The sequence below is a fragment of the Geojedonia litorea genome, assembly GCF_042654525.1.
Lineage (GTDB): Bacteria > Bacteroidota > Bacteroidia > Flavobacteriales > Flavobacteriaceae > Geojedonia > Geojedonia litorea.
Genome location: NZ_JBHSGP010000014.1, coordinates 1 through 57,671, shown reverse-complemented (window position 1 = coordinate 57,671; position 57,671 = coordinate 1). Strand labels below are relative to the sequence as shown.

The following is a 57,671-nucleotide window of genomic DNA, read 5'->3' as shown; positions in this document are numbered from 1 at the left end:
ACATTTATTATCTCAACTCTTGACAATATTCAGTATGGTATGAAAATCACCAATAACAAGCTAAACGAGAAACTGTCAGATATTGGAGCATTTGCGAAAGATACCATTTACGAATTAAGGGATACCATTTGGGCAATGAATAAAAGTAAGATTACTTTAGATGATTTACAATCAAGGATTTCCAATTTTATTGACAAGGCAGGCAAAACCTCTAAACGTACTAAATTTAGCTTTACAATAGATAAAGCACTTTCTGGAATCACTTTTACTTCGGTAGTAGGGATGAATTTGTATAGAATAATTCAAGAAGCTATAAACAATGCTATTAAATATGCAGATGCAAAATCAATTTCTGTAGTTGTTGACACTAAAGGAGTGCTATTAGAGATTTTAATAATCGATAATGGTATTGGATTTGAAATGGCTACAGCCAAAAAGGGTAATGGGTTAAATAATATGAAAAAAAGAGCTAATGAAATCAATGCACAAATCATAATTGAATCCAAACCTAAAATGGGGACAAAAATCAAAGTAACTAAATCTTTAAGTGATGAAAATTAAAATTGCAATTGTCGATGATAATACATTTTTAATTAAAACGATAATTGATAAATTATCCTTTTTTAAAGATTTAGAGTATAAGTTTTCTGAATATGATGGTCATCAACTATTAAAAACTTTGGATGAAAATTCAAACATTGATCTGATCTTGATGGATATTGAAATGCCCAGACTCAATGGTATTGAAGCCACTCAACTAGTAAAAAAGCAATACCCTCATATTAAAATTATTATGCTTACAGTTTTTGATAATGACGAGCATATATTTAATGCCATAAAAGCAGGAGCAGACGGTTACTTACTCAAAGAAATCAATGCAAAAGATCTTCATGATGGTATAGTAGAAACTATGAATGGCGGTGCTGCCATGAATCCATCGATAGCCTTAAAAACTTTAAAATTACTCCGGAATCCAATCCATATAAAAAACGAAATTGATAAAGAAGATATTCAACTTACATCAAGGGAAATAGGTGTTTTAGAGCAACTTAGTAAAGGATTGAGCTATAATGCCATTGCAGATAATTTAATACTTTCAACTGGAACTGTAAGAAAGCACATTGAAAATATATATAGAAAACTGCAGGTGCATAATAAATTGGAAGCTGTGCAAAAAGCTAAACGCAATTATTTAATATAAACCTATTAAGTTTTGAGCAAAGAATTGGGTTTCTTCAATGGTCCCAGTACTAATACGACACCAGTCATAAAAAGGAGGAAAAGCTCTTCCAATACTGACCCCTTTATCCAACATTTGAGAGCCTAATTCATTGATGTTTTTGCCAGATTTAAAAAACACAAAATTGGTGTGTGATTTAATATAAGGCAATTCTAGATGATCTAAAGTATTATAAATGATGGCTTTAGCTTCCTTATTCTTTTTGAGCGAAAAACGATAAAATTCGTCATCTAAAAGTGCTTCTTTAGCGCCTTCTATGGCATACACATTACTCATAGCGACAATATTTCGGCGTATTTGCTGTGCTAAATGGGGAGGTGCAATTAAATAGCCAATGCGCATACCTGCCATCCCATAAACTTTAGAAAAAGTTTTGGAAACCACAACATTCTCACCTTTTTTAACAAGATCAATCATACTAGGGTAATTTGGGTCTTCAATATAATCGTAATAAGCCTCATCGCTAAATACCACAGTTCGTTTACTAACACTTGCACAAAAATCGGTTAATTGTTCAGCGGGTAATAAGGTTGAAGTTGGATTATTCGGATTGCATAAGAACACCATTTTGGTGTCGCTTGAAATTCGTTTTTCAATTTCTTGCAAATCATAGCCCATATGTTCATCAACAGGAACCCAATTGATTTTAGCGCCCCACATTTCGGCATATTGCATCATGGCTAAAAATGTTGGTTTGGCAGCAATTATTTCTCCACCATTAGCAGTAAATGTTATGCCTGCAATTTTTAAGCCTTCAGTTGAACCTCCAGTAATAATGATGCTTTCTGGGTCAACTCCATGCTTTTGGGCAAGCAGTTCAGCCAATTGATCTGAATAAGAATAAGGATATCTGCAGCCTTCATCAAACGCATTTTTAATGGCTGTCCTTACACGCTCTGAAGGACCATAAGGATTTTCATTAGAGCTCAATCTAACTGGAGTTGAAAACGGTCGAGGGTTGAATTTTATACGTTCTTCTGCCGTAAGGGGTTGAATGCCCGTTAAACCATTAAATAATGTAAAACCTCCTGCCAAGGCGGTAGTTTTAAGCCATTGTCTTCTATTGAGTTCCATAATAGTGAGTGATATAGTTTCTAGTTAAAAATACTCATTTATAAGTTATTGGACAATACGGTTGGTCAAACTTACCCAACCGCCACCATTGGTGGCTTCAATATTGTTAAGGGTCAAAAATTTTGCAGCTTTTGCGGAGCGTACACCACTCTCGCAGCAAACAATAACAGGTTTGTTAAGTTGTTTTACTTCATTGACCCTGTTCTTTAATTCATCTAAAGGAATATGAACTGAATTTGAAATATGGCCTTTATCCCATTCACGTTGCGTTCTAACATCTAAAATAATAGCACCGCTATTAAAAAACTCTTGTACTTGTCTTTTTTTGGCGCCGAATATAAAATCTAAAAATCCCATAGTTGTTCTTTTTACATAAATTTACAACAAATAACATAATGTGCATCAGTTGAAAGTAGAAACACGTAAAGACGAAATTATAAAAACTGCAGCCAAGCTTTTTAAAGAAAAAGGGTATAGCGCTGTAACCATGCGAGATTTAGCAAGAGCTATGGGAATAAAAGCCGCAAGCTTATATAATCATATAAATTCTAAACAGGAAATCCTTAAAGATATTATCATTTCATTGGCCGAAACCTTTACAGAGGGTATGAAACGTATAAAATCTTCTGATACATCGAGTATTGAAAAATTGGAACAGGTGATTACCTTACATGTTGAAATAAGTTCTAAAAATATATATGGGATGGCATCCTTAAACAATGATTGGATGCATTTAGAGGAAAAATTGGAGTATTATTTGGCCCTTCGATCGGGTTATGAAGACGACTTTCGCAATATTCTGGAGGAAGGTGTTCGTGGTAACGAAATTGAGGATGTGAATATCGAAGTAATGTTGTTTTCTATTTTATCAACCTTGCGCTCACTATATTTATGGATTCCAAACAAAGAAGACGTTAATACCCAAGAACTATCTAAAAACCTAAGCAAAGTTTTATTGCACGGAATTCACACATAGATTAGAATTTATTTTGTAAATTTGTCAAGTAAACTAACAATTGTTAGTTTTGTAGTTTTTAACACATATGGCAGATTTTTATAACATTAAAGTTGCAGATATTTATAAGGAGACCAAGGATACCGTTGTAGTATCTTTTGACATTCCTGACCATTTAAAAGAAAAATTTAAATTCAAGCAAGGGCAACATTTAACAGTTCGAAAGGAAATTAATGGTGAGGATATTCGTCGTAATTATTCCCTTTGTTCAAGCCCGTTAGATCATGAGTGGAAAGTTGCTGTTAAGACTATTCGCGGAGGTGTGTTTTCAAACTATGCCTTTAATACGCTTAAAAAAGGAGATGAGCTTCAGGTTATGCCACCACATGGTGAATTTTATGTAGAATGTGACCCATTGACATCCAAAAATTATATTGCCTTTGCAGCGGGAAGCGGTATAACGCCAATATTGTCAATTATCAAAACACATTTGCTTCAGGAACCTAACAGTACATTCAAATTGTTTTACTTGAATCGCACTGTTAAATCCATTATCTTTAAAGAAGAAATAGAACGTTTAAAGAATGAGTTTTTTGGAAGATTTCAGGTATTTTATTTTTTAACAAAAGAACAACGTGATATCCCGTTTTTAAATGGCCGATTTGACAAAGAAAAGCTGGCAGTATTAACTAAAACATTTATTGATGTTCCTGATACTGCTCATGCATTTATTTGTGGGCCACAGGATATGATTTTCCTTATTCGTGATGAATTGCAATTAGCTGGGCTAGCAAGAGAAAAAATTCATTTTGAGCTGTTTTTTTCAGGAAGTTCAGAAGAAGAGAATCGACATATTGCTGAAGTTCTGGAAGAAAAAGTTGATGGCACACAAGTGACTATCATTGATGCAGGAAAAGAATTCCATTTTATAATGGATGAAGATTTTGATACCATTCTTGATGGAGCGCTTGCGGCTGGTGCCGATTTGCCGTTTGCTTGTAAAGGCGGCGTTTGTAGTACCTGTAAATGTCGCGTGGTAGAGGGTTCAGTAAAAATGAAAGTCAACTATGCATTAGAAGATAAAGAAGTTGCCCAAAACTATGTTTTAAGTTGCCAAGCGGTGCCAACGACCGATAAAGTAATTGTTGATTTCGACGTATAAAATTTAAGTTCAACTCGCTAATGGCCAAAAGCCAATAGCTAAAAGTTAAAAAAATGAGTGAAGAACAAATAAAAAATTTAGAAGAACAATTTGAAGCGCGTATTGCACGTGATGAGAAAATTGAACCTAAAGATTGGATGCCTGAAAAGTATCGTCAAACACATATTCGCCAAATTTCTCAGCATGCGCATTCCGAAATAGTTGGGATGCTTCCTGAAGGGAACTGGATTACAAGAGCACCTTCGTTGAGGCGTAAGGTTGCATTATTGGCAAAAGTACAGGATGAAGCAGGCCATGGTTTGTATTTGTATTCAGCCTGTGAAACTTTAGGGATTTCACGTGACGAATTATATGACCAATTACATTCAGGAAAAGCAAAATACTCTTCCATTTTCAATTATCCAACCGTAACATGGGCTGATATGGGCGCAATTGGATGGTTAGTTGATGGAGCAGCAATTATAAATCAAGTGCCACTTTGCAGCACATCTTTTGGTCCTTATGCCAGAGCGATGGTGCGAGTTTGTAAGGAAGAAAGCTTCCACCAAAGGCAAGGATATGAAATCATGCTAAAATTATGTAATGGAACTCCAGAACAAAAAGAGATGGCTCAAGATGCTCTAAATCGTTGGTGGTGGCCAAGTTTAATGATGTTAGGACCAACTGATGATGCTTCTGTACACACCGAGCAATCTATGAAGTGGAAGTTGAAACGTAAAACAAATGATGAATTGCGTCAGCAGTTTATAGATCAAACTGTACCTCAAGCAGATATTTTAGGTTTAACCATTCCTGATCCAGAATTAAAATGGAACGAAGAACGAGGAAGTTACGATTTTGGAGAAATTGATTGGGATGAGTTTTGGCAAGTCGTAAAAGGACATGGGCCTTGTAACAAAGAACGTATGAAAGCCAGAGTTGGTGCTTGGGAACGTGGTGAATGGGTTCGGGATGCAGCAATGGCTTATGCCGAAAAACAACTAGAGAAAAAAGAAAAACAAGCAGTTTAATTTAGAACTTAGAACCGAATTAGAAAGTGAAGTTTTAGAATATTGAATTTCATTTTCAACTTCGATTTGATATAAAAAATTATGGGAACAAAAAACTGGCCACTTTGGGAAATCTTCGTAAGAAGTAAAAATGGATTAGAACATCGTCATTTTGGAAGTTTACATGCCGCAGACGCTGAAATGGCTTTAGAAAATGCTCGCGATGTGTATACAAGAAGAAATGAAGGTGTGAGCATCTGGGTAGTTGAAAGTAAAAATATTACAGCATCCAACCCAGAACACAATGGTGAAATGTTTGAACCGGCACAAGATAAAGTGTATCGCCATCCAACATTTTATGATTTACCTGACGACGTAAAACATATGTAATGAAAAACGAAAATCTATATCAATATATACTAGGCATTGCAGATAATTCATTAATTCTTGGCCAAAGATTAGGAGAGCTTTGCGGTCATGGACCTAGTTTAGAAACCGATATTGCTTGCACAAATATTTCTTTGGATTTATTAGGGCAGGTTCGAAACTATTATCAATATGCGGTTAAAATTGCAAATGATGGAAGAACCGAAGATAACATTGCCATGCTTCGTAAAGAACGGGAGTATTTAAATGTGTTATTAGTAGAACAGCCAAATACCGACTTTGGCTATACCATTGCGAGGCAATTTTTATTCGATGTTTATCACTTCATGTTTTTGAACGAATTACAGAAAAGTAATGACTTAACATTATCGGCAATTGCAACCAAGTCAATTAAAGAAGTGAGTTATCATCAACGCTTTTCATCTGATTGGATAAAGAGATTAGGGGATGGAACTGAAGAAAGCAAAAAACGGATTCAAACCGCAATTGATGAACTTTGGACTTATACCGATGAATTATTTCATCTAACAGAAGTTGATAAACTAATGATTTCTGATGGCATTGGTGTTGATGTAACCAAACTAAAAGAATCCTATTATAATAAAGTTAATGACATTTTAGAAGAAGCAACACTTCAAGTGCCTGAATCAAAGTATTTTCAAAAGGGAGGTAAAAAAGGTATTCATACAGAACATATGGGATACATTTTGGCAGATTTACAGTACATGCAACGTACCTACCCTAATATGGCATGGTAGCAAAATGGCACTTCTAGCTCATTTGAGAAGTATCATAAATATGACAGCAACAGAACAACATATAGATGAAATTTTGATTCCAATTCTGGAGCAGGTTACAGATCCTGAAATTCCGGTGTTGTCCATTATGGACATGGGTGTAGTTCGTTCTGCAAAAGTTGAAAATGGTGTTGCAAGAGTTGAGATTACACCAACCTATAGTGGTTGTCCGGCTATGGATGTTATTGGTGACGATATAAAGAAAGCATTAAATGAAGCCGGTTATGATTCTGAAATTGAATTGATACTTGCTCCTGCTTGGACCACCGATTGGATAACTCCAAGAGGCAGAAAGGCCTTGGAAGCTTATGGAATAGCTACGCCTTTAGATCCTGAAGCTGATAAAGAGGTGTTGTTACAGGGAAAAAGAATGGTGAAATGCCCTCTATGTGGGTCAACGAATACAAAAATGGTAAGTCAATTTGGTTCTACAGCATGCAAAGCACAATTTCAGTGTGAAGATTGCCAAGAACCCTTTGATTATTTTAAATGTTTGAAGTGACATCTTGTTGTTATCCTGAATTGTCACACTGAGCTCGTCGAAGTGTTGTTTCAAGATCTCATCAAGAATAAGAAGAAGTTTAATTAATTAGATTCCTGCATATTCAGGAACAAAAGATATGAGCAATTCAATTCTATTAAAAATTGAAAATAGCATAGCGTACATTACGCTTAACAGACCTGAAGTATTCAATAGTTTTAATCGCGAAATGGCTTTAAAACTACAAGTAACTTTAGATGCCTGCGAAAACAATGATGAAGTTCGTGCCATAGTTCTAACGGGCAATGGGAAAGCTTTTTGCGCCGGACAAGATTTAAAAGAAGTCACCTCACCGGAACTTAATCCAGGATTCAAAAAAATTCTAGAAGAACATTATAACCCAATTATTACTCGTATTAGAACCATTGAAAAACCCATAATAGGAGCTGTTAACGGTGTAGCCGCGGGTGCTGGTGCTAATATTGCTTTGGCTTGTGATGTGGTTGTAGCACATGAAAAAGTAAGTTTTATTCAAGCGTTTAGTTTAATAGGTTTGATTCCAGATAGCGCAGGAACATTTTTCTTGCCAAGACTTATAGGGTTTCAAAAGGCATCGGCATTAGCCATGTTGGGAGATAAAGTTTCTGCAGAAGAAGCCGAACGCATAGGAATGATTTACAAAGTGATTCCTTTAGAAAATTTTGAAGAGGAAGTACAAAAATTGGCACTAAAAATGGCTAACATGCCAACCAAAGCTCTTGGATTGATAAAGAAAAGTTTAAATCAATCGTTGACCAATACATTAGAGCAGCAACTAGCATTAGAATCTAAATATCAAATTGAAGCAGCAGGAACCGATGATTATGCCGAAGGCGTTTCGGCATTTGTAGAAAAAAGGCAACCAACATTTAAAGGCAAGTAGTGAACAAAGAATTTCTCATACAAGTACACAATCGTGTGAAACCATACATTCACAAAACCCCTGTGTTGTCTTCGCAATTAATCAACGAGATAACAGGATGTAGTGTGTTCTTTAAATGCGAGAATTTTCAAAAAATGGGAGCTTTTAAAATGCGTGGCGCAGCAAATGCCATTTTAAATTTGTCAGAAGTCGATAGAAAAAAAGGTGTCGTTACGCATTCCTCTGGTAATTTCGCTCAGGCTTTGTCTTTGGCTGCAAATAAAATTGGAATTGAAGCCTATATTGTGATGCCTGAAAACGCGCCACAAGTAAAGAAGAATGCAGTAAAAGGTTACAAAGGGCATATTATTGAAAGCGAATCCACGGCAACTGCCCGTGAGCAAATGGCAGAAAAGGTTAAAAAAGAAACAGGCGCAACATTTATACATCCTTCAAATAATGACGATGTGATTCATGGTCAGGGAACGGCAGCTATAGAACTATTGGATGAGCATCCAGAATTAGATTATATATTCACACCAGTTGGTGGTGGTGGTTTGATTGCAGGTACAGCTTTGGCCGCTAAATACTTTTCAAATAACTGTAAGGTAGTTGGTGGCGAACCTAAAAATGCCGATGATGCTTATCGTTCGTTAAAAGCGGGTAAAATTCAATTAAATAACAATGGCGCAACTACAATAGCTGATGGATTGCGTACCTTTTTAGGGGATCGAAATTTTCCAATCATAAAAGAACATGTAAATTCTATAATTAGAGTTGAGGAACATGAAATTATTGAAGCAATGAAGTTGATATGGGAACGTATGAAGATTGTAATTGAACCTTCGAGCGCGGTAGCTTTCGCTGCATTAATTAAAGACAAAGAAGATTATAAAAATAAAAGCGTCGGAATCATTATCTCCGGCGGAAATGTAGATGTAACCAATCTGCCTTTTTAAATAAAAATTATGAATGTAGGAATAATTGGAAGCGGAACCATGGGAAGCGGCATAGCGCAAGTTGCAGCATCGGCAGGTTGTACGGTTAAGCTATACGATACAAATCAAGGGGCTTTATTTAAAGCAAAAGCATCTTTAGAGAAAATATTAGCTCGCTTGGTTGAGAAGGGAAGAATTGATTCTGAAGAAGCGGAAAGAATTCAAACCAATATTAGTTATAGTGATCGTTTGAGAGACTTTGAAGAATCTGATCTAGTAATTGAAGCTATTATAGAGAAACTTGACGTCAAAAAAACGGTTCTTTCAGAATTGGAAAGTTATGTTTCAGAAAGTTGCATCATAGCTTCTAATACTTCATCGTTGTCTATAGCTTCAATAGCCGCCTCATTAAGAAAACCAGAACGTTGTATCGGTATCCATTTTTTCAATCCAGCACCATTAATGCAGTTGGTTGAGGTCATTCCTGCGATTCAAACCTCTAAAAGTGTTTTGGAAAAAGCAGTACAAACAATTACTGAATGGAATAAAACGGTAGCCATAGCCAAAGACACGCCAGGTTTTATTGTTAACCGCGTGGCAAGACCATTCTATGGAGAATCCTTACGAATTTATGAAGAAGGTATTGCTGATTTTGCAACTATAGATCACAGTTTAAAAACGTTGGGTGGATTTAGAATGGGGCCATTTGAGTTAATGGATTTTATCGGAAATGATGTCAATTATACAGTAACAGAAACTGTGTTTGCTGCATTTTATTTCGACCCAAGATACAAACCAGCTTTTACTCAAAAACGTTTTGCTGAAGCAGGCTATTTAGGAAGAAAATCAGGAAAAGGGTATTACGATTATTCTGAAGAAGCTGTAAAACCAGAACCAAAAGAAGATGCTGCATTAGCAAAAACTATTTTTGATAGAGTTTTAGTCATGCTCATTAACGAAGCGGCCGATGCTTTATTTTTAAATATTGCTTCAGCAGAAGATATTGATAATGCCATGACCAAAGGAGTCAATTACCCTAAAGGTTTATTGGCTTGGGCAGACGAAAAAGGGATCAATTGGTGTGTGTCTAAAATGGATGAACTGTATAATGAGTATCATGAAGACAGATATCGTTGCAGTCCTTTATTACGAAAAATGAATAAAGAAAAGAAAACATTCTTTTAATGAAAGGTGAAGCTATACCATATAAAATGTTATCTCAAGACGCTTTCAGTCAATGGATGGGAATTGAGATTTTAGAATGTGAATTAGGCCGTTGTAAAGTAGCGATGACCATTAGAAAAGACATGCTCAACAGCATGAATTATGCGCATGGAGGTATTAGTTATACCTTGGCCGATACGGCTTTCGGTTTTGCAGCAAATACGCATGGAAAATATGCCGTTTCTATTGAAACAAGCATTAATCATATTGAAGCATTAAATGAAGGCGATTATTTAGTTGCCGAATCAGTGATAGAAAAAGTGAATAATAAATTAGGCTTCAATGTGATTGAAGTCAAACGAGGCGAAGAATTAGTAGCACTTTTTAAGGGTGTTGTGTATCGTACTCAAAAAGATTGGGAAAAATAAAAATATTAATTCGAAGTTCAATTTCAACTTCGATTTCAATTTAAAACATGGAAGCATACATCATAGACGGAATAAGAACACCAATAGGAAGTTACCAAGGCACATTATCAGCTGTTCGTACAGACGATTTAGCCGCTTTAGTAATTGAAGAAATCGTAAAACGAAACCCAAACATTCCAAAAGAAGCCTATGACGATGTTATATTAGGTTGCGCCAATCAAGCCGGCGAAGATAACCGTAATGTCGCGAGAATGGCTTCACTTTTGGCAGGGTTGCCGTTTACAGTTCCTGGAGAAACAGTCAATCGTTTATGTAGTTCAGGATTATCAGCTATTATTCACGCAAATAGAGCAATTAAAGCAGGCGATGGCGATGTGTTTATTGCAGGAGGTGTTGAAAATATGACAAGAGGACCATATGTCATCGCGAAACCTTCAACAGGTTTTGGAACTGATGCCAAAATGTATGATTCTAGTTTTGGATGGCGATTTATCAATCCCAAAATGCAAAAACTATATGGAACTGATGGCATGGGGAATACTGCCGAAAATTTGGTTGAAAAGTATAACATCTCACGAGAAGACCAAGATAAATTTGCGTATTGGAGCCAGATGAAAGCGAGTAGAGCCCAAGAAAATGGTCGTTTAGCCAAAGAAATTGTAACAGTTGAAATTCCACAGCGTAAAAAAGACCCCATTAAATTTGAAAAAGATGAGTTCGTAAAACCAAATACATCTCTAGAAGTTCTAGCAAAATTACGAGGTGCCTTTAAAGCAGAAGGAGGAAGTGTAACTGCAGGAAATTCATCTGGATTAAATGATGGAGCTGCCGCAACTATTATTGCGTCTGAAGATGCAGTAAAAAAATATAATTTAAAACCATTAGCTAGAATTGTGAGCTCGGCGGTTGTTGGTGTAGAACCAAGAATTATGGGAATTGGACCAGTTGAAGCCTCAAATAAAGCATTAGCCAAAGCAGGATTAACAATGAAAGATATGGATATTATAGAGCTTAACGAAGCATTTGCTGCACAAGCTTTAGCCTGCACAAGAGCTTGGGGATTGAAAGATGACGATGTGAGATTAAATCCAAATGGAGGATCTATAGCTATTGGTCATCCACTTGGAGTGACTGGTGCAAGAATTGCCCATTCGGCAGCTTTGGAATTGCAAGAACAAAACAAACGCTACGCATTAATTACGATGTGTATTGGTGTGGGACAAGGTTATGCTTGTGTGATAGAAAATGTAAATTTATAACAAATGTCACCTCGAGCAGTCACTTCGAGCGGAGTCGAGAAGCTAGAGGTCTCAATTGAAGAGTATGAAAAAAATACAACATTACGTTCAAGGACAATGGACAGAAGGTAAAGAGGAAGGGGTTCCAGTGTTGGATGCCGTTACCGGTGAAGCTTTTTCAAAAGTCGCCATCGAGGGTTTAGACGTTCCAGAAATTCTCAATTATGGAAGAACCAAAGGCGGGGAAGTACTTCGCAAAATGACCTTTCAAGAACGTGGTAACATGCTTAAAAAGTTAGCATTTTACTTGAACAAACGAAAAGAAGCCTTTTACGAATTAAGCTACCGTACTGGTGCCACACGAGTAGACAGCTGGATAGATATCGAAGGCGGATTCGGAAATTTATTTGCAAACGCTTCGTTGCGAAAATTATTCCCAAATCAACCTTATCATGTAGAAGGTGATGCCATCGATTTATCTCGTGGCGGACGCTTTATGGCACACCATATTATGGTACCTAAAAAAGGAGTTGCTGTACATATAAACGCTTTCAATTTTCCGGTTTGGGGCATGTTAGAAAAATGTGCTGTGAATTGGATGGCAGGTGTTCCTGCAGTGGTGTTACCTGCACCATCATCTTCTTATTTAGCTGAAGCTGTTGCTAGAGAAATTATTGCTTCAGGAATTTTACCGGAAGGTGCACTGCAAATCATCAACGGAACAGTTAAAAATATATTAGATACTGTAGAATCTCAAGATGTTGTTACGTTTACAGGTTCTGCTCAAACAGGACGATTACTTAAAGCACATCCTAGATTAATTCAAGAATCTGTTCCGTTTACGATGGAAGCTGATTCCTTAAATGCCTCTATATTAGGAGAAGATGCTGTTCCTGGAACACCAGAATTCGACTTGTTCATTAAAGAGGTCAGAAAAGAAATGACTGTAAAAGCAGGACAAAAATGTACGGCAATTCGTAGAATCATTGTTCCTGAAAAATTAGTAGAAGATGTTCAAGTGGCTTTAGGAAAAGAGCTTGATAAAATTACTATTGGAGATCCAAGACTAAAAGAGGTTAGAATGGGCTCTTTAGTTAGCCAACAGCAAGTTCAGGCGGTTCGTAATTCTATAAACGATTTAGCAAAAGAAGCACAAATAGTTTATGGAAATTTAGATAAAATTGAAACCATTGGAGCTGATGCAAAAAAAGGCGCTTTCATAAGTCCAATTTTATTAAGAGCAGACCATCCATTTAAAAATACGATCATTCATGAACGCGAAGCTTTTGGTCCCGTTAGTACCATTATGCCATATAAAAATTTAGACGAAGCCATTACTTTAGCACAAATGGGTAAAGGCTCTTTAGTGTCTTCAATAGCAACTTATGATGATAAAATTGCGAAAGATTATGTAGTCAATGCCGCATCACATCATGGACGTATTTTGGTTATCAATCGTGAAATGGCGAAAGAAAGTACAGGTCATGGCTCACCGTTGCCTAGTTTAGTTCACGGAGGCCCTGGACGTGCTGGAGGAGGCGAAGAAATGGGAGGCGTGCGAGGTATAAAACATTATTTACAACGTACAGCAATTCAAGGGTCACCAACTACAATTACCGAAATTACCGGGATTTATCAGCAAAATGCAAAATATAAGGAAGCAGAACAGCATCCATTTAAATACCATTGGGAAGACATTCAACCAGGAATGTCTATGAAAACGCATAAGCGTACTATTACTGATACAGATATTATCAATTTCGCGAATGTCACTTGGGATCATTTCTATGCACATACAGATATTACCTCTTTAGACGGAAGTATTTTTGAAAAGCGAACAGCTCATGGGTATTTCATTATCTCTGCAGCAGCAGGCTTATTTGTGTATCCAAATAAAGGACCAGTTTCAGCTAATTACGGATTAGAAGAATGTCGTTTCTTACGTCCTTTGTATCATAACGATACCATTTATGTACGCCTGACCTGTAAGCAAAAAGTAGATCGCGATGTTGTATCTACTGAGCATCCTAGTGGAATTGTCAAATGGTTTGCAGAAATTTTTGATGCTGATGATGAGTTAGTGGCGCTGGCAACAGTCCTCACTATGGTTCAGAAAAAACAGGAAACTTTTGTGGAAATGACCGATGAGAAAATTAACGAATGTCTGTCAAATTTGAAACCTGAAACTCAAGCTCTTTGGGGTACAATGACACCACAGCATATGGTTGAACATTTGGAATATACGTATAGAATTGCCTCTGGGGAAATTCAGGATTTTGAGATTTCAACCCCAGAAAAGATTCTAGAAAAGGTACATGCAACCTTATACAATTATGATAAAATGCCTCGTGAATACGATTTCCCGTTGGCTGAAAAATCAAAAATCAAAAACACAAAGCACGACAATTTAGAAGTAGCAAAAACCAAAATGCTTGAGGCTAGACAAGACTATTTAAATTTCTTTAAAGAAAATCCTGAAGCTGTTTTAAAAAATACAGTTTTTGGAGATATGAACAGATACGAATGGTATTTGCTAGAAAGAAAGCATTTAAATCATCATTTTGAACAGTTTGGATTAATATAATTATGACACAACCATACGTAAAACAAACCATAGAAAACCAAGTTGGTTATATAGAATTTTTTCACCCTGCACATAATTCTTTACCAGGAGATGTTTTAATAGAACTTGCTCAAACCATTACCAATGCAGGCAATAATGATGCTATTAAAGTTATCGTTTTAAAAAGTGGAGGAGATCGTACATTTTGTGCTGGAGCGAGTTTTAAGGAATTGATAAATATTAATGATGAAGCCACTGGTAAAGTGTTCTTTTCTGGATTTGCAAATGTCATAAATGCGATGCGTAAATGTCCAAAATTTATTATTGGACGTATCCAAGGAAAAACAGTTGGCGGTGGTGTTGGATTAGCTGCATCAACCGATTATTGTATGGCAACAAAATTTGCGTCAGTTAAATTAAGTGAATTGAATATTGGCATTGGACCTTTTGTTGTAGGACCAGCGATTGAACGAAAAATGGGATTAAGTGCCATGTCTCAAATTGCTATTGATGCTGATACTTTTTATCCTGCTGATTGGGCTAAAAACAAAGGGTTATTTACGCAAGTTTTTGAAACCACAGAAGCGTTAGATGAAGCAGTAAAAACGACCGCCGAACATTTATGTGCCTACAATCCGGAAGCTATGAAAGAAATGAAATCTATTTTCTGGAAAGGGACAGAAGATTGGGATTCGCTTTTGGCAGAGCGCGCTGCCATAAGTGGCCGATTGGTGTTGAGTGAATTTACAAAAGAAACATTAAAACGATTTAAATAATGATTTACGAGTTTCAAGGCTATAAACCAGTAGTTCATGAAAGTAGTTTTGTGCATCCTTTGGCAGCAGTCACAGGCAACGTTATCATTGGAAAAAACTGTTACATAGGTCCTGGAGCAGCAATTCGTGGCGATTGGGGACAAATTATTTTAGAAGACGGTGTCAATGTTCAGGAAAACTGCACGGTTCATATGTTTCCAGGTAAATCCATTACTCTAAAAGCAAGTGCACATGTTGGGCACGGTGCCATTATCCATGGTGCTAATTTAGGTAAGAATTGTTTGATAGGAATGAATTCGGTTATCATGGATGATGCCGAAATAGGCGATGAAAGTATTATTGGCGCTATGGCATTTGTTAAAGCTGAAACCAAAATACCTCCACGAAGTTTAGTCGTTGGAAATCCTGCACAAGTGGTGAAAAAAGTGACTGATGACATGATTGAATGGAAAACCAGAGGTACGCAATTGTATCAACAATTACCTAAAGACTGCCATGAGAGTTTAAAGGAAGTAAAACCTCTAAGAGAAGTTCCAGAGCATATGAAATTGCAAGATGGTGTTTATGATACGCTACGTGAATATTTCCTGCGCAGGCAGGAATCTCATAATAAAAAAGAATGAACTTTTGGTATGTGTATATTATGGCAAACAAGCCAAATGGAGTTATTTATATTGGTATAACAAATAATATTGAGGAAAGAGTAAAAGAGCATAAAATGAAACTTCGTCCAATTGCATTTACTGCTAAATATAACTGTGATAAGTTGGTTTATTTTGAAGAGTTTGAGAATGGAGAAAAAGCAATTATTAGGGAACGACAATTCAAAAAATGGAAAAGAGATTGGAAAATAAAATTAATAAAAGATATGAATCCAAGTTGGATGGATATATCCATAAATTGGAATTTAAACTATAATAAGTTTAGAAATGAATGATAAGGAGATTCCTGCTTTCGCAGGAAGTTACGAATTTAAAATGCCCAAAATGGGCGAGAGCATCACTGAAGGAACAATCATCAATTGGCTCGTCAACGAGGGTGATACCTTTGAAGAAGGTGACATTATTCTTGAAGTAGCTACTGATAAAGTGGATAATGAAGTCCCTGCGCCAGCATCAGGAACTTTGGTGAAAACCATGTTTCAAGCAAAAGATGTTGTGCCAGTTGGGGAAGTAATCGCTGTACTTGAGGTTTCAGAAGAAGTGAAATCTAAAAAAGAAACTATGATTCCGAGCGAAGCGAATGAATCTCATAAAGAGAAAACAAAGGTTGCTAAACTAAAACCGACGTCGAGTTCTTCTACTTCATTTTCAGTTTCAAATTCTAACAATTTTTTTTCTCCCTTAATTATAAAAATAGCCAAAGAGCATCACATTAGTTTTGAAGAATTAGCTCGAATTCCGGCAACAGGAAACGAAGGGCGATTACGTAAAAGCGATGTATTCAATTATATTGAAGAAGGCAGACCTTATAAATTCGCCCAGCCAGTAACACAAGACCCTACAGCCTATCGTATTCCACAATTAAAGTTTGACAAAGGCAAAGGCAAGGTGATAGAGATGGACCGGATGCGCCAAATGATAGCAGATCATATGGTGTATTCAAAACATACATCACCACATGTCACCGCTTATGTTGAAGCCGATTTGACCAATATGGTGAACTGGCGAAAGGCCAATAAAAATGATTTTGAAAAGAAATATGGCGAGCGTTTGACCTTTACACCACTTTTTGTTGAAGCCGTATCTAAAGCCATCAAAGATTTTCCAAACATTAATGCTTCAGTTGATGGTAATAAAATCATTGTGAAAGAAGATGTCAATATTGGAATGGCTACTGCATTACCAAGCGGAAATTTAATTGTTCCAGTGGTTAAAAATGCCGATACTAAAGATTTAAAAACACTCGCCGCCAACGTCAATGAATTGGCCAGCAAAGCCCGAGAAAACAAATTGGCGGGAGATGATATTAAAGGAAGTACGTTCACGATTTCAAACGTTGGAACCTTTGGAAGTGTCATGGGTACTCCCATCATAAACCAACCCGAAGTGGCCATTTTAGCTTTAGGGATCATTAAAAAAAGACCAGAAGTTATCGAGACTGAAAAAGGAGACGAAATCGCAATTAGAAGCATGATGTATTTATCATTGTCATTTGACCATCGTGTGGTTGACGGATTTTTGGGAGGTAGCTTTGTACGTCGCGTCGCCGATTATTTTGAACAATTTGATACTAATCGATCCATATAAATTAAATTTTTTGACCTGCAAAATGGTCAACCTTAATAAAAATTATTACTTAAAATTAGATTCCTGTGAAAGCAGAAATAAAGTGAGTTATGAAACATAATATTAAAATCTCAAAAATTGAAAAGTCAAAAGTTGATCAACTAGACTTTAATAATATCCCATTGGGAAGAACATTTACAGACCACATGTTTATATGTGACTACGAAAATGGCGAATGGATAAACCCAAGAATTGAACCATTAAGATTAATTCCCACGCATCCTGCCGCTATGGCTTTACACTATGGTCAGGCTATTTTTGAAGGGATGAAATCAACTTTAGATATTCATGGAAATCCTACACTTTTTACTCCAGAAAAAAATGCTCATCGGTTAAATGTCAGTGCTTCACGTATAGGAATGCCACATTTTCCTGAAGAACTCTTTGTTGAAGGATTAAAACATCTTGTGGCTATAGATCATAAATGGATTCCCCCACAAAAAGGGAGTGCTTTGTATTTAAGACCATTTATGTATGCTGATGAAGCTTTTATTGGTATGCGAGCCGCAACAAATTATAAATTTATAATTATAGCTTCACCATCAGCACCTTTATTTACCAAACGTATTAGGCTAAAAGCCGAAACAAAATATATTAGAGCAGCCAAAGGCGGAACTGGAGAAGCCAAGGTCGCTGGTAATTATGCTGCTGCAATTTACCCAACCGAATTGGCTAAAGGTGCCGGATATGACCAAATATTATGGTTAGACGCCCATGAGTTTAAATACATTCAAGAAGTTGGAACAATGAATATTTTCTTCAAAATTAATGACGAATTTATAACACCAAATCTTGATGGATGTATACTAAATGGGATCAGTCGTATTAGTACAATCGATTTATTAAGACATAAAGGATACAAAGTAACTGAACGACCAATAACAATTGATGAAATCATTGAAGCTTCAGAAAACGGAAGTTTACAAGAAGCCTTTGGAACAGGAACAGCTGTTGGTGTAGCTATGATTGAAGCCATTGATTATAATGGTTATACAATTCAATTTAAAGATGATAGTCCAAGTGGGCAAATGGTACTTGATACCGTAAATGGAGTAAGAACAGGAGTTATGAAAGACGAATTGGGATGGATGGTTACCATTAATAAAGAATTAGTTTAATGAATAAAAACCTATTAAAAAAAGCATTTTCGCATCTCTGCACGGCAAAAGCCATGACAGAGTTATATGAAGCTAATTTTAAATTGGTATCAAAATATGTTCACGCTACTTCAAGAGGACATGAGGCCATTCAAATAGCTTTAGGCATGCAATTACTGCCTCAAGACTATGCGTTTCCTTATTATCGCGATGATGCCATGTTATTATCTTTCGGCTTAAAACCTTACGATTTAATGTTACAGTTATTGGCGAAAAAAAACGATCCCTTTTCTGGTGGACGAACGTATTATTCGCATCCAAGTTTAAGGGATGATGATAAGCCAAAAATTCCACATCAATCATCGGCAACTGGTATGCAAGCCATTCCGGCTACTGGGGTTGCAATGGGTATGCAATACAAGGAATTACAAGGTTTAGAAGATGAAGCAGCAAATATGTCACCTCGAGCGGAGTCGAGAGGTCTCAAACCAATCGCGGTATGTTCATTAGGTGATGCTTCGGTCACTGAAGGCGAAATTGCAGAAGCTTTTCAAATGGCGGCTTTAAAGCAATTACCAATTTTGTATTTAGTGCAAGATAATGGATGGGATATTTCGGCTAATGAAGCAGAAACCAGAGCACAAAATGCCTTTGAATATGCCAAAGGATTTCATGGTTTGGAAGCGATTTCAATAGATGGTGCCAACTTTATTGAAAGTTATGAAGCGGTTGAAAAAGTTATCAAAACCATTAGAAAGGAGCGCAGACCATTTTTAATTCATGCCAAAGTTCCGTTATTAAATCATCATACTTCTGGGGTTCGAATGGAATGGTATCGTGATGATTTGGAGGAAGCGAAATCACGTGACCCTTATCCAGTTTTAAAGCAACAATTATTAGATAATGGTTATACTTTAAATGAAGTAGAAGCTGTTGAACAATTAGCTGTATCAAAAGTTCAGTCAGATTTTGAAAACGCTTTAAAAGCTGAAGATCCAAAACCCGAAGATTTATTTACCCATGATTTTGCACCAACACCAATTACTGAAGAAGTAGGAGAACGTGCTCCAAAAGGGGCAGAAAAAGTAGTCATGGTGGATTGTGCTCTATTCGCTGTTGAAGAATTAATGAAAAAGCACAAAGAATGTTTGCTCTATGGACAAGATGTAGGAGGAAGGCTTGGAGGTGTTTTTAGAGAAGCCGCCACTCTAGCACAAAAGTTTGGAGACGACAGGGTATTCAATACGCCAATACAAGAAGCGTTTATTGTTGGTTCTACAGTTGGGATGAGTGCTGTTGGATTAAAACCCATAGTTGAGGTTCAGTTTGCCGATTATATTTGGCCAGGCTTAAATCAATTATTTACTGAAGTTAGTAGAAGTTGTTATTTGTCGAACGGAAAATGGCCAGTAAGTATGATTCTTCGAGTTCCAATTGGTGCTTATGGAAGTGGTGGGCCATATCATTCGTCGTCCGTAGAAAGTGTAATTACTAATATTCGCGGAATCAAAATTGCATACCCCAGTAATGGAGCCGATTTAAAAGGTTTAATGAAAGCGGCGTATTATGATCCAAACCCTGTAGTTATTTTGGAGCACAAAGGATTGTATTGGAGTAAAGTTCCCGGAACAAAAGGAGCAACATCAGTAGAACCTGCTGAAGATTATATGTTACCATTTGGCAAAGCTTGGGTGTTACAAGAAATTTGGAAACAAGAGGACGTAGAAACCTTAACCGTTGTTACATATGGTATGGGAGTACATTGGGCTTATAATGCAACAGCTAATATGAGAGACCAAGTAGAAATTATTGATTTACGAACCTTATTTCCTTTAGATGAAAATACGATTATGACATCGGTTAAAAAAACAGGTAAATGTTTGGTAGTAACCGAAGAACCTTCTAATAACAGTTTTGCTCGCGCATTGGCCGGGAAAATTCAAGAAGAATGTTTCCAATATTTAGATGCTCCTGTAATGACCATAGGAAGTGAAAACATGCCGGCGATTCCTTTAAATTCAACATTAGAACAAACCATGATTCCTTCAACAGAAAAAGTGAAAGAAAAAATCGATTCACTATTGAAGTATTAATCTATATGCCTTTATAAAAAAAAGCAGGTCACATTAATAAAGTGGTCCTGCTTTCATTTTTTGCGGTATTAAAATTTATTCATTCAAGGTGTAGGACACCGAAATTTTTGTGTTGAGTAATTTTGAAATAGGACAATTCTCTTCAGCATTTTTTACCAGCTTACCAAATTCTTCATCACTTATGCCATCTACAGTAGCTTTTAAAGTTAAATGTGAACTTGTAATTGCTCCATCTTCCAAAGTGATCTGACAATCAGTAATTAAATCTTTTGGCGTGTAATTTGCTTCTTGAAGGTTGAAGGCTAATTTCATCGTAAAACAACCTGAATGTGCTGCAGCAACAAGTTCTTCAGGGTTTGTGCCTATGCCTTGTTCAAATCGAGATGAAAATGAATATTGTGTTTTGCTTAAAACTGTACTTTGAGTGGTTAAATGTCCTTTGCCTTCTTTACCTGTACCTTGCCAATGTGCTTGTGCTTTTCTTTTCATGGGAATATTTTAATAATTAGTGTTTTACAGTTGATATGGAAAATTTAACATAGAATTACTCCATAATCAAAGATAAGATTTGTCTTTGAAAAAAGATACAAATAAAAGATTTAATGCAAAACTCTAATTACAACGAATATTCAGAAAGCGGTTTTGTAAATTTCTCAGGATCTGCAGCTAAATGGTAGCGTGGGTCGTCTACTGCTTCTACAATTACTTCCTTAAATTTTGGACTGGCTTTGTACATTAATCGTTTACAATCTGTACTTAAATGCTTGAGTTTAATTTGTTTTCCTTCAGCTTCATATTTATTGACCAGATTAAAAATGGCTTCTAAAGCCGAGTGATCACTCACACGAGATTCTACAAAATCTATTTCAACATGCTGCGGATCATTCTTTACATCAAATTTAGAATTGAAATTTTGTATCGATCCAAAAAACAAAGGTCCCCAAATTTCATAAGTTTTGGTTCCATCAGGTTGAATGCGTTTCCGTGCTCTAATCATTGTTGCATTTTTCCAGGCAAAAACCAAGGCTGAAATAATAACACCTGCAATAACTGCAACTGCTAAATCTTTCCAAACTGTAATAGCTGAAACCGCTATTAATACAACGGCATCTGACAAAGGTATTTTTCTAATAATTCTAAAACTACTCCATGCGAATGTTCCAATAACAACCATGAACATCACGCCAACTAGGGCGGCAATAGGTATTTGTTCAATTAATGGGGCCCCAAATAAGACGAAGCATAGTAATGCAATTGCTGCCACAGCCCCTGAAAGACGACCTCGTCCACCAGAATCAACATTAATAATAGACTGGCCTATCATTGCACAACCTCCCATGCCACCAAAAAGACCATTTAAAATATTTGCGCCGCCTTGTGCAACACACTCACGATTACCACTGCCACGGGTTTCAGTAATTTCATCTACTAGGTTTAGGGTCATTAAGGATTCAATTAAGCCTACTGCAGCTAAAATGAATGCAGTTGATAAAATGAGATCCCAATGGCCTTGCAACGTATAAAACAAATTGAATATTTGTTCTTGAAAGGTAGGTAGTCCACCTTGTAAACCTTCACCACCACCTTCTTTAATAAATGAACCTACGGTACTCACTTCAATACCACCAAAAATAGTGATACACGCTACAACAATAATAGCGATTAATGCAGCAGGAATTTTTTTGGTCAATCTAGGTAATCCAAACATAATACCCATGGTTAATGCCACAAATCCTAGCATGGTCCAAAGGGCTTGTCCTGTCATGAATTGGGTTTCGCCATTTACAGTTTCTTTAAATAAACCTAATTGTGATAAAAAGATGACAATGGCCAAACCATTTACAAAGCCCATCATTACAGGATGGGGAATAAGACGTACGAACTTTCCAAGCTTTAATACCCCAGCCATAATTTGTATAGCGCCTACAAATAGTAAAGTTATAAATAACCATTGAAGTCCGAGATTATCAATAGGTGTTTCTAATCCCATACCTACTTCATTGCCTTTTTGGATCAAATGTACCATTACCACGGCCATTGCGCCAGTAGCTCCCGAAATCATACCTGGGCGACCTCCGAAAAGAGCCGTTACGATACCCATCATAAATGCGCCATACAACCCAACAAGTGGATCTACACCGGCAACAAAGGCAAATGCCACAGCTTCAGGTACTAACGCTAATGCCACAGTAAGTCCTGAAAGGATATCATTTTTTGGGTTCTGTGTAAAATTCGTGATCGTTTTTTGTCCGAGTATCATAATTATCTATGCTTGAAAGTTGGCAAAGATAGGTTTTTAGATACGATGCTGAAAAGCAGATGGTCAAATTGTATAAAAAAAAGGCTTCATTACTAGATTGAAGCCTTTTTAATATGTTATTTAAGTAATTAGTTATTCATTCCAGGAGGATATTTTTCCATAATTTTAGAAACAAATTCTCTTATACGTTCCTCTTTTTTATCCATGCGTTGAGCCAAATAGCCAGTGCCCATTCCTTGCCAAACGAGTTCTTTCTTCTTGGCATCTATTAAATCAATGTAAAGCGTTCCTTCTGTTCGAGTGGAAACCGATGGTTGATTCCAGCCCCAGCCCCAACCTGGGCCAAAGCCTCCCCAGCCCCAGCCACCAAAGCCCCAGGCATTGTTATATACATCAACGCGCTGTTGTGATTTAGTGAATATGCTAACTAACATATCTGGGTTTTCAGATTTCGTGTAGCCTTGAGCTAATAATTCAGATTCAATAGCGCGTAAAATGCGACGTTTGTCTAAATCACTAATCTCGGCTTTATCAATACCTGTTTTGAAAAAGGCAAAGGTTTTAAGACTATTAAAGTCGGCATTTTTGTCATAATCGGCAGCTACTCTTACAGAGCTGCAGGAAGTAATTACCAAGACAATTAATGTTAAAGGTAATAGTTTGAATAAATTTTTCATTTTCATGTTTGAATTTTTGGTTAAAACGAGTTTAGTACATTTCTAACTAAATGTTGTGGGTAGATTTTGAATAAGACTGGTTTCATAGCAATTTGGCCAATCTCAACATGCTTTACCTTTCATATTTGTTTTCTAAATATAACAAATTAGTCGGAAATTAAGATGTTTTTAGATTTAATTAACCTCAATAATCATACCAATCCTACCAATATTAATAATGTGTTGAAATGGAGTTTTGGTGTGTAAAGGTTTAATTATTTTCTATATAACTTGCTCTTGTCGAATCCATAAGGACAATGTCTACAACCACTTTCACAACAGTAACCACGCTTGAGATGGTATTGTTCAGTAAAACAGCGATAACCTTCAGGAGTTATGTAATAATCACCTTCTTCTATTGGGACAATGTTCTTCATATATGACAAAGATAACGTAAATTCGCATGTTAGTTGTATGCCGCACTCATGATCTATAGTTCAAAATATTTGGTTCCTAAAGGCTATTCTGCTATAACAATTTTCCCATTTGTGTTTGTAAAGCATAAATTGTTAATGTCTGATAAGAATTTAATCAACCATGAGAGAATTCATTTAAAACAGCAATTGGAATTATTAATTCTGCCCTTTTTTATTTGGTATAGTTTGGAGTTTTTATTGCGATTGGCACTTTATAAAAATTGGAACTTGGCTTATAAAAATATAGCCTTTGAACGTGAGGCTTATCAAAATGAATCTAATCAAGAGTACTTAAATTCAAGAACTTTTTGGGGATTTATAAAATATCTATAAAAAATTATGGAATTTAAACCTGAACTATCAGTTAATCAGTCTGTTGTGATCAATTCTAAACATAGGGTAGAACTTGTTGTTAAGCGTGAAGATTTAATTCATCCAATTGTTTCTGGGAATAAATACCATAAACTCAAGTTCAATTTAGAAGAAGCTATAAAAAGGAATTTTAATACAATTCTCACATTTGGTGGTGCCTATTCTAATCACATAGCAGCCGTGGCCAAGGCAGGTAGAATTTACGGCTTAAAAACTATTGGGATTATTCGAGGTGAAGAATTAAGAGATCATGTTGCAACTAATCCAACTTTGCAATTTGCACATCAATCTGGTATGCAGTTTGAATTCGTTAGTCGCGAGATGTATCGGAAGAAAAATACGGAGGAATTTATAACTACTATAAATTCAAAATTTGGAGAAGTTTATATCCTTCCTGAAGGAGGAACCAATACATTGGCAGTAGAAGGTTGTGAAGGAATTTTAACTGATGAAGATAAGGATTTTGATTATGTCTGTTGCCCAGTTGGAACAGGAGGAACTATTTCGGGAGTGATAAATTGTTCAAAACCTAGTCAACAAGTTTTGGGTTTTCCAGCTTTAAAAGGCTCTTTTTTAAAAGAAGATATTAGTAAATTTGCCAACAAAGAAAACTGGAAACTTATTTTAGATTACCATTTTGGAGGTTATGCTAAAATAAATACCAGTTTAATCAGTTTTATTAATCAGTTTAAAAAAGAACAGAACATTCCTTTAGACCCTGTTTATACTGGCAAAATGATGTACGGAATTTTTGATTTAATCGAAAAAGGTTATTTTTCACAAAATGCAAAAATTTTAGCGATTCATACAGGGGGTTTACAAGGTATTGATGGAATGAACTTAAAATTAAAAGCAAAAGGTTGGCCATTACTGGATTAAAAATATGAAGCGAATAATTGTTAAAATAGTACTTTGTTTGATTGTTGTAAGTTGTGGTTCGAAAAAGAAAATCGTTACCAAGAAAAAGGATGATCCTAGAAAAACTGAACAGGTGGTAATATCGAATAAAGATGTTGAACATGTAGATGAAAATAAGTCTGTTGAGGAAAAACCTACTACAACTTATGCCAATGCCACTGAAGGCTATATTGCTAATTTTAGTGCCATTGCCATGGAAGAAATGCGCAGATACAAAATTCCGGCAAGTATTACTTTAGCTCAAGGCATATTAGAGTCTGGTTCGGGTAGAGGTCGTTTAGCTGTTGAGGCCAATAATCATTTTGGTATAAAATGTCATGATTGGACAGGCGATAAAATTTATCATGACGATGATGCTTCGCAAGAATGTTTCAGAAAATATAAACATGCCGAGGAATCATTTGAAGACCATTCAAAATTCTTAACCGGGCGCAGTCGATATGCAGGTCTATTTGCTTTAGATGATGACGATTATCGTGCTTGGGCAAAGGGGTTAAGAGCGGCAGGTTATGCTACAGATCGAAAATATCCCGAAAAACTAATCAGTTTAATTGAACGTTTTCAACTTTATAAATTTGATGAATTGGTACTACAGCGACCAGCTAGAGTTTATCCAAATGAACCCTCAATAACTACACATACGGTTGAAAAAGGAGATACTTTATATTCACTTTCTAAACGCTACGGCGTCAACGTCGTAGATATTCAAAAATTAAATAATATGACCAGCAATGATCTTAAAATTGGTCAAATATTACTCATAAAAAATAACTAAATATGTTATATCAGCGAAGCAGCGCATTATTTTTAGAAGCCGAGCGTGTGATTCCGGGCGGGGTGAATTCGCCAGTTAGAGCCTTTAAAGGGGTTGGAGGCACACCAATTTTTGCTAAATCTGCTAAAGGTGCTTATGTCTATGATGAAGATGATAATCGATTTATAGATTACATTAATTCTTGGGGACCAATGATTTTAGGTCATGCCTATAAGCCTGTGGTAGATGCTGTCATTGAACGGGCAAGGCTAGGAACTTCATTTGGAATGCCAACGGAGATTGAAACTAAAATTGCAGAACTAGCCATTTCAATGGTGCCTCATATTGATAAAATTCGTTTTGTAAATTCTGGAACAGAAGCTTGTATGAGTGCGGTTAGATTGGCTCGAGGGTATACGCGAAAAGACAAAATTATCAAATTTGCAGGCTGTTACCATGGACATAGCGATGCTTTTTTGATTCAGGCAGGTAGTGGAGCGGTTACGTTTGGAACTCCAAATAGTCCGGGGGTAACTCAAGGTACAGCAAAAGACACCTTATTAGCTATTTATAATAATATTGAAAGTGTTAAAGCACTAATTGAAGCTAACCCAAATGAAATTGCCTGTATAATTCTTGAGCCAGTGGCTGGAAACATGGGCTGCATTCCACCTAGGCAAAACTTTTTACAAAACTTAAGAAGTTTGTGCGATGAACATGATATACTTCTCATTTTCGATGAAGTTATGACAGGGTTTAGATTGGCAAAAGGTGGAGCGCAGGAGCTTTTTAATGTGAAAGCTGATATAGTTTGTTTTGGTAAGGTTATAGGTGGTGGACTTCCCGTAGGTGCCTTTGCGGCTAGGAATGAAATTATGAATCACTTGTCGCCTTTGGGACCAGTTTACCAAGCAGGTACATTAAGTGGAAATCCTCTGGCAATGGCAGCAGGTCTTGCCATGCTCAATGAATTGAATACTGATACAAATATTTTTGATCGACTTGCAGAAAAAACAAAGTATTTACACGAAGGTTGTTCTAAAGTGTTGAAAAATAGAAATGTAACACATACTATAAATCGAGTTGGGTCAATGATCTCTATTCATTTTGCTGAAGATGAAGTTGTAGATTTTACGAGTTCGGCCCATGGAAATAATGATAGGTTTAAAACTTTTTTTCACGGGATGCTTAACGAAGGTGTATATATAGCTCCAAGTGCTTTTGAAACTTGGTTTTTATGTGATGCCTTAACATACAATGATTTGGATGAAACCATAAAAGCTGTAGATAAAGTCGCCTCTAGTTTATAAAAAAAGAAAAGCATTGATTTTTGATGTCAATGCTTTTCAAACTAACTAAACTAACTAACCAATCAAATTATTGTTTGTTTTTTTCTATTGCCATTTTTTTTCTAGCCATTTTCATTTTGCCTTGACGCCTTTGTTGCATTTTAGCTTGATTTGCGTCCCATTTTTCAAATTGCTCTTTATTTAAAATAGATTTCATTTTGGCTTTTAATGCAATTTGGTGATCCAATCTTTCATTCGCCATCTTTAATTTGTCCTCCTTGGTAGGAGCTGTTTTTTCAGCTTTGTCTTTCATGGCTTTTCGCTCTTCCATCTTAATTTTTCTCAATTTGGCTTCCTCTAAATTTAGGGCCATAAGTTGCTTTTGTTGACTTTCGTTGAGGTCATAATGTAGTGTCATTTTTTTCGTCTGCAAGGTAGCAACCTCTTCTGGGCTCAAGTCTTGCATGGCTTCCATGCGTTCTTTTTGCACTTCTTTACGCAGCTCTTTCTTTTTCTCTTGTGCTGATATTTGAAAGGATACCAGTGCTAACACAATAATTAGGATATTTTTCATGTCTTTTTTTTTAATTGTTTCTAGATGTAAGACTGGGAGTAACTTAAATAGTTTAATGCATTAAAAGTTTTAAGGACTTTTTAACGTTTTAGTCGAGATTAAAATATTGTATCTTTGAGAAAATCAAAAACAACTAGTATTAATGAAAAACATAGTCATTTTAACAATAGCATTTTTTACAGTTTTATCGTGTAAACAGGACAAAGATAAAACTGCAGTAATTGAGCAATCCACTCCAACAGAAATGGAACAAAACTTAAGTAAATATGTGAGTTTTACTCTGACAGCAGATGTGAGTAAACTTACCGAAAAGGAACGTCAAATGTTGCCTTTACTCATTAAAGCAGCCAATAAAATGAATGACTTGTTTTGGTATGAAGCCTATGGTGATAAAACAGAATTGCTTAATTCTATTTCTGATGAAAACACAAAGAAGTTTGTGAAGATAAATTACGGGCCTTGGGATCGATTGGATGGTAACAAACCTTTTGTTGAGGGCGTTGGAAAAAAGCCAAAAGGAGCAAATTTTTATCCGGTTGATATGACTAAAGACGAGTTTGAGTCTGCAGATATTGTAGATAAAACCAGTATCTACAATTTTGTTCGTCGTGATGAAAATGGGCAATTATATTCAATTCCTTATCACAAACAATTTGAAAAAGAAGTAAAAGAAGTATCCTTATTATTGCTCGAAGCCGCTAAATTGGCTGAAGATGAAGGTCTTCAGAAGTATTTAGAATTGAGGGCTTTGGCTTTATTAGATGATAATTATCAACCAAGTGATCTTGCTTGGATGGATATGAAAACCAATACGCTCGATATTGTTATTGGTCCAATTGAAACTTACGAAGATGCATTATTTGGAAACAAAGCGGCACATGAAGGTTATGTATTAATTAAAGATCAGGAATGGAGTGCACGTTTGGCCAGATTCAGTGCGTATTTACCTGAATTACAAAAAGGATTACCAGTTGATGAAGCCTACAAAAAGGAAACTCCTGGAACAGATAGTGACCTAAACGCATATGATGTTGTGTTTTATGCTGGAGATTGTAATGCTGGAAGCAAAACTATTGCAATCAATTTACCAAATGATGAAGAAGTTCAATTAGAAAAAGGAACGCGACGTCTTCAACTTAAAAATGCTATGAGAGCTAAATTTGATAAGATTATGCTGCCTATTTCTGAAGCTTTAATCGATGAATCGCAACGTCAACATATAACGTTTGATGCTTTTTTTGCCAATACCATGTTTCATGAAGTGGCGCACGGTTTAGGGATAAAGAACACCATAAATAACAAAGGAATGGTTAGAACGGCACTAAAGGAACATTCAAGCGCGTTGGAAGAAGGCAAAGCTGATATTTTGGGACTTTATATGATTCAACAGTTAAATGCTAAAGGTGAATTGACCGATGATATTAAGGACAATATGGTCACGTTTATGGCTGGTATTTTTCGTTCGGTGAGGTTTGGAGCTTCTTCAGCACATGGCAAGGCAAATATGATTCGATTTAATTTCTTCAAGGAAAAAGGTGCGTTTGCAAGAAGTGAGGATGGTACTTATAAAGTGAATTTTGATAAAATGGAATCTGCCATGAAAGATTTATCAAACTTAATTTTAACGCTTCAAGGTAATGGTGATTATGATGGCGTCGCAAAACTAGTCGCTGAAAAAGGAATTATATCTTCAGAATTACAGGCTGATCTAGATCGCTTGAGTGCCGCTAATATCCCAGTTGATGTTATTTTTGAACAAGGTATAGAGGTTTTAGGATTATAGAGATCCTCTAAACTATAAATGAAGGGCTTTAGTTGATTACTAGGGCCTTTTTTTATATATTGTAAGAAGCAATAATGTATTATGGCATACTGGGTATCAACGATTTTAACTGTAATTCTTATTTACGTTGCTATAAGTATTGCATTATACTACCTGCAGGACTATATGCTTTTTAAACCCGAAAAACTTCCTAAAGATTTTGAGTTTTTTTACGAGAATCAAGATACTGAAGAGTACTATATGGAAACCCGTGATGGGGCTACACTTAATGGAGTCCTTTTTAAGTGTAAAGGCAATGCACGTGGAGTAGTGTTATATCTCAAAGGAAATTCAAAAAGCATTAAGGGCTGGGGTAAGTTTGCGGTAGATTTTACTAGGCATAACTACAATGTGTTTATGGTTGATTATCGAGGCTTTGGTAAAAGTACTGGGAGACGATCGCAAAAAGCCATTAAGCGAGACTTGCAACAGGTCTATAATAAACTAAAAGAATTGGTTGACGAAAAATACATTATACTTTATGGTCGTTCACTGGGTTCTGGATTCGCGGCTAAATTAGCCTCGATGAATAATCCTAGGATGCTAATATTAGATGCTCCGTATTATAGTCTTACTAAAGTTACTGCGCGTTATATGCCTTTTATGCCCTTGTCTATTTTATTGAAATATCCTTTGCCAACTTATAAATGGTTAAAATATGTGCAGTGTCCTATTCATATTATACATGGCACACATGATAAATTAATTCCGTATAAAACTGGGGTAAGACTGTCTCAAGTGAATCCAAAACTCACCAAATTACACACGGTTATTGGTGGCGGACATAAGAATTTAAATAATTTTGAATCGTATCATGCTATGCTAGACGATATTCTTAATAGCAAACCCAAATCTATTGATTTGAAAACCACGAGTATAAATGTCATTCATTCATCAAAAAAAGCTAAAACGCAACATTAAAAGGGCGTTAGTTCTTTTTATTACAGTATATATTATGATTGCTGCCTCACTCTATTTTCTTCAAGAAAAGTTAATGCTCTTCCCTACGGTATTAGAACAAGATTATAAGTATCAGTTTTCTTATTCATATGAAGAATTGTTTTTTAAAACAGAAGATAACGCAGTTATAAACGCTAACCACTTTAAAGCTGAACAAACAAAAGGTGTAATTTTATATTTTCATGGAAATGCAGGCGATTTGAGTCGTTGGGGAATTATTGCAGAATATTTTGTGGAGAAAAACTACGACGTTTTAGTGATTGACTATAGAACCTATGGTAAAAGTACAGGGCCTTTAAGTGAGGCTGCGTTTTATAATGATGCCGATTTGAGCTATAACTACTTAAAAGAACGCTATGCTGAATCTGAAATTACTGTTTATGGCCGTTCTCTAGGTACAGGAATAGCAACATTTATAACCTCAAAACATCAACCTAAACAACTTATTTTGGAAACGCCGTATTACAATATTGCCGATGTGGCTAAACAGCGATTTTCCATGTTTCCTGTTGAGTCTTTGTTAAAGTATCGATTTCCAACTAATGAATTCATTCAATCTGTTGAATGTCCAATTTTGATTGTTCATGGCACTGATGATGATGTTGTGCCTTTGTCTTCAGGAGAAAAATTACTGAAAGAAGCGTCCAAACAGAAAATAAAGTTTGTTAAAATAGAAGGAGGAAGGCATAATAATCTAAACGAATTTGATGCGTATCACCAAGCCATAGATGAGGTGCTAAACTAAAAAAGCTCCAGTTTTTCTGGAGCTTTTTTAGTTATTATTATATAGAATAAAAATTATCCGTTTGGATTTAATATTGCATCGATACGCTCTAAAACATCTTGCAGGTGTATTCTGCTTATTTGATTGGAAGTTCTACCCAATCCAGTTCTTACAGCGCTTTGCAAAGATTTTAATTCTGCTCGAGTAATTGCTCTAATATCTGACTGGTTCACTTCCACTTCGGTGGTGCCAGCGAATCGCCTAAAACGTGCAGGTACTTCAGGTTGATCTTTAGTCAACAAGTATTCCATTCTATCAATATAGGCACGTTGTAAATTTCTTCTATAAATATCAATAGATTTACCAGAGCGCAGTTCACTCCATAAACCGTTTCTCAAATCCTTCATCATGTCATAAAGCGCATAGGCATTATTTCCGTTTATAGTTTCGTTTTCAAGCATACGTTGCATTCTGCCAAAATCTAAAATGGCATTAAGCGTTCTGGTTTGCGTACTTCTGATTCGCTCAATACTACCCGCATTTTCAATTTTGTTGAAAATATTAGAGTCTATCATCCATTCTGGAGTTTCAAACAATTGTTTGTGTAAAAAAGCAAGTGCTTTTTTCTGATGGTCTTTAGGTACATGTGTATAAACAGCACCTTCTTGATCAGCAGTTTTATAGTGCTCATATACACCTCCAATATTGCTTGAAACATGACCCATGTAGCGGTTAAATTGTGAGATAACATGACCGTACATTTCGTCTAAATCGTCATAGTCTTCTCCTGCTTTTGTAGTCCAATCGATTAATTTAGGTACAATGCGTTTAAGGTTTTTAATACCATAGTCACTAGCTAACATGGCATCGTCACCTAGGTCTTCAGTTTGTGAACTAGGGTCAATTACACCAAATTGTTGACGACCAAAACGATACATAGGATCACCCGCATGCTCTAAAATCCATTCATTTAAAATAGGTTTTTCTTCTTCGGCACTTTTATCTAAAATAGGTCTGTAGCCCCATGCAATAGCATATTTGTCATATACACCAATATTTGGCATTAGAGCAACACCTTCGTCGCCTGGTTGTGCTACATAGTTAAATCTAGCATAATCCATTATAGAAGGCGCAGTGCCATACTGTTTTGTGAAAGCGGCATCACGTAGTTTTTCAACCGGGTAAGCTACACTACTTCCCATATTATGAGGTAGACCAAGGGTATGTCCAACTTCATGAGCAGACACAAAACGAATTAATCGCCCCATAACTTCATCTTTAAATTGTGGGCTTTGAGCTTCAGGATTAATAGCTGCAGTTTGTACAAAGAACCAGCCACGTAAAAGGGACATCACATTGTGATACCAGTTAATGTCGCTTTCCAAAATTTCACCTGTTCGTGGATCACTAACATGTGGCCCATTGGCATTAGGTATTGGAGAGGCTAGATATCGTACTACAGAGTAACGCACGTCTTCAGGGCTCCACTCTGGGTCTTCTTCAGGTGTAGGAGGGTCTTTAGCAATAATTGCATTTTTAAATCCTGCGGCTTCAAAGGCTACTTGCCAATCTTCAATACCTTGTTTAATATAAGGTCTCCATTTCACAGGAGTCGCTCTGTCTATGTAATAAACAATTTGTTTTTTGGGTTCAACAAGTTCACCTCTTTTAAATTTTTCAATGTCTTCATCTTTAACTTCTAATCGCCAACGATCTAAAAAGGTCACAGTTTTACTTTTTTGATCTTCAAGACCATAATCTGTTTGGCCACTTGTAAACCAACCCACACGTTGATCAAAATAACGGCGTTTCATAGGGTTGGCGGGTAGTAATACCATTGAATTATTGATTTCGATTGATATAGTACCCGTGTTTGAGTTTGAAGGTGGATCACCAGCAGCATAGGTTTTAACATGCCTTGCTTCAATGTTTAGGGGATAACTTTTAATACTTTCTATATAAGATTTGTCGCCTTCAACACGCGTAATTTTATATTGTTTACGTGCATTTTCTGATAGGCCTAAAGCTTTAACATCATTATCATATAGATCTGTGGCATCAATTACGGTACTAGTAGAGTCTTTTCCAAATGCTTTAATAGGAAAAGTAAAAAGTACAGGCTCAAAGTTTGAATTCACAACAGCCTCATGTACCGGCAATGAATCATTAGCCACAACGTTATAAGACACCATTCTAAGTATTACTTTTTTGTCTTTCTTTTGCCAACGTAATACTTGTTCACTTTGCTTTCCGCCGCCAAATCCAAGTCCACTGGCTGTTTTGGCAATACGTGTTACCATTAACATTTCACGTTCAAAAAGAGAATCTGGAATTTCATAAAAATACTTGTCATCTATTTTGTGAACGGTAAATAGACCTTGGTCACTTTTTGCTTCTTTGGTAATTACTTTACTGTACGGTTGAATGTCATCTTTACCTGGTTTTTTTTCAGGCGTTTTGGCTTCGGTGGTAGCAGGTGTTTTGGATTTAGATGCTTTTTTTGCAGTTGAACATGAGGCAATCATGAACATAGAAGCTACAAAAAGTATCTTAATGTGATGTTGTTTCAAAATATATCAGATTTAAAATTAAGTTTGTGAAAATAAGCATTACTGCTATGAGTTGAAACAGGCCTATTTTTTTTGATGGTTTTTTAACTAAATTTTAACAAAGAATCTGGCTTTACACTAGGCAAGTTAAACGAAATAGAACTTGATTAAAAATATCGGGGATTAACTAAAATAGGTTAATAGTAGTTTGTAGAGGCGTTCTTTGGTAAAGGGCTTGGTTAAATAATTGTTCATACCACAATCAAGAGCTTTACTAATAGCTTGTGTAGTTACATTGGCAGATAATCCAAAAATAATGAGATCAGTATTTAGTTTTCTGATAATAGTTGTGGCTTCAAAGCCATCCATTTCAGGCATATGAATATCCATAAGCACTAGTTGATAGTTATTACTTTCAACTTTTTCTACCGCTATTTTACCATTATAAGCAATGTCAACTTTTATGCTTAAATCTTCTAAAAGTTTTTTAAGGACTATGACATTTATTTTATTGTCATCTACTATTAATACGTGTAAATGGGAAAGGTTAATATTATTAAAGGTTTCACTGATATTAAATTTGTTTTGATTTTCGGTAATTTTTAGTAACACTGAAATCTCAAATATTGAACCTTGATTAAGTATACTTTTTGCTGAAATTGTGCCACCTAATAAAGCCGCTAAATCTTTGCTAATGGCGAGTCCTAATCCGCTACCTTCATGTTGTTTTTTAAGGCTTCCATCTATTTGAGTAAATCTGTTGAAAATGGTATTTAATTTGTTTTTAGGAATTCCAATACCAGTATCTTCAATGGATACATTTACTTTCAGATGATTTTTGATTTTTACTTCAGAGTATTCAACTTTTATTCCACCTTCGGTCGTAAATTTAAGAGCATTTTTTAAGATGTTAATCACTATTTGTGAGAACTTGTTTTGATCTCCCATGACATTAATGCCATAGGGCTCTTGAAAGTTAGTATGGATGTAAAGATTTTTTTCTGAAAAATGAAACTTATAAATTTCAAGTAAGTCCTTAATTTTTTGAGCTGGATTAAAGTATGTGTCTTCTAAAATGACGTTTCCAGACTCAATTTTGTCAATTTCTAAAATATCATTAACAATAGACAATAGATTGTTAGATGATTTATCCATAAGATCGATATAGGATTGATCTGTTGCGTTAAGATCTCCTTGCTTTAACACCTGAATAAAACCCAAAATTGCATGAAGCGGTGTTCTAATTTCATGACTCATATTAGACAAAAACTCTGTTTTAGCTTTAGAAGCTTTTTCAGCTTTTTTTCGCTCTTTTTCGAGCTTTTCGTTGGCTTTTGATAACTTTATGTTAGAGTCGAGGGCGCGTTTTGTTTCTTTTTTTGCCCTTAAATAAAAATAGATGAGTAAGCTTATTAATAAAGATAGAAGTATACCTATCCCCAAAGCGAAATTTATAAAGGAAAGCCGTTCAGCTAAAAGTAGTTTGTCGGTGGGATATAGTTTGAAACTCCAACCTTGCCTATCTGATATGTCAGTAAAAAAGGAAGTTTCATATATAAGGTTTTTGTTACTTGTGTTTTTGTTTAATGGGTTGAATTCATAAAAAAGAGTGCCTTCATTATCTCTTAATTCTATACTATAATCTTTTAATGGCGTTGCAAATTTGTTAAAGTGCTCCGTGAAATCCATCCCTGCGGTGATTGTTCCTTGAAATCGATCTTTAAAGTAAACAGGGACATCCACTAAAAAGGCATATCCGCCTTGAGTTAATTTGGCCCATTGTGTAATATTTGTTGTGCTATCTAAACTATGTTTTATCCACTCATCTTTTCGATACGCCACTTTTGAAACATCTAAATTTAAAGCAGCTTCATTTCCTTTTAATGGGTTAATTTTTCGAATGATCATTGAACTGTCAATCCATTCTAGAAATTTAAATGAAGCGTTTTGCTCAATAAGCATAGTAGCATCCTGCTCCCAGTTCAGGTAATACTCACCATCGGTGAACTCTAGCCTTTTTTTTAGATTTTCGAGCCGCGCGATATCACTTCTAACAATAGATTGAAATTCTTGGGTTGCTAAATTGCCAGTTTGAGTGATTTGCTCTTTTACCCAAACCATATGGTTTTTTTTGGACTGACCCCAAATGGCAAAGACGAGACTTATTAAAATAATGAATGCGATAACAGGCAAGATAAACTTGCGATTGAAATAAAGGGGCATTAAACGGTGCTATTAATTAAAGGGGCAAAATTTTTGGTAATATACTTCTTTTTTTGAATTGGTATTTTTCTTACAAAACTGCTTCAACAATTAGGTCATCATTTGTTTTGTTTACTTTAGCCAATTTTTGACCTGTAAGAAATTTTATCGTTTTATCCCATTTTTTATTGCTTAAACCAGAGCGTTCTTTTAATTCGCCTAAAGCAATAGGTGAACTTGATTTTAATAAAGCAAAAACGGCTTTTTCATCTTCGTTCATCTCAACCTGCTTCTTTTCTGGTTTCATTTGTGGGAAAAAGAGAACTTCTTGTATTGATTGGTTATTGGTTAAAAACATGATCAATCGATCCATCCCAATTCCCATGCCTGAAGTTGGTGGCATTCCATATTCCAAAGCACGTAAAAAATCGTAATCTATGGTGCCAGTGGCTTCTTCGTCACCTTTTTTTGCTAATTCTAACTGGTGCTCAAAACGCTCGCGCTGGTCTATTGGGTCGTTCAATTCAGAATAGGCATTCGCGATTTCTTTTCCACATACCATTAATTCGAATCGCTCTGTGAGTTCTGGATTTTCGCGATGCTCTTTGCACAACGGACTCATTTCCTTTGGATAGTCAGTAATAAACGTTGGTTGAATATAATTGCCTTCACATTTTTCGCCAAAAATCTCATCGATAAGTTTGCCTTTGCCCATGGTATCATCAACGGCTATGCCCATTTCATTTGCTGCTTTTCGAATTTCTTCTTCGGTTTTTCCATTGATGTCAAATCCAGTGAAATGTTTTATCGAATCGGCCATAGTCACACGAGCATAGGGTGCTTTAAAATCGATTTCATGCTTACCAAAAGTTGCTTTTGTGGTGCCATTTACTGCAATTGCACAATGTTCAAGTAATTGCTCACAAAATTCCATCATCCAATTATAATCCTTATAGGCCACGTAGATTTCCATGGCTGTGAATTCAGGATTGTGTGTACGATCCATGCCTTCATTTCTGAAATTTTTTGAGAACTCATAAACGCCATCAAAGCCACCAACAATTAATCGTTTTAAATATAATTCATTAGCAATTCGCATGTAAAGTGGGATATCTAAACTATTGTGATGCGTAACGAACGGGCGAGCAGCCGCACCTCCAGGGATTGGTTGTAACACAGGAGTTTCTACCTCAAAATACCCAGCGTCGTTGAAAAATTGGCGCATTGCATTAAAAAGTTTGGTGCGTTTTATAAATACATTTTTTACATGTGGATTTACAACTAAATCAGCATAACGCTGTCTATAACGTTGCTCTGGATCTGTAAAAGCATCATAGGTAACCCCATCTTTCTCTTTAGGTAATGGAAGCGGTTTTAAAGTCTTGCTTAAAAGCGTGAAATCTTTAGCTTTAATAGTTTTTTCACCTACTTGGGTTGTGAATAATTCCCCTTCAACCCCAACAAAATCACCAAAGTCAATTAGTTTTTTGAACAGGTCATTGTACTTAGTTTTATCTTCACCTGGACAAATTTCATCTCTATTAAAGTAAACTTGAATTTTTCCGTCTGCATCTTGAAGTTGTGCAAAGCTGGCTTTCCCTTGAACTCTAATAGCCATTAATCGCCCTGCAACATTAACGGTTTTGCCTTCTTCAAAAGTGGCTTTAACCTGTTTAGAAGTGTGAGTTACAGGATATAAATTGGCAGGATATGGGTTGATTCCCATTTCCCTTAATTTGTTTAATTTTTCGCGTCGTACAAGTTCTTGTTCTGAAAGCTGCATGCTAATTAATTTTGAAATGCAAAATTACATTATTTAAAAAAATTAGCACACAACTTTTAGAATTGATTTTTTACCTACTACAATTAGAAGTCAAAAATCAGGAATTACATATCCTTTTTGAGGATATTCCCTTTAATTTTAATGATTTTAGAAGGTTCACTTGCGTTAGAAACTATGGTAATAGTTTTTGTAAATGCTCCAATTCTATTGGTATCATACTTAACCTCAATTTCTCCCGCTTCACCAGCAAGAATAGGTGTTTTAGAATAAGTAGGAACTGTACACCCACAAGAAGTCTTTACTTGCGTTATAACGATTGGGGCGTTACCAGTATTGGTAAATTTGAATGTTTTCACACCATTGTCGTTTTGATTGATTGTGCCATAATCTATTTCTTCTGATTCAAAAGAAAATACACCGGCTTTTTCAGCAGCTTTTGCGTTTTGCGCAAAACTTATGCTGCTAACAAATAAACAAATAACAAACAAAGTTTGATAAATTGAAGTGTTCGATTTTGTTCTGAATAGGTTAATTGTAAAATTCATAAAATGTTGTTTTAAGATTAATAGGAAACAAACATCATGAAATTTAACCAAAATGCATAAAAAAAGAGGTTTGATTTAGGTACTAGTACCCAGGTTGAAATTTGTAACTATCTGTTAAATAATTCTTTGGTTTCGGTCCTGGATTGAACATTCAGCTTTTTATAGATATTGTTTACGTGAGTTTTAACGGTACTTAAACTCACAAAAAGCGCTTCAGCGATATCCTTATTACTCTTATCTTGTAACAATAAATCCAGAATGTTTTGTTCTTGTTTAGTGAGCAACGAAGTTAATTCAAGTTGCGAATTTTGTTTTTTCTTTAATAGTTTAAAAAGCAAGATGATGTTTAATAGAATTGAAATTGTACAAATAAGCCAAACAATAGACCACGAACGATTTGTGAATGACGAATTAGATTGGATGCTATATTGATCGGCCTTAAGTTCATTTGCGTATTGTTGGGTATAAGCTGAATTCGGATAGGCATCTTTTAAACGCTTTAAAAGGTTGGAGTAATAGGGGTTTGTTTTAAGATCCTCTAAATAGTATTGATGAAAATTATTGCCGCGTTCAGACAGAAACGCGTAAATGTAGAGTTCTGCTAAAGGCTCATTAAGTGACTTGCCAAAATCCTGTAGTGTTTTAAACCACTTTCGGTTGTTGAGTTTTCGATTGGCTTCACTTCTAAATTCACCATAATCATATTTCATGATTTCTTTTAATGAATCTATTTGAACGAAGGCATCGGCTTTTGGATTTCCTGAAGATACAGTGCAAAACATTTGATTATCAAACGAAAACGGAAAATTTATAGTATCATTACCTTTTGCAATAAACAAAATTTCCTTACTATCGTTGCAATGGCCATCATAGTGGTTTTGACCTTGTTCCGCATCATTACAATTATCTACATGAATTCGATAAATTCTATTTTCGGTATCCAATTGGTTCCCAGTGAAAAGAAAATTTCCCAATGAATCTGGGCGTTGCCTAGAAATAATCTGTTCTGAAAACACACCAGAAAGTTTGCGATAATCTTCAATGACCGAGAGATACACATTGTTTTGCCATCGATCTTTATCTACAATTCCACGAAAGGCATGTTGTGCATGTGCCCAAGTGATTGAGCAGAATATAAAAACAACTAAACCATAGGTTCTCATATCACGAATCTACTACAAATTAAATTAAAATGAAATAACTCCATATCTTTGAAATGTAACAAATGATAGTTATTCACGTCAAATAGTTACATCAATCATTAAAATTAATCATCATGAGTTTTTGGAGAGTCTTACTTTCTATTATTTGTCCACCACTAGCCGTTATAGATAAGGGTTGTGGTTCAATTTTCATTGTCTTCTTATTATGGCTCTGCGGTTGGGTGCCCGGCGTTATTGCAGCTTTGGTTATACTGAACAATCCTAATCGATAACAAGATAAGTTGTATCTTTGCAGCTATGAATAAAACGGTTGAGATAACAGATCTGGGAAATAAAGATTACAAAGAAACGTGGGATTACCAGGAGCAACTTTTTAGGAGCATTCTCGATATTAAAATAAAGAACCGGCGTGAAAACTCTAACCTCATTACGCCTAACTATTTTCTTTTTGTTGAACATCCACACGTTTATACTTTAGGAAAAAGTGGAGATATGTCCAATCTTTTGGTTTCAGAAGAACAGCTAAAATCCAAGAAGGCATCATTTTATAAAGTGAATAGAGGTGGAGATATCACCTATCATGGCCCCGGACAAATTGTAGGTTATCCTATTCTGGATCTGGATAATTTTTTTACCGATATTCACAAGTATTTACGCTTGTTAGAAGAAACCATTATTTTAACATTAGCCGAATATGGCTTAAAAGCAGAGCGTAGTAGTGGTGAAACAGGAGTTTGGCTGGATGTTGGAACCCCATTTGCCAGAAAGATTTGTGCAATGGGTGTTCGTGCTAGTCGTTGGGTAACAATGCACGGCTTTGCATTAAATGTAAATGCAGATTTAGGCTATTTTGATTTAATGATACCCTGTGGCATACGTGGTAAAGCAGTAACTTCTCTTAATGTAGAATTAGGCGTTGATAAAATAAATGAAGAAGACGTTAAATTGAAACTTCTAAAGCATTTCTCAAATCTTTTTGAGGCTCAAATAAGTCATCAAGAACTGCCACATCAGTTTATTTCATAAACTATAATATCTGAGTCATCACCTTTAACAACCAATTCTAAATTACGGTCCTTGTCAATATTGTCAAGCGTTATGGATGAGTTGCCATAAACTGGAAAATTAGCAATTGGCTTTCCTAAACTATCAAAAAGATAAACTTTGTTCGACTGCAGGTCGGTTGTAGTGACATAGATTTTGTCATTGATATAAAAAATCTGTGGAGGCAAATATTCACCAAAATCCAATTCAACTACATGAGATTTTATTGTCAATTTATTTTCAAAAAGTGTGACCAAGGTTCTACTTGTTGAACAAATAAAATGGTCATCACTTATATTAATATTTGATTGACTCACTTGCCCACGTTGGTTAACTTGAATTAAAGTACCATTTGTGTTGGTGGTGGTGAAATTGTTGTTGTAGAGATAAATCTCATTAGTAGAGAAATCAAAAGTTTCTTTTACATCAATCCTAGTTTTTCCAGTACGGTCTAAAATTCTTAACTGCTTTCCTTGAGTAAAAACAATGTAGTCTTTGTTTCCAATCCTAAAATGTTTTGGTTGAGAAGAAATGGTTTCATTTGTTGAATTGAATCTAAACCCTGTAACCGCTTTGCCTTGTTTGTCATACATGAGCAATGATTTTCCTTGAGTAACTAATAGGCGATAGTTTTTGTTGGAGTCATAATCAAACAAAGAAAGTGACTGGGTAATCTTGTCATTAAATTTTAGAGGAAATGGACCAACATCTTTACCATTTCTATCCAATACGTAAACACGATGAGGTGTTGCAAAAACCAATTGCAACCTTCCATTTTTATAAATGTCCATTTGTTCAATGGTTCCTAAAACTTTCCCGTCCAATTGTTTTTTCCAAAAGATTTTTCCTTCATTTGAAATTAGATATAGATTGTTGTTGATATCCTGAACCACAATATCTTTTTGATTGTTGGTATGGTTAATCACCAATTGAGGAGCTGTCAATAGTGATGCATCTATTTTAATGTCGAGAGCCTCTACAACTGTATTATTCGCGCCAGTTGATTTAAAGGTTTTGAAAGCACCGTTCACGTGGGCGAAATCAGTTTCGTACACAAACTGTAAGCATGAAGCTTTGTAGGCTTCTAGTTTTGGGGAAAGTACTTCATTGAAATTTTGGTTAAGTATATTATTTAATGATTGCTGATTAGCATAAACAAATACAGACGAAGCGTCACTTAAATCATTCATAACCGACTTAAAATGACTACTATTACTAATAGTTGTTTTGTTTTGATAGTTTGAAATTATCCCTTTTAAAATATCAGTAGTTTCAGCAAACACAAAAAAGTTGTCAATCACGGCATAAAATAAAGCCGAATTGAAATTGATGAAAGGTGAAAACGTTTCTTCAAAAATTTCAGGAGTATCAAAATCGTAAATATTAACATCTCTAAAGGTCTCAACCAAAATTGGTGTGTCCATTCCCTCTAAAGTTAATTCGGCATCAATAGATTTAATAACTGCCACCTTATTACCATTCAACTTTATAGATCCAACCTCTACGCTATTAACAAAAATAGGGCTTGGTACGATAGAATCCTGTTTTCTATAATTTTGAATGTTCTCATTAAACACCCTAAAATTGTTATAGGTATAACTTATAAAATGGTCAGCATCATTTGGCGCAATTTGACTTAAGCTGTTTTCTTGGGGAATGGTATTTTTAAAAATATTGATCCAGCTTTTTGTAGAATCTGTTGCTTTTGTGACACCATTAAAAATGATATTGTTCTGTGACACATCAACGTCTAAAAGCATGTAATTTGAAAATTGATGTGCATTTAATTGGTCATTATAAAAAAATGAAGGTTTTAAATTTTTAGCCTTTAAATTAAGTACGATAGAAAGTGATCGTTCACTGCTAGAAGTTTTGAAAATCGATTCTAACTCAGGGTCATTTTGTTTCTTATTGATGGCTTGTTCTAATAAGGCTAATGTATTTGATCCTACAAAAATGCTATCTATAACAGTACTGTAAATAGTGTCTTTATCAATTGTAGTTTTGTCTACAGTATACTTTTTTAATTCTAATTTCTCTGAAATTAGATTTGGTAAGGAGTCTAGACTTAAAATGTTTGCATTAAGTTTGGTAGCAAAAGTAAAGTCAGGACTGTTTTGATTATTTGGAACTAATGCAATTAGGAAAGGGTTCTCAGAATTTAAATAACTTAAAATCTCAAGTTTTTTTTGAAGATTCGAAACTGTATTGTAATCTAGTGATGCTTTTAAAAGATCGTTGTTGATCAAAACAGAAGAAATATTTTCTAAAGAATTAGCTTTAATGAAAATAGATGCTGTTTCGGGTGAAAATGCTAATAGGCTAGTCGATTTTTTGTTACGGTTATCGCAACCTGTCAAACAGAAGCATAATAAGAGGCAAACTAATGCATATTTCATGAAAAAATAGAATTTAGACAACGATTTAGATTTAATGACAAATATAAAAAGTTAAAGCTCTAATTTTAATTGTTCGGGTAATAATCTAAAAGACATTCTATGATACGGTGATGGTCCATACTTTCTTATAGCGTCACGATGTTCTTTAGTTGGATAGCCTTTGTTTTGTTTCCAATTATACATCGGATATTCAGCATGAATTTTATCCATATAGGCGTCTCTATAGGTTTTGGCTAATACAGATGCAGCAGCAATACTTAAATATTTTTGATCTCCTTTAATTATTGTCTCAAACGGAATATTATTAAAAGGCTTAAACTTATTACCATCAACAATAATGAATTCTGGAATGGGGTTTAATTGCTCTATTGACTTATGCATCGCTAAAATAGAAGCATTTAAGATGTTGATTTTGTCGATTTCTTCTGGCCAGATATGATGAAATGCAAAAGCCTTTGCTTCAGATTCAATTATAGGCTTAAGCGAATTTCTGTGTTTCGCTGAAAGAAGTTTAGAATCATTTAGTAGACTATTGTTAAAGCGCTTTGGTAAAATTACTGCCGCTGCGGTAACTGGCCCAGCAAGGCAGCCTCTACCAGCTTCGTCGGTGCCACATTCTAGTAAAAATTCCGAAAAATTTGCGTTTAAGTTCAAATCAATAAAATAAAAAATAAAGTTAAACAAAACTTTTTAGCCGTAAGAATATGTTAGCGTTTTAAGCGCTTTTTTTAAGAGGTTTCAATGGATTTGTTAAATGTTTAAACAATTTGTATAAATTTTTGAGTGGTTTGTTTTTTAGGTATAAAATTGGCAAGTTTGCTTTTAGACTAATTCAAATAATTGTTTTTATGAAATTAAAATTAACTAGATTAATAACGCTATTTATGGCGTTAGTAATGCAATTTTCTTTTGCTCAAGAGAAAACTGTCACAGGAACAGTTACATCTGCTACTGACGGCATGCCCTTACCAGGAGTAAATGTAATTGTAAAAGGAACAACAAGAGGAGCTCAAACAGACTTTGATGGAAAATTTTCTATCGTTGCTTCTCAAGGTGAAACTTTAGTGTTTTCATTTTTAGGCTTGACAACAAGTGAAGCACAAGTAGGGGCAAGTAATACCATTAATGTTGTAATGCAGGAAGATATGACAGCATTAGATGAAGTGGTAATAACCGGTTATGCTTCTTACCGAAAATCAGAAGTAACAGGTTCAACAGTACAGTTAAGTAATGATGCGATAACAGATATCATTACACCTACAGTGGATCAAGCTTTACAAGGAAAAGTTGCTGGTTTGACCATTAGTGGTAATTCTGGTACTCCTGGATCTACATCTTCTATTAGAATTAGAGGTATAAGCTCTATTACCGCAGGGAATGAACCGCTTTTTGTTATTGATGGTGTACCAGTAAATAATGGGAACGTTTCTAGTTCAGGAGCAACGTCATTTTTCTCAAATTTGGCTGCTTTTGACAGTAATAACATTGAAACAATCACAGTTCTAAAAGATGCTTCTGCTACAGCGCAATATGGAGCGCGAGGATCGAATGGTGTAATTTTGATTACTACTAAAAAAGGAAAACAAGGAAAAACTACATTTAACTTTTCTTCATCTTATGGTATTCAAAATGATGCTGTAGATGGCCCAGAGCCTTTAACAGCTGCTCATCGTTTAGAGTTAGCTTCTGAAGCGTATTTTAATGATGGGTTTTTTAGCACCAAAGCTGAAGCTGAAGCTTATTTGTTAGCGAGAAATCCATTTAGAAGCTGGGATGAAGCTGGGAGACCAGAAGGAAATTGGAAAGAAGTTATTAAAAATAAAGACGCAGAAATTAAAAAATATAATCTGTCTGCTTCTGGAGGAAATGAGAGCCATACATTTTTTGCCTCATTAGGTTATATGACTCAAGAAGGTACAGTTATTGGTTCTGAATTTGAACGAATCAATGGAGCCGTAAATTTTTCGGTAAATCTTACTGATAAGTTGAAATTTACATCTAACAATTCTGGAGCTTATACATACCAAGACGCATTTTTAGAGCGTAGTGCTTATTTTGAAGGCGCTAGAACAGCACCATTTTTCTTATCACCACTTCGTCAGCCTTATAATGATGATGGATCTATTAATGAGTTTGGAGGATCACTTCCAAATCCATTGTATATTTCTAAATATAACATCAATGATAATACTTTAGCTAGAATTGTATCGAATAACCAAGTATCTTGGGATATTGGTCATGGCTTATCTGCTAGCTCAAGATTCAATATCGATTATCAAGTGTATAATACTAGAAATTATTCTAACAGGAATTATGGATATGGTGTTCCTACTAGTGGTGATGCTAGCCAATATTCAAGAAATACGGTGACTTATACATTTCAGAACCAATTGAATTATAATTTGGCTCTAAATGATGATCATGAATTTGATGTGACTTTACTTCAAGAATACGCATCTAATAGAATTTATTTCTTAGGTGCTTATGGAGAAAACTTTGCTGATGACGGTCTTTATTATTTAGACTCATTAGGAAATCCAGTTTCTATTAACTCAAGTTTTAATGATTCTTATTTAGGAGCTTATTTGGGTGCTATCCACTATAGTGGCTTCCAAGGAAAGTATGTAGTAGATTTAAACTACAGATATGAAGGAAACTCAAGATTTAGCCCTGAACAAAGATGGGGTAGTTTTTGGTCAGTTGGTGGAGCATGGAACTTACATAAAGAAGATTTCATGTCATCAGTAGATTGGTTGAACAATTTAAAATTAAGAGCATCCTATGGTACAACAGGTAATGCCAATATTGGAACAAATCAATACCAATCCTTATTTAGTTTTGGTGTAGATTACAATAGTGAAGGCGCTCAAGTGGTGAATACTTTTGGAAATAAAGATTTATCTTGGGAAAAATCAAGTACTTTAGATCTAGGTGTTGATTTTGGGTTATTTAACGGTGTTGTAAATGGTACTTTCAATTATTACAACAGAGAATCTACAGATCTTTTATTGAATGTACCATTATCACAAACAACAGGATTCTCTTCACAGGTTCAAAATATTGGAGCATTAACTAATAAAGGATTTGAAGTTGAATTAAATTTCAATGTGATCAGCAAAGAAGATATGAACTTAACCCTTGGTGGAAATATCGGAACTGTTGAAAATGAAGTGACCAAATTACCTTTAGATCCAAATGGTGTTGAAAGAACAATTACAACAACTATTACTAGAATAGAATCAGGACACCCAGTAAATGGATGGTATATGCCAACTTGGGCTGGAGTAAATCCTCAAACTGGACTAGAAGAATACTATGTGAATGGTGTTGATGGAGCTACTACAACCAATTTTAATGATGCCGAACAAGTTTGGCAAGGAGATAGTGCAATACCTACTATTACAGCTGGAATGAATTTGCATTTTGATTATAAAGGATTTTATTTAGACGCTAATGCATACTACGCAGGTGGTCATAAAATTTATGAAGGATGGCATAGATATACCAACACTACTAATGGTTTTCCAATTTTTGCATTCCAAGGTTTAACTTCACTTTTAGATAGATGGCAAGAACCTGGAGATATTGCAAGACACGGTAAATTTACTAGTTCATTTACGCCATGGCAAAGACACTCTAAATATTTATACGATGGAGATTACTTAAGATTGAGAAGTATGACTATAGGGTATAACTTTAAAAATAAATTTGAGTCTGTTGGGATTAGCAACATGCAAATTTATTTAAGAGGAAATAATTTATTAACATGGGTTAAAGATGATAATTTGGCCTACGACCCAGAAGTTGACTTAGGAGGTCAAACAGGATTAGAAACTCCTTCAATCAAATCGTTCTCTCTTGGATTAACATTAAACTTTTAAGCTATGAAAAAAATATTTAAATATACATTTATAGCAGGATTAAGCGCGTTGATGTTTAATTCCTGCGGAACGGAAGATTTAGAACCTACTTTAGCGCAGTCTAAAGCGGTTGAAACAAGTATTAACAATGTGGGCAACCTTTATAGTATTGTTAAAGGAATGCACAGTCAATTAACAGCTTCAGGTTATTATGGGCAGGCCATGATAATCACCAACGAAGTGAGATCTGACAATTGTTTCTCTAACGGTAACTCAGGACGATATTCTACTCAAGCAGAATATGAGTATAATGAGAATACTGGTTATATATGGAATGATGCATATGCGGTAATTGCTAATGCTAATATTGTAATTAACGCTGATTTAAACACTCTTGATGGTGACATGGATTTTGGCAAGCATCTTCAAGGAGAAGCCATAGCTATTAGAGCTTTAGCTCATTATGACCTGTTAAGAAGTTTTGGACAGCAACATGCACCAAGTGGAAATCTGGGAGTGCCATATGTGACTACTTTTAAAGGAGATGATTTGTTTCCTTCTAGAATGACTATTGATGAGGTGAAAAATGCTATCTACAATGATTTAGAAACAGCTTACTCTATGATGGATGAGGCATATGATAGTAAAATATTTATTTCAAAAATGGCAGCTAAAGCTTTAGAGTCTAGAGTAGCAATATATTTTGGTGATTGGACTAGAGCTCGTGATGCTGCAAAGATGGTTATTGATTCAAATAAATACACCATCGCTCCAGCAGGTAGTTTTGTTTCTAACTGGGCTTCAAAAGAGGCTGCAAATTCAATTTTTGAGTTACAATATACAACATCAGACAATGCAGGTATTGGGGGTCTAGCTTATATCTATAGATTCCCTGGAGATAGCCCAGCTGGATATGGTGACGTAGAAGTAGAGTCTTCTGTAATCAATCTATTTGAAAGTGCTGATGTACGTCGTGATATTTTAGGATATCAAGATGGTGGTACCCGTTTAAGAAACATGGGAAAATATCCAGATACTGTTAACAATGCTGATAATGTACCATTAATTAGAATTGAAGAAATAGTACTTAATTACGCAGAAGCCTTGTATGAAATAGACAATGCAAGTGCTGAAGCTTTAATACAATTAAATTCAATTCCTTCTAATAGAGGAGCATCACTTTATACATCTGTTACAAAGGATAACATTATGACAGAAAGACGTAAAGAGCTTATGTTTGAAGGATTTAGATTTGACGACATGATGAGAACAGGTCAATCTGTTGACGTTTTGGGATCTATACAACAAGTCATTAGAACACTTTCGTATCCTAATAATTTGTTTGCTTACCCAATACCAAAGGCAGAAACCGATGCAAATTCAAATATGGTTCAAAATGATGGGTACTAAACTTTGAATTAGTCAACTTTATTTGATACAAAAGCGCTGTTTAATACAGCGCTTTTTTTTATAGCATTTTTTAATCTTTACTGGATTTGTTGAAAATAAACTGCTTTGTTAAACATTTTAAAATATTGACTGTTGCCTTAATATTCTTGAACTTTAAAAATATAATAATATTAATTTTCAATGAGGGTGTTATGCCTTTAATACCAACTAAATAGAAGCCTATTGACTAGGTTTTGAGAATAGAATTTTTAGATAAAAAAATTACAATATTGTTAATTTATGAATTGTAGAGTTGTCAAATATTTAACATTTAATTAACGAAATGGCTTGGTTTTGTGATTAAAAATTAGCATGTTTGCCCTAGACTAACTCAAATAATTGTTTTATGAAATTAAAATTAACATGGTTAATGACGCTTTCTATGGCGTTCGTGATGCAATTTTCTTTTGCACAAGAGAAAACAATCACAGGAACAATTACATCGGTTTCAGATGGTTTACCACTGCCAGGTGTAAATGTAATAGTTAAAGGGACTTCAAGAGGAGTTCAATCAGATTTTGATGGAAAATATTCCATTAATGTTAGTGTTGGAGAAACTCTTGTTTTTTCATTTTTAAGTATGAAACCCACCGAAGTTATAGTAGGTGCCAGTAATACTATAAATGTTGCTATGCAAGAAGATGTTGCCGCTTTAGATGAAGTTGTCATCACGGCTCAAGGTATTAAAAGGGAGGCTAAAGCTCTTGGTTATGCGGTAACCACTATCAAGTCTGAATCTATTGAAAGAAAACCGGAAACAGACGTTGCCAAAATCTTAACAGGTAAAATCGCCGGTGTTGAAGTAAATACTGGTGGTGGTTTTTTAGGAACTGCAACAAGTGTAATTATTAGATCTAAAAACTCTATTTCTGGAAACAACCAGCCACTATATATTGTTGATGGCGCTCCAATATCTGGAGACAGATCTTTTGACCTTGATCCAAACAATATTGCTTCTGCCAGTGTTCTTAAAGGACTGGCGGCTTCTACACTTTATGGTCAAGACGGGCGGAACGGTGTAATTGTTATCACTACCAAAACGGGTTCTGGAGCAAATGTTGATAAAAAGTTTGAAGTACAAGTGTCTTCGACTACTGCGTTTTTGGAAGTGAGTAACTTACCTAAATTTCAAAATATTTATGGACAAGGAGCTGACAATGCTATCAATACCACATTCTTTGGAAACTGGGGTGCTAAATTTAATGGTCAAATTGTACCTCACCATTTAGATATTCCTGCTTATGCAGAATCATTTCCACAGTTTCAAGGGGCTACTGTTGAATACAGAGCTATCAAAGATAACGTAGCAGATTTCTTTAATACTGGTATTGGTCAAATAACATCAGTCTTAATGTCTAAAAACTTCGACGAGGATTCTGGTGTAAGCTTTTCATTTGGTCATACAGATCAGCAAGGCTATATTCCTGAAAATGGAATTAGACGATATAACCTTGATTTTGGCGGTAGAACCAAATTATCAAACAAGTTCAGTTTAAACACGAGTGTTAGGTACAACAATACCTTTACTAAACGTCCAACGAGAAACTTCTTTACCTTATTGACTTGGATTCCAAGAAATTTAGATATCCATAATTTACCGTTTGAAGATCCAAATGATGGATCCAGCGTTTATTACAGAACTACAATAACGAATCCAAAATGGCAGCAAAAGTACACCGCTTTTAATGAAGCGAATGATAGAATCTTTATTAAAGCTGGCTTGGATTACGACTTTAGTGACCGTATTAAGGCATCTTATTTATATAGTTTGGATCACTCAAGTACCTTAAATAATGATTATCAAAATAAAGGTGGCGCCGACAATATTCTAGGATTCTTACAAACTTTTGATAGAACTACAAGAGTAACAAACCACAGGTTCTCTATTTCGGCAAGTAATTATAATTTAACCGAAGATATTTCCTTAAATGCAGTCATTGGTGGTGAAGCTAAAAATGTTGTTACTGATTTTTTAGGCATGTTTAGTACTGACCAAGTAGTATTTGATTTTAAAAGACATAGTAATTTTAGAGCTAATTCTCCAATTGAAGGAGGAGCGGAAATTAACACAATCGGTGTTTATGGTCAATTAGAGATGGCATTTAAAAATTATGCGTATTTAACCTTAAGTGGTAGAAACGATTGGGGCTCAACGGTAGAAGATGAAAATAAGTCGTTATTTTATCCTAGTGTGTCTTTATCCTTAATTCCAACAAGTATGTTTGAAGAGCTAAAAGGAGCAAATAATAATTACCTAAAAGTTAGAGGAAGTTATGGTACATCAGCTAATTTCCCAAGCCCTTATTTAACACGACCAATATTGAATGCTAGTGCTAATGCCTACATTAATCCTTTTACAGGTAATTTAGTGTCAACAAACAGTTTAAGTACCTTTTTACCTAACCCAGATATTAAGCCTGAGTTATTAAAAGAATACGAAATTGGTGTTGAAGGCCGCTTATTGAATAACTTCTTAGATTTTGATATTTCTGCGTACAAGAGAATAGTTGAAGATCAAATTTTGAGTTCTAGTTTAGCTAATTCAACAGGATTTAGTAGTACGATTATTAATGCTGGGCGTATAGATACTGAAGGTTTGGAAATTGGTTTAGGGATAAATCCTTTTATAAGTACTACTGAAGGAGGATTTAACTGGAGTATGAATAATCAATTTACCATGTATGAGACAACCGTTGTTGAAATACCTGTGGATAGAGTTGACATTGCAAGTGGAATTAACTATGCTATTGAGGGTGAACCTTATGGTGTATTTAGAGGGACTTATGCAGTAAAGGATGATCTAGGTAATTTATTGATCAATCCAAGTACTGGTAAAATTATATTTAGCGATGATGTTGGACTTGAAGACAAGATTATCGGTGACCCGAATGAAGATTGGCGATGGACAAATATTAATTCATTCTCATATAAAGGATTTAGCCTTAATATTCAGTGGGAATATATCCATGGAGGAGATATTTACTCTGTAACAGCGTCTAACTTATTACGACGAGGAGTTACAGTTGATACGCAAGACAGAGAGGGAACATACATTATACCCGGAGTATTAGGTGACCCAAATACTGGTGAACCACTTTCAGATGGGAATGGAGATAGAATTCAGAATAATATTCAAATTGGAGCTAACGATTTATACTTCATAAACCTACAAGATGTTGATGAGAATATAGTATATGATGCTTCAATTTTAAGGTTGAGAGATGTATCCTTAAGCTACTCCTTATCTAAAAAAGACCTTGAGAGAACACCGTTTGGAAACATAACATTTACCTTGTCGGGAAATAACTTATGGTATAAAACTCCAAACATTCCAGAAGGATTAAGATTAGACCCAGAAGTTCTAAGTTCTGGAGTAGGTAACGGTAAAGGCCTGGATTTCCAAAACGATCCATCTTATACGCAGTATTCTTTTGGGGTTAAATTAACGTTTTAATTATAATTACTATGAAAAAATATATATATAACACTTCAAGATTTACAGCCGCAATTGCTTTGCTGTTTATGGTAATATCTTGTGAAACAACAAATTTGGATATTAATGACAATCCAAATGAGTTAACATTAGATTCTGCTGATCCAAATTATGTGCTAAATGGGATACAATTTAGTTTTGTTGGCCAACATTTTAATTTAAGCAGTATAAGTAGTAGAACTATGCGTCATGTGCATCAGTTTGGAACCTACGCTTCTAGTTCAGGACAAGGAACAATGAATGGTGCTTGGTCAAGTGCCTATTCTATTGCGAATAATCTTAATTTGTTGGAAGATCTTTCTGAAGCTAGAAACCTTCCAAATCATGTTGGAATAGGGCAAGTTCTTGAAGCTTTTGCCTTTATTAATTTGGTAGATTATATAGGCACAGCGGTATATTCTGAAGCTGTTAACCCTGATTTTCCAGCACCTAATTTAGATGGTGGACAATCCATATACAATGCTATGTATGATCAGTTAACAGATGCTGTAGCTAATTTAAGTGCAACGGGTTCTGTAGCCCCAGAAGATTTATTTTATGACGGCGATATGAGTAAGTGGATAAAGCTAGCGAACACACTTAAAATCAAAATGTATGTTCAAACCAAGTTAGTAACTAATCCAAATGCCGTTAGTGAGATCAACGCCATTTTAGCAAGTGGTAATTATATTAGTACATCTGCAGATGATTTTGTAGCGAGATATGGAACGAACGTTACTAACCCTGATACAAGACATCCAAATTTTGTAGGAGCTTATCAAGTAAGTGCGGGTGGTCAATATATGAGTAATGATTTTATGAATACATTACTTTATGGCAAGTCTAATCCAGATCCAAGATTAAGATATTATATATACAGACAAACTGATCAAGATCCTACCGGGACTTTGATACCATGTGCAGGAGATCCAAATTATCAATACTGTTATGTAGGTAATGGCTATTGGGGTAGAGACCATGCTGATGATGAAGGTATCCCCAATGATGGTTCCTTAAGAGCAACGTACGGAATTTATCCGGCAGGTGGTGCCTATGATGATGATAGTTTTAAAAGAACTCCAGAATCTACAAATTTGGGAGGAGCAGGCATCCATCCAATGGTATTGTCCTCCTTTACTAAATTTTGGTTAGCTGAAGCTGCGTTGCCAGCACCCGCTGGTTTAGGAACCAATGGTAATTCCAGAACCTACCTTATGAATGCTATGCAAGACTCATTTGACAAAGTAGAAAGTTTTAGCGGTGTTGCAATGGTAGATGCTGATGTAACCTCATATATAAATGAAGTACTAGCAGAATATGATGGTGCCGCTGATGATCAAGAACGACTTGCAATCATCATTAGAGAGTATTATATCGCTATGTGGGGTAATAGTATTGAGGCTTATAACAATTACAGAAGAACTGGATATCCTACATTAGGAATGTCTGTAATTGCAAATACAGCTTTTCCAAGAAGTTATTTTATTCCAAGTTCTGAACTAAATTCTAATGACAACCCAGCATTGGAGCAAAAGAAGTTAACAGATCAGGTATTCTGGGATACTAATCCAGCTGGATTTATAGACTAAAAAATAAAAATTAAGAATATGAAAAAATTAATTTATACAATATTTGGTGTAGTGCTAATGCTAAGCCAATATTCATGTACAGATCAAAGTACTTTCAATAATCCTGCTCATCATGAGCTTGAAAATGGTGCTTTTGTGAGATTCACAAATAATGGGGTAGCAGCTACCTATCCAGACGCGCAAAACATTTCTATTTCAGAAGAGATTTATGATGCCAATGGAAATATTAGCGAATACTCCTTAACTCTGACTGCAACTATAAGTGGAGCTACTTATAAGGCAGAAGACTTTATTATAATTACTAGTTTTCCCGCAGTTTTGAATATTACGAGCCAAAGTATGGCAGATGCACTTGGAGTGTCGGTGTCTAATCTAGGTTTTGGAGACTCATTTAATTTTATAGGAAAAGCAACAAGAAATGATGGTGTTGTGTTTTATGGTGTGAGACCCTCATTCAGTTCAACACAATTAACAGTTGGTCTTGGAAATACTGAAGGTCAATTATTTACTCCTGCTTATAAAAATGCAATGAATTTTGGAACTATTGTATCTTGCCCATTTGTACAGGCAGATATGTTAGGTACATATACCATTATTGAGGATGATGGCTTTAATGCAACTACAGACACACAATTTGAGGTGATAGCTGGTGCTAATGCTAATCAAATAATTTTGGTGAACCCATTACATTCCGCAGGGAATTTTAATATTGCTGTGAATGTAAGTGCATTAGGGATAGCCACGTTTCCAAGACAAGATGCTGTATTAACCGAAGAAATTTGTTGTGCGGGCTATTCACCAACTTGGTTTAGGTCCAATGCAACTGTGTCATTAGGGTTATCATGTATAGGATACTTGAGCCTTAATTTTGATACAGGTTTAGGTTTTGCTGGTTCCGATGGAACTGGATTCACTTTTGGACCAGGAGTTTTCATTGCACAAAAAAATTAATTTAAAATAGTTATATCATGAAAAAAATTAAATATATTATTTGCTCAATGGCATTGTTAACTATTTTATCTTGTGGTGATGATGACTTTTCAAGGGCCTATGTTGATGATGAAATTAAGACTGCCCTTACTGGACAGTTAGAGTTAAGTAGAACCGTAGCTGCGCCTGGGTTGAAAATTGGGTTTACCTTTTCTTTGCCCCAAAGTTTTAATGTTGAATCAAAAGTTGAAGTTACAGCAACTACTTTCGATTTTAAACAATCTAAATCATTTGTGACAGTTCCAGCAGGTCAAATGTCTGGGTCTGGCACCATAACAATGCCAGGAACTGGTACTGTTGCTAATTCTTTTTTTGGAATTAATGATTTTGTTACTGTACAGCTAACAGGCGTTGCTTTAACTCAACCAGAATCTGGACCTGCAATTGAAGATCCTTATACTTTATCTTCTGAAGGAATTTCGGTGAGATTTATTGATAGAGATCCAAATTGGATGAGAATTTTATCTGCACGTAGTTTGGTTTTATCTTTAGATTGGGCTAATCCGGCAGAAAATGATTTAGATTTATATGTGTATAATTCTGTTACAGGAGCCTATATAGAAGCTTCTGAAACAGGTTCAAGATGGGAGGGAGACTTTATAGATGATGGCCACCCGGACGGAGTGTACTATGTTGAGGTAGGGTTTTGGTCCGTCACTGGTGACGATATTCCTTATAGTATTCATTGTTTAAGAAATGATGACACGGTAGATTACTACGAAGGGGTTTTTCAATCTCCAGTTTCTAGAACCTATTTGTCACCTATTTTAGTATTAACTAAAACAACAATAGATGGTAACGCGTATATATCAACATCGCTACCTTAATATTCATTAAAAGTAAAATTATAGAAAAGCCACCTCACAAGGTGGCTTTTTGTATATAAAATAAACCGCTTTGTTTACCGTTTTTAAATCTTTACTTTTGCCTTTATTTTTGTAAAATGAATAAACAAATCTTTTGTGTTCTATTAGTTCTAGGATTGTGCCTTGGGGCACTTGCGCAATCTCCTACATTAGACAACCGCGTAAAACCTTTGAGAGATGGAAGGGTTCAAGATACAATGCAATCAAGATTCAATTCCGAAAGTAGAGGAATAAAGAATACAGAAGCCAAAATTCAAGATTACAAAATCATTTCAATAAAAAATGACACTACCTTTTTAGATACTACATTATCCATTAAAAAGGAGTATAAATTCAATTATTTACGAAAAGATAATTTTAACCTCATTCAGTTTTCAAATATTGGCCAAACTTATAATACCTTAAGTTTTGCTTTTGAAAATGACCAAACACAACCTTTATTTGGAGCGCGTGCACGCCATTTTAATTATATGGAGTTGGAAGACACCTACTATTATTATGTACCTACACCATTAACAGAGTTGTTTTTTAAAACAGCCTTCGAACAAGGCCAAGCTTTGGACGCCTTTTTTACCGTAAACACCTCTAAACAGTTTAACTTTTCAATTGCCTATAAAGGCTTGCGTTCACTTGGTAAGTATCAACATATTTTAACAAGTACAGGTAATTTTAGATTTACCACAAATTACAAAACAAAAAATAATAGGTATCATATGCGAGCGCACATGGTTTCTCAAGATTTATTGAATCAGGAAAATGGTGGATTGAAAGATAGCGATTTAATAAATTTTGAATCAGGTAATCCTGATTTTTTGGATCGATCTGTTTTCGATCCCAATTTCGAAAATGCTGAAAGTGTTTTAAAAGGAAAACGTTTTTACATAGACCATCATTATGCATTAGTATCAAAGACCGACAGTTTAAGTGCTAATAAACTTAAAATAAGAAACACTATTAATTTTGAAGACAAGTTCTATCAGTTTAAACAAACATCGGCAGCAACTAGTTATTTTGGAGAAACCTTTAATACAGCAGTTAACGATAAGGTTACACTGGAAGATTTCAGAGTAAGAGGGTATTTAAATTATGAAAATGATATTCTAGGTGGCCTTCAATTTAATTTAGATTACCACAACTTTAATTATGGTTATGATAAATTGGTTGTTCTGGATAATGAAACAATTACCAATCGAATAAAAAGTAGTTTTATTAGAGTAGGTGGTTCCTACAAAAAGCAAATTGGAGAATTTCAACTCAAAGGAGAATTGGGAATAAATCTTTCAGATGAGTTTAAAGGAAATTTTTTAAAAGCTCAAGCGTCTTATAAAGTTAATGATGATATTTATGTTGAAGGACTTATTAATTCCAATTCTTCCTTGCCTAACTATAATTATTTATTATACCAAAGTGACTATGTAAATTACAATTGGGATAATACCAATAAGTTTGACAATCAAACCATGCAATTAATAGGTTTTAAGTTCAATTCGCAAAAACTATTAAATATTGAAGTTGATTATACAACCTTGGGCAATTATACATTTTTTACAAAAGATAATAATAGCGGAGTCAAACCAGTCCAAAGTGATGCAACCATAAACTATTTGCGATTAAAAATTGGCAAGGAAATTAAGTTTGGCCACTTTGCTCTCGATAATACAATTATGTATCAAAATGTGCTGAATGGCGATCAGCAACTGAATGTTCCCGAAATTATAAGCCGAAACACATTCTATTATTCTAATCATTTGTTTAAAAAAGCAATGTATCTGCAAACAGGAGTGACCTTAAATTACTTTACAGAGTATTATATGAATGCCTATGATCCTCTTCTGGCCGAATTTTACGTTCAAAACCAGACCAAATTAGGAGGCTTTCCTAGGCTAGACTTTTTTATCAATGCAAAAATTAGGCAAACACGTATCTACTTAAAGGCCGAGCACTTTAATTCATCCTTTACAGGATACAATTATTATTCAGCACCAAACTATCCTTACCGAGATTTTGTGGTAAGGTTTGGCATTGTTTGGAATTTTTTCTTATAATATATTATGGTATTTGTTTTGTTTTAAAAACAAAACACCGTGCTTTCACAACTCGCTACCTTATAAATAAGGTGAGCTCAAACAATTGTTCAATCACTAATACGCTCACTTTCAACACCCAAAAAAATACTTTAAAAAAAGGGGTAAAAAGTTTTGTTTGGAAGAAAAAAAGGGTTGTATATTTGCAGCCGCTAAAACGGTTAGATGCTGTATTGGTAAAAGTTCATTGTGATATTTTATTGGTTGTTATAATAGGTTTGAAAAAACTTTTTCAAAAAAGATTGGTAAAGTATTGTGGGAATAAAAAAAGGGTTTTATATTTGCACCCGCTTAAGGGGT

Annotated in this window: 50 protein-coding genes (1 of these 50 running past the window's edge); 36 read left to right on the top strand and 14 right to left on the bottom strand. The window is 35.2% G+C overall.

The annotated features are described in order from the left end of the window. A protein-coding gene (locus ACFO5O_RS08365) for a tetratricopeptide repeat-containing sensor histidine kinase (protein WP_387962751.1) crosses the window boundary here: on the top strand, window positions 1-561 show its final stretch. It extends 1,398 nt beyond the left edge of the window; the window shows 561 of its 1,959 coding nt (coding positions 1,399-1,959); its start codon lies beyond the left edge, outside the window; the stop codon is at window positions 559-561. After that, window positions 551-1,201 (top strand): response regulator, encoded by a 651-nt coding sequence (locus ACFO5O_RS08360; RefSeq protein ID WP_387962750.1) that lies wholly within the window; start codon window positions 551-553, stop codon window positions 1,199-1,201. Before ACFO5O_RS08365 ends, ACFO5O_RS08360 begins: the two co-directional genes overlap by 11 nt. Here the strand turns inward: ACFO5O_RS08360 and ACFO5O_RS08355 are convergent. Together ACFO5O_RS08355 and ACFO5O_RS08350 are read right to left on the bottom strand one after the other, a co-directional pair. Continuing rightward, on the bottom strand, window positions 1,193-2,314 hold the full coding sequence (locus tag ACFO5O_RS08355) for a pyridoxal phosphate-dependent aminotransferase (RefSeq protein ID WP_387962748.1): 1,122 nt from the start codon (window positions 2,312-2,314) through the stop codon (window positions 1,193-1,195). The genes ACFO5O_RS08360 and ACFO5O_RS08355 overlap by 9 nt on opposite strands. A 45-nt stretch (window positions 2,315-2,359) precedes the next feature. Next, window positions 2,360-2,671 (bottom strand): rhodanese-like domain-containing protein, encoded by a 312-nt coding sequence (locus ACFO5O_RS08350; RefSeq protein ID WP_387962746.1) that lies wholly within the window; start codon window positions 2,669-2,671, stop codon window positions 2,360-2,362. 49 nt (window positions 2,672-2,720) lie between these two features. Here ACFO5O_RS08350 and ACFO5O_RS08345 point away from each other — a divergent pair, with 49 nt between their 5' ends. The 18 genes from ACFO5O_RS08345 (at window position 2,721) to ACFO5O_RS08260 (ending at window position 20,571) form a co-directional block, all read left to right on the top strand. Continuing rightward, on the top strand, window positions 2,721-3,290 hold the full coding sequence (locus ACFO5O_RS08345) for a TetR/AcrR family transcriptional regulator (protein ID WP_387962745.1): 570 nt from the start codon (window positions 2,721-2,723) through the stop codon (window positions 3,288-3,290). 67 nt (window positions 3,291-3,357) lie between these two features. After that, complete coding sequence (locus ACFO5O_RS08340; protein ID WP_387962744.1) at window positions 3,358-4,431, top strand: 2Fe-2S iron-sulfur cluster-binding protein; 1,074 nt, start codon at window positions 3,358-3,360, stop codon at window positions 4,429-4,431. A gap of 53 nt (window positions 4,432-4,484) precedes the next feature. Continuing rightward, window positions 4,485-5,441, top strand: coding sequence for a 1,2-phenylacetyl-CoA epoxidase subunit PaaA (gene paaA, locus ACFO5O_RS08335; RefSeq protein WP_387962742.1), 957 nt, complete (start codon window positions 4,485-4,487; stop codon window positions 5,439-5,441). An 81-nt stretch (window positions 5,442-5,522) separates the two neighbouring features. Then, window positions 5,523-5,810: a 1,2-phenylacetyl-CoA epoxidase subunit PaaB gene (gene paaB / locus ACFO5O_RS08330; RefSeq protein WP_119029776.1), complete on the top strand. Its 288-nt coding sequence runs from the start codon at window positions 5,523-5,525 to the stop codon at window positions 5,808-5,810. Then, window positions 5,810-6,565 (top strand): 1,2-phenylacetyl-CoA epoxidase subunit PaaC, encoded by a 756-nt coding sequence (paaC, locus tag ACFO5O_RS08325; protein WP_387962740.1) that lies wholly within the window; start codon window positions 5,810-5,812, stop codon window positions 6,563-6,565. The genes paaB and paaC overlap by 1 nt, the downstream gene beginning before the upstream one ends. Before the next feature lie 40 nt (window positions 6,566-6,605). After that, window positions 6,606-7,106, top strand: coding sequence for a 1,2-phenylacetyl-CoA epoxidase subunit PaaD (gene paaD, locus ACFO5O_RS08320; RefSeq protein ID WP_387962739.1), 501 nt, complete (start codon window positions 6,606-6,608; stop codon window positions 7,104-7,106). Window positions 7,107-7,224: 118 nt separating this feature from the next. Next, entirely contained in the window at window positions 7,225-8,007 is a 783-nt protein-coding gene (locus ACFO5O_RS08315; protein ID WP_387962737.1) for an enoyl-CoA hydratase-related protein, read from the top strand. Continuing rightward, window positions 8,007-8,945 carry a threonine ammonia-lyase gene (locus ACFO5O_RS08310; RefSeq protein ID WP_387962735.1) on the top strand — a complete coding sequence of 313 codons (939 nt, stop codon included), beginning with the start codon at window positions 8,007-8,009 and terminating at the stop codon, window positions 8,943-8,945. The genes ACFO5O_RS08315 and ACFO5O_RS08310 overlap by 1 nt, the downstream gene beginning before the upstream one ends. 9 nt (window positions 8,946-8,954) lie before the next feature. Continuing rightward, window positions 8,955-10,109, top strand: a complete 1,155-nt coding sequence (locus ACFO5O_RS08305) for a 3-hydroxyacyl-CoA dehydrogenase NAD-binding domain-containing protein (RefSeq protein WP_387962733.1) — start codon at window positions 8,955-8,957, stop codon at window positions 10,107-10,109. Beyond that, window positions 10,109-10,516: a PaaI family thioesterase gene (locus ACFO5O_RS08300; RefSeq protein WP_387962732.1), complete on the top strand. Its 408-nt coding sequence runs from the start codon at window positions 10,109-10,111 to the stop codon at window positions 10,514-10,516. The genes ACFO5O_RS08305 and ACFO5O_RS08300 overlap by 1 nt, the downstream gene beginning before the upstream one ends. A gap of 47 nt (window positions 10,517-10,563) precedes the next feature. Next, window positions 10,564-11,775: a 3-oxoadipyl-CoA thiolase gene (gene pcaF, locus ACFO5O_RS08295; protein WP_387962730.1), complete on the top strand. Its 1,212-nt coding sequence runs from the start codon at window positions 10,564-10,566 to the stop codon at window positions 11,773-11,775. Between the two features lie 64 nt (window positions 11,776-11,839). Further along, window positions 11,840-14,338, top strand: a complete 2,499-nt coding sequence (gene paaZ, locus ACFO5O_RS08290; RefSeq protein WP_387962728.1) for a phenylacetic acid degradation bifunctional protein PaaZ — start codon at window positions 11,840-11,842, stop codon at window positions 14,336-14,338. A gap of 2 nt (window positions 14,339-14,340) precedes the next feature. Continuing rightward, window positions 14,341-15,093, top strand: a complete 753-nt coding sequence (locus ACFO5O_RS08285) for an enoyl-CoA hydratase/isomerase family protein (RefSeq protein ID WP_387962726.1) — start codon at window positions 14,341-14,343, stop codon at window positions 15,091-15,093. Then, entirely contained in the window at window positions 15,093-15,716 is a 624-nt protein-coding gene (locus ACFO5O_RS08280) for an acyltransferase (protein WP_387962724.1), read from the top strand. The genes ACFO5O_RS08285 and ACFO5O_RS08280 overlap by 1 nt, the downstream gene beginning before the upstream one ends. Beyond that, window positions 15,713-16,030 (top strand): GIY-YIG nuclease family protein, encoded by a 318-nt coding sequence (locus ACFO5O_RS08275; RefSeq protein ID WP_387962722.1) that lies wholly within the window; start codon window positions 15,713-15,715, stop codon window positions 16,028-16,030. Before ACFO5O_RS08280 ends, ACFO5O_RS08275 begins: the two co-directional genes overlap by 4 nt. After that, window positions 16,023-17,342 carry a dihydrolipoamide acetyltransferase family protein gene (locus ACFO5O_RS08270; RefSeq protein WP_387962720.1) on the top strand — a complete coding sequence of 440 codons (1,320 nt, stop codon included), beginning with the start codon at window positions 16,023-16,025 and terminating at the stop codon, window positions 17,340-17,342. The genes ACFO5O_RS08275 and ACFO5O_RS08270 overlap by 8 nt, the downstream gene beginning before the upstream one ends. 89 nt (window positions 17,343-17,431) lie before the next feature. After that, a complete protein-coding gene (locus tag ACFO5O_RS08265; protein ID WP_387962718.1) occupies window positions 17,432-18,499 on the top strand; it encodes a branched-chain amino acid aminotransferase in 1,068 nt (355 codons plus the stop codon). Continuing rightward, window positions 18,499-20,571: an alpha-ketoacid dehydrogenase subunit alpha/beta gene (locus tag ACFO5O_RS08260; RefSeq protein WP_387962716.1), complete on the top strand. Its 2,073-nt coding sequence runs from the start codon at window positions 18,499-18,501 to the stop codon at window positions 20,569-20,571. Before ACFO5O_RS08265 ends, ACFO5O_RS08260 begins: the two co-directional genes overlap by 1 nt. Before the next feature lie 75 nt (window positions 20,572-20,646). Here the strand turns inward: ACFO5O_RS08260 and ACFO5O_RS08255 are convergent, their stop codons facing one another. The 4 genes from ACFO5O_RS08255 to ACFO5O_RS08240 all read right to left on the bottom strand — a co-directional run bounded on the left by ACFO5O_RS08255 (window position 20,647) and on the right by ACFO5O_RS08240 (window position 23,924). Next, window positions 20,647-21,060: an OsmC family protein gene (locus ACFO5O_RS08255; protein WP_387962714.1), complete on the bottom strand. Its 414-nt coding sequence runs from the start codon at window positions 21,058-21,060 to the stop codon at window positions 20,647-20,649. 127 nt (window positions 21,061-21,187) lie between these two features. Beyond that, entirely contained in the window at window positions 21,188-22,831 is a 1,644-nt protein-coding gene (locus ACFO5O_RS08250) for a SulP family inorganic anion transporter (RefSeq protein WP_387962712.1), read from the bottom strand. Window positions 22,832-22,959: 128 nt separating this feature from the next. After that, on the bottom strand, window positions 22,960-23,508 hold the full coding sequence (locus tag ACFO5O_RS08245) for a DUF4136 domain-containing protein (RefSeq protein ID WP_387962710.1): 549 nt from the start codon (window positions 23,506-23,508) through the stop codon (window positions 22,960-22,962). A 254-nt stretch (window positions 23,509-23,762) separates the two neighbouring features. After that, on the bottom strand, window positions 23,763-23,924 hold the full coding sequence (locus tag ACFO5O_RS08240) for a DUF5522 domain-containing protein (protein ID WP_387962707.1): 162 nt from the start codon (window positions 23,922-23,924) through the stop codon (window positions 23,763-23,765). A gap of 48 nt (window positions 23,925-23,972) precedes the next feature. Between ACFO5O_RS08240 and ACFO5O_RS08235 the strand changes: the two genes are divergently transcribed. From ACFO5O_RS08235 to hemL, 4 genes are read left to right on the top strand one after another with little or no spacing between them, the layout of a single operon-like run. After that, complete coding sequence (locus ACFO5O_RS08235) at window positions 23,973-24,296, top strand: hypothetical protein (protein ID WP_387962705.1); 324 nt, start codon at window positions 23,973-23,975, stop codon at window positions 24,294-24,296. 6 nt (window positions 24,297-24,302) lie between these two features. Continuing rightward, window positions 24,303-25,214 carry a 1-aminocyclopropane-1-carboxylate deaminase/D-cysteine desulfhydrase gene (locus tag ACFO5O_RS08230; protein WP_387962704.1) on the top strand — a complete coding sequence of 304 codons (912 nt, stop codon included), beginning with the start codon at window positions 24,303-24,305 and terminating at the stop codon, window positions 25,212-25,214. A gap of 4 nt (window positions 25,215-25,218) precedes the next feature. Continuing rightward, window positions 25,219-26,028, top strand: coding sequence for a glucosaminidase domain-containing protein (locus tag ACFO5O_RS08225; RefSeq protein WP_387962703.1), 810 nt, complete (start codon window positions 25,219-25,221; stop codon window positions 26,026-26,028). Between the two features lie 2 nt (window positions 26,029-26,030). Continuing rightward, window positions 26,031-27,317, top strand: a complete 1,287-nt coding sequence (hemL, locus tag ACFO5O_RS08220; protein ID WP_387962701.1) for a glutamate-1-semialdehyde 2,1-aminomutase — start codon at window positions 26,031-26,033, stop codon at window positions 27,315-27,317. Window positions 27,318-27,384: 67 nt separating this feature from the next. Here hemL and ACFO5O_RS08215 read toward each other — a convergent pair whose 3' ends face one another. Beyond that, a complete protein-coding gene (locus ACFO5O_RS08215) occupies window positions 27,385-27,870 on the bottom strand; it encodes a DUF4890 domain-containing protein (protein ID WP_387962699.1) in 486 nt (161 codons plus the stop codon). Between the two features lie 142 nt (window positions 27,871-28,012). Between ACFO5O_RS08215 and ACFO5O_RS08210 the strand changes: the two genes are divergently transcribed. The 3 genes from ACFO5O_RS08210 (at window position 28,013) to ACFO5O_RS08200 (ending at window position 31,397) form a co-directional block, all read left to right on the top strand. Next, window positions 28,013-29,653, top strand: a complete 1,641-nt coding sequence (locus ACFO5O_RS08210; RefSeq protein WP_387962697.1) for a dipeptidyl-peptidase 3 family protein — start codon at window positions 28,013-28,015, stop codon at window positions 29,651-29,653. Between the two features lie 81 nt (window positions 29,654-29,734). Continuing rightward, window positions 29,735-30,613 carry an alpha/beta hydrolase gene (locus tag ACFO5O_RS08205; RefSeq protein WP_387962695.1) on the top strand — a complete coding sequence of 293 codons (879 nt, stop codon included), beginning with the start codon at window positions 29,735-29,737 and terminating at the stop codon, window positions 30,611-30,613. Then, entirely contained in the window at window positions 30,573-31,397 is an 825-nt protein-coding gene (locus tag ACFO5O_RS08200; RefSeq protein ID WP_387962693.1) for an alpha/beta hydrolase, read from the top strand. The genes ACFO5O_RS08205 and ACFO5O_RS08200 overlap by 41 nt, the downstream gene beginning before the upstream one ends. A 53-nt stretch (window positions 31,398-31,450) precedes the next feature. On the opposite strand, the gene ACFO5O_RS08195 is transcribed toward ACFO5O_RS08200, so the two are convergent. From ACFO5O_RS08195 to ACFO5O_RS08175, 5 genes are all read right to left on the bottom strand, one after another. Beyond that, window positions 31,451-33,907 (bottom strand): zinc-dependent metalloprotease, encoded by a 2,457-nt coding sequence (locus ACFO5O_RS08195; protein WP_387965095.1) that lies wholly within the window; start codon window positions 33,905-33,907, stop codon window positions 31,451-31,453. 201 nt (window positions 33,908-34,108) lie between these two features. Then, the gene (locus ACFO5O_RS08190) at window positions 34,109-36,046 is read right to left on the bottom strand and encodes a response regulator (RefSeq protein WP_387962691.1); all 1,938 of its coding nucleotides are present in this window, start codon (window positions 36,044-36,046) and stop codon (window positions 34,109-34,111) included. 172 nt (window positions 36,047-36,218) lie between these two features. Continuing rightward, a complete protein-coding gene (gene lysS / locus ACFO5O_RS08185) occupies window positions 36,219-37,910 on the bottom strand; it encodes a lysine--tRNA ligase (RefSeq protein WP_387962689.1) in 1,692 nt (563 codons plus the stop codon). Between the two features lie 104 nt (window positions 37,911-38,014). Further along, window positions 38,015-38,455: a DUF1573 domain-containing protein gene (locus tag ACFO5O_RS08180; RefSeq protein WP_387962687.1), complete on the bottom strand. Its 441-nt coding sequence runs from the start codon at window positions 38,453-38,455 to the stop codon at window positions 38,015-38,017. A gap of 107 nt (window positions 38,456-38,562) precedes the next feature. Then, a complete protein-coding gene (locus tag ACFO5O_RS08175) occupies window positions 38,563-39,618 on the bottom strand; it encodes a helix-turn-helix domain-containing protein (protein ID WP_387962685.1) in 1,056 nt (351 codons plus the stop codon). 113 nt (window positions 39,619-39,731) lie between these two features. Here ACFO5O_RS08175 and ACFO5O_RS08170 point away from each other — a divergent pair, with 113 nt between their 5' ends. Together ACFO5O_RS08170 and lipB are read left to right on the top strand one after the other, a co-directional pair. Continuing rightward, window positions 39,732-39,890 carry a YqaE/Pmp3 family membrane protein gene (locus ACFO5O_RS08170; protein WP_119029747.1) on the top strand — a complete coding sequence of 53 codons (159 nt, stop codon included), beginning with the start codon at window positions 39,732-39,734 and terminating at the stop codon, window positions 39,888-39,890. A gap of 25 nt (window positions 39,891-39,915) precedes the next feature. Beyond that, the gene (lipB, locus tag ACFO5O_RS08165) at window positions 39,916-40,644 is read left to right on the top strand and encodes a lipoyl(octanoyl) transferase LipB (protein ID WP_387962683.1); all 729 of its coding nucleotides are present in this window, start codon (window positions 39,916-39,918) and stop codon (window positions 40,642-40,644) included. Here the strand turns inward: lipB and ACFO5O_RS08160 are convergent. Further along, window positions 40,629-43,061, bottom strand: coding sequence for a ribonuclease HII (locus ACFO5O_RS08160; protein ID WP_387962681.1), 2,433 nt, complete (start codon window positions 43,059-43,061; stop codon window positions 40,629-40,631). The two genes, lipB and ACFO5O_RS08160, sit on opposite strands and share 16 nt — an antisense overlap. A 51-nt stretch (window positions 43,062-43,112) precedes the next feature. Then, window positions 43,113-43,715 carry a ribonuclease HII gene (locus ACFO5O_RS08155; protein WP_387962679.1) on the bottom strand — a complete coding sequence of 201 codons (603 nt, stop codon included), beginning with the start codon at window positions 43,713-43,715 and terminating at the stop codon, window positions 43,113-43,115. A 194-nt stretch (window positions 43,716-43,909) separates the two neighbouring features. On the opposite strand from ACFO5O_RS08155, the gene ACFO5O_RS08150 reads away from it, so the two are divergent. From ACFO5O_RS08150 to ACFO5O_RS08120, 7 genes are all read left to right on the top strand, one after another. Further along, window positions 43,910-46,942 carry a SusC/RagA family TonB-linked outer membrane protein gene (locus tag ACFO5O_RS08150; protein ID WP_387962677.1) on the top strand — a complete coding sequence of 1,011 codons (3,033 nt, stop codon included), beginning with the start codon at window positions 43,910-43,912 and terminating at the stop codon, window positions 46,940-46,942. A gap of 3 nt (window positions 46,943-46,945) precedes the next feature. Continuing rightward, window positions 46,946-48,331, top strand: a complete 1,386-nt coding sequence (locus ACFO5O_RS08145) for a RagB/SusD family nutrient uptake outer membrane protein (protein WP_387962675.1) — start codon at window positions 46,946-46,948, stop codon at window positions 48,329-48,331. A gap of 385 nt (window positions 48,332-48,716) precedes the next feature. Further along, on the top strand, window positions 48,717-51,824 hold the full coding sequence (locus ACFO5O_RS08140) for a SusC/RagA family TonB-linked outer membrane protein (RefSeq protein ID WP_387962673.1): 3,108 nt from the start codon (window positions 48,717-48,719) through the stop codon (window positions 51,822-51,824). Between the two features lie 11 nt (window positions 51,825-51,835). Continuing rightward, window positions 51,836-53,431, top strand: coding sequence for a SusD/RagB family nutrient-binding outer membrane lipoprotein (locus ACFO5O_RS08135; RefSeq protein WP_387962671.1), 1,596 nt, complete (start codon window positions 51,836-51,838; stop codon window positions 53,429-53,431). An 18-nt stretch (window positions 53,432-53,449) separates the two neighbouring features. Next, entirely contained in the window at window positions 53,450-54,382 is a 933-nt protein-coding gene (locus ACFO5O_RS08130; RefSeq protein WP_387962669.1) for a hypothetical protein, read from the top strand. Window positions 54,383-54,399: 17 nt separating this feature from the next. Further along, the gene (locus tag ACFO5O_RS08125) at window positions 54,400-55,248 is read left to right on the top strand and encodes a hypothetical protein (protein ID WP_387962667.1); all 849 of its coding nucleotides are present in this window, start codon (window positions 54,400-54,402) and stop codon (window positions 55,246-55,248) included. 116 nt (window positions 55,249-55,364) lie between these two features. Then, entirely contained in the window at window positions 55,365-57,332 is a 1,968-nt protein-coding gene (locus ACFO5O_RS08120; protein WP_387962665.1) for a putative porin, read from the top strand. The last annotated feature ends 339 nt before the right edge of the window (window positions 57,333-57,671 follow it).

Bases quoted from the DNA above. Each gene is read 5' to 3' on its own strand.
- paaB (WP_119029776.1), top strand. From the start codon at position 5,523: ATGGGAACAAAAAACTGGCCACTTTGGGAAATCTTCGTAAGAAGTAAA.
- ACFO5O_RS08245 (WP_387962710.1), bottom strand. From the start codon at position 23,508: ATGAAAAATTTATTCAAACTATTACCTTTAACATTAATTGTCTTGGTA.
- ACFO5O_RS08235 (WP_387962705.1), top strand. From the start codon at position 23,973: ATGATCTATAGTTCAAAATATTTGGTTCCTAAAGGCTATTCTGCTATA.
- ACFO5O_RS08275 (WP_387962722.1), top strand. From the start codon at position 15,713: ATGAACTTTTGGTATGTGTATATTATGGCAAACAAGCCAAATGGAGTT.
- ACFO5O_RS08270 (WP_387962720.1), top strand. From the start codon at position 16,023: ATGAATGATAAGGAGATTCCTGCTTTCGCAGGAAGTTACGAATTTAAA.
- hemL (WP_387962701.1), top strand. From the start codon at position 26,031: ATGTTATATCAGCGAAGCAGCGCATTATTTTTAGAAGCCGAGCGTGTG.
- ACFO5O_RS08255 (WP_387962714.1), bottom strand. From the start codon at position 21,060: ATGAAAAGAAAAGCACAAGCACATTGGCAAGGTACAGGTAAAGAAGGC.
- lipB (WP_387962683.1), top strand. From the start codon at position 39,916: ATGAATAAAACGGTTGAGATAACAGATCTGGGAAATAAAGATTACAAA.
- ACFO5O_RS08145 (WP_387962675.1), top strand. From the start codon at position 46,946: ATGAAAAAAATATTTAAATATACATTTATAGCAGGATTAAGCGCGTTG.
- ACFO5O_RS08160 (WP_387962681.1), bottom strand. From the start codon at position 43,061: ATGAAATATGCATTAGTTTGCCTCTTATTATGCTTCTGTTTGACAGGT.
- ACFO5O_RS08315 (WP_387962737.1), top strand. From the start codon at position 7,225: ATGAGCAATTCAATTCTATTAAAAATTGAAAATAGCATAGCGTACATT.
- lysS (WP_387962689.1), bottom strand. From the start codon at position 37,910: ATGCAGCTTTCAGAACAAGAACTTGTACGACGCGAAAAATTAAACAAA.
- ACFO5O_RS08150 (WP_387962677.1), top strand. From the start codon at position 43,910: ATGAAATTAAAATTAACTAGATTAATAACGCTATTTATGGCGTTAGTA.
- ACFO5O_RS08225 (WP_387962703.1), top strand. From the start codon at position 25,219: ATGAAGCGAATAATTGTTAAAATAGTACTTTGTTTGATTGTTGTAAGT.
- paaZ (WP_387962728.1), top strand. From the start codon at position 11,840: ATGAAAAAAATACAACATTACGTTCAAGGACAATGGACAGAAGGTAAA.
- ACFO5O_RS08180 (WP_387962687.1), bottom strand. From the start codon at position 38,455: ATGAATTTTACAATTAACCTATTCAGAACAAAATCGAACACTTCAATT.
- paaC (WP_387962740.1), top strand. From the start codon at position 5,810: ATGAAAAACGAAAATCTATATCAATATATACTAGGCATTGCAGATAAT.
- ACFO5O_RS08250 (WP_387962712.1), bottom strand. From the start codon at position 22,831: ATGATACTCGGACAAAAAACGATCACGAATTTTACACAGAACCCAAAA.
- ACFO5O_RS08280 (WP_387962724.1), top strand. From the start codon at position 15,093: ATGATTTACGAGTTTCAAGGCTATAAACCAGTAGTTCATGAAAGTAGT.
- ACFO5O_RS08355 (WP_387962748.1), bottom strand. From the start codon at position 2,314: ATGGAACTCAATAGAAGACAATGGCTTAAAACTACCGCCTTGGCAGGA.
- ACFO5O_RS08140 (WP_387962673.1), top strand. From the start codon at position 48,717: ATGAAATTAAAATTAACATGGTTAATGACGCTTTCTATGGCGTTCGTG.
- paaA (WP_387962742.1), top strand. From the start codon at position 4,485: ATGAGTGAAGAACAAATAAAAAATTTAGAAGAACAATTTGAAGCGCGT.
- ACFO5O_RS08200 (WP_387962693.1), top strand. From the start codon at position 30,573: ATGTCATTCATTCATCAAAAAAAGCTAAAACGCAACATTAAAAGGGCG.
- ACFO5O_RS08350 (WP_387962746.1), bottom strand. From the start codon at position 2,671: ATGGGATTTTTAGATTTTATATTCGGCGCCAAAAAAAGACAAGTACAA.
- ACFO5O_RS08230 (WP_387962704.1), top strand. From the start codon at position 24,303: ATGGAATTTAAACCTGAACTATCAGTTAATCAGTCTGTTGTGATCAAT.
- ACFO5O_RS08205 (WP_387962695.1), top strand. From the start codon at position 29,735: ATGGCATACTGGGTATCAACGATTTTAACTGTAATTCTTATTTACGTT.
- ACFO5O_RS08125 (WP_387962667.1), top strand. From the start codon at position 54,400: ATGAAAAAAATTAAATATATTATTTGCTCAATGGCATTGTTAACTATT.
- paaD (WP_387962739.1), top strand. From the start codon at position 6,606: ATGACAGCAACAGAACAACATATAGATGAAATTTTGATTCCAATTCTG.
- ACFO5O_RS08210 (WP_387962697.1), top strand. From the start codon at position 28,013: ATGAAAAACATAGTCATTTTAACAATAGCATTTTTTACAGTTTTATCG.
- ACFO5O_RS08260 (WP_387962716.1), top strand. From the start codon at position 18,499: ATGAATAAAAACCTATTAAAAAAAGCATTTTCGCATCTCTGCACGGCA.
- ACFO5O_RS08170 (WP_119029747.1), top strand. From the start codon at position 39,732: ATGAGTTTTTGGAGAGTCTTACTTTCTATTATTTGTCCACCACTAGCC.
- ACFO5O_RS08215 (WP_387962699.1), bottom strand. From the start codon at position 27,870: ATGAAAAATATCCTAATTATTGTGTTAGCACTGGTATCCTTTCAAATA.
- ACFO5O_RS08265 (WP_387962718.1), top strand. From the start codon at position 17,432: ATGAAACATAATATTAAAATCTCAAAAATTGAAAAGTCAAAAGTTGAT.
- ACFO5O_RS08340 (WP_387962744.1), top strand. From the start codon at position 3,358: ATGGCAGATTTTTATAACATTAAAGTTGCAGATATTTATAAGGAGACC.
- ACFO5O_RS08195 (WP_387965095.1), bottom strand. From the start codon at position 33,907: ATGTTCATGATTGCCTCATGTTCAACTGCAAAAAAAGCATCTAAATCC.
- ACFO5O_RS08175 (WP_387962685.1), bottom strand. From the start codon at position 39,618: ATGAGAACCTATGGTTTAGTTGTTTTTATATTCTGCTCAATCACTTGG.
- ACFO5O_RS08135 (WP_387962671.1), top strand. From the start codon at position 51,836: ATGAAAAAATATATATATAACACTTCAAGATTTACAGCCGCAATTGCT.
- ACFO5O_RS08285 (WP_387962726.1), top strand. From the start codon at position 14,341: ATGACACAACCATACGTAAAACAAACCATAGAAAACCAAGTTGGTTAT.
- pcaF (WP_387962730.1), top strand. From the start codon at position 10,564: ATGGAAGCATACATCATAGACGGAATAAGAACACCAATAGGAAGTTAC.
- ACFO5O_RS08190 (WP_387962691.1), bottom strand. From the start codon at position 36,046: ATGGTTTGGGTAAAAGAGCAAATCACTCAAACTGGCAATTTAGCAACC.
- ACFO5O_RS08120 (WP_387962665.1), top strand. From the start codon at position 55,365: ATGAATAAACAAATCTTTTGTGTTCTATTAGTTCTAGGATTGTGCCTT.
- ACFO5O_RS08300 (WP_387962732.1), top strand. From the start codon at position 10,109: ATGAAAGGTGAAGCTATACCATATAAAATGTTATCTCAAGACGCTTTC.
- ACFO5O_RS08130 (WP_387962669.1), top strand. From the start codon at position 53,450: ATGAAAAAATTAATTTATACAATATTTGGTGTAGTGCTAATGCTAAGC.
- ACFO5O_RS08360 (WP_387962750.1), top strand. From the start codon at position 551: ATGAAAATTAAAATTGCAATTGTCGATGATAATACATTTTTAATTAAA.
- ACFO5O_RS08240 (WP_387962707.1), bottom strand. From the start codon at position 23,924: ATGAAGAACATTGTCCCAATAGAAGAAGGTGATTATTACATAACTCCT.
- ACFO5O_RS08305 (WP_387962733.1), top strand. From the start codon at position 8,955: ATGAATGTAGGAATAATTGGAAGCGGAACCATGGGAAGCGGCATAGCG.